At 40.3% G+C, this 57,671-nt stretch carries 44 protein-coding genes and 1 pseudogene (1 of these 45 cut by a window edge); 20 read left to right on the top strand and 25 right to left on the bottom strand.

Annotation, left to right across the window (positions count from 1 at the left end; all coding sequences use genetic code 11):
* The 8 genes from AACU32_RS33060 to AACU32_RS33025 all read right to left on the bottom strand — a co-directional run.
* Positions 1-366: the 5' portion of an AMP-binding protein gene (locus AACU32_RS33060; RefSeq protein ID WP_096606177.1), read on the bottom strand. It extends 234 nt beyond the left edge of the window; the window shows 366 of its 600 coding nt (coding positions 1-366); its start codon is at positions 364-366; its stop codon lies beyond the left edge, outside the window.
* A gap of 107 nt (positions 367-473) precedes the next feature.
* Entirely contained in the window at positions 474-941 is a 468-nt protein-coding gene (locus tag AACU32_RS33055) for a hypothetical protein (RefSeq protein ID WP_096606175.1), read from the bottom strand.
* Between the two features lie 266 nt (positions 942-1,207).
* Positions 1,208-1,528: a hypothetical protein gene (locus tag AACU32_RS33050; protein WP_096606172.1), complete on the bottom strand. Its 321-nt coding sequence runs from the start codon at positions 1,526-1,528 to the stop codon at positions 1,208-1,210.
* 114 nt (positions 1,529-1,642) lie between these two features.
* On the bottom strand, positions 1,643-1,969 hold the full coding sequence (locus tag AACU32_RS33045) for a hypothetical protein (RefSeq protein ID WP_096606170.1): 327 nt from the start codon (positions 1,967-1,969) through the stop codon (positions 1,643-1,645).
* 242 nt (positions 1,970-2,211) lie between these two features.
* On the bottom strand, positions 2,212-2,946 hold the full coding sequence (locus AACU32_RS33040) for a hypothetical protein (protein ID WP_096606168.1): 735 nt from the start codon (positions 2,944-2,946) through the stop codon (positions 2,212-2,214).
* A gap of 34 nt (positions 2,947-2,980) precedes the next feature.
* Entirely contained in the window at positions 2,981-5,128 is a 2,148-nt protein-coding gene (locus tag AACU32_RS33035; protein ID WP_096606166.1) for an AAA family ATPase, read from the bottom strand.
* Positions 5,129-5,165: 37 nt separating this feature from the next.
* Positions 5,166-7,109: a hypothetical protein gene (locus AACU32_RS33030; RefSeq protein ID WP_096606165.1), complete on the bottom strand. Its 1,944-nt coding sequence runs from the start codon at positions 7,107-7,109 to the stop codon at positions 5,166-5,168.
* Between the two features lie 70 nt (positions 7,110-7,179).
* Positions 7,180-7,935 (bottom strand): hypothetical protein, encoded by a 756-nt coding sequence (locus AACU32_RS33025; RefSeq protein ID WP_096606163.1) that lies wholly within the window; start codon positions 7,933-7,935, stop codon positions 7,180-7,182.
* 215 nt (positions 7,936-8,150) lie between these two features.
* On the opposite strand from AACU32_RS33025, the gene AACU32_RS33020 reads away from it, so the two are divergent.
* Positions 8,151-9,719, top strand: a complete 1,569-nt coding sequence (locus AACU32_RS33020) for a tetratricopeptide repeat protein (protein WP_096606161.1) — start codon at positions 8,151-8,153, stop codon at positions 9,717-9,719.
* 20 nt (positions 9,720-9,739) lie between these two features.
* Here AACU32_RS33020 and AACU32_RS33015 read toward each other — a convergent pair whose 3' ends face one another.
* The gene (locus tag AACU32_RS33015; RefSeq protein ID WP_096606159.1) at positions 9,740-10,033 is read right to left on the bottom strand and encodes a PIN domain-containing protein; all 294 of its coding nucleotides are present in this window, start codon (positions 10,031-10,033) and stop codon (positions 9,740-9,742) included.
* Positions 10,034-10,130: 97 nt separating this feature from the next.
* On the opposite strand from AACU32_RS33015, the gene AACU32_RS33010 reads away from it, so the two are divergent.
* The 8 genes from AACU32_RS33010 (at position 10,131) to AACU32_RS32975 (ending at position 21,048) form a co-directional block, all read left to right on the top strand.
* Positions 10,131-11,507 (top strand): GTP-binding protein, encoded by a 1,377-nt coding sequence (locus AACU32_RS33010; protein WP_096608284.1) that lies wholly within the window; start codon positions 10,131-10,133, stop codon positions 11,505-11,507.
* Between the two features lie 217 nt (positions 11,508-11,724).
* Positions 11,725-12,204 carry a hypothetical protein gene (locus AACU32_RS33005; protein ID WP_096606157.1) on the top strand — a complete coding sequence of 160 codons (480 nt, stop codon included), beginning with the start codon at positions 11,725-11,727 and terminating at the stop codon, positions 12,202-12,204.
* A gap of 363 nt (positions 12,205-12,567) precedes the next feature.
* Positions 12,568-13,611, top strand: a complete 1,044-nt coding sequence (fni, locus tag AACU32_RS33000; protein ID WP_096606155.1) for a type 2 isopentenyl-diphosphate Delta-isomerase — start codon at positions 12,568-12,570, stop codon at positions 13,609-13,611.
* Between the two features lie 577 nt (positions 13,612-14,188).
* Entirely contained in the window at positions 14,189-14,380 is a 192-nt protein-coding gene (locus tag AACU32_RS32995) for a hypothetical protein (protein WP_096606153.1), read from the top strand.
* Positions 14,381-15,136: 756 nt separating this feature from the next.
* Positions 15,137-17,149: an elongation factor G gene (fusA, locus tag AACU32_RS32990; RefSeq protein ID WP_096606151.1), complete on the top strand. Its 2,013-nt coding sequence runs from the start codon at positions 15,137-15,139 to the stop codon at positions 17,147-17,149.
* 97 nt (positions 17,150-17,246) lie between these two features.
* Positions 17,247-18,752, top strand: a complete 1,506-nt coding sequence (locus tag AACU32_RS32985) for an FAD-dependent oxidoreductase (protein WP_096606149.1) — start codon at positions 17,247-17,249, stop codon at positions 18,750-18,752.
* Between the two features lie 122 nt (positions 18,753-18,874).
* Positions 18,875-20,212: an aromatic ring-hydroxylating dioxygenase subunit alpha gene (locus AACU32_RS32980; RefSeq protein WP_096606147.1), complete on the top strand. Its 1,338-nt coding sequence runs from the start codon at positions 18,875-18,877 to the stop codon at positions 20,210-20,212.
* Between the two features lie 305 nt (positions 20,213-20,517).
* The gene (locus AACU32_RS32975) at positions 20,518-21,048 is read left to right on the top strand and encodes a pentapeptide repeat-containing protein (RefSeq protein WP_096606145.1); all 531 of its coding nucleotides are present in this window, start codon (positions 20,518-20,520) and stop codon (positions 21,046-21,048) included.
* 179 nt (positions 21,049-21,227) lie between these two features.
* On the opposite strand, the gene AACU32_RS32970 is transcribed toward AACU32_RS32975, so the two are convergent.
* From AACU32_RS32970 to AACU32_RS32950, 5 genes are all read right to left on the bottom strand, one after another.
* A complete protein-coding gene (locus AACU32_RS32970) occupies positions 21,228-21,752 on the bottom strand; it encodes a DUF937 domain-containing protein (RefSeq protein ID WP_096606143.1) in 525 nt (174 codons plus the stop codon).
* A 780-nt stretch (positions 21,753-22,532) separates the two neighbouring features.
* Positions 22,533-25,139: a CHAT domain-containing protein gene (locus AACU32_RS32965; protein WP_096608283.1), complete on the bottom strand. Its 2,607-nt coding sequence runs from the start codon at positions 25,137-25,139 to the stop codon at positions 22,533-22,535.
* Positions 25,140-25,386: 247 nt separating this feature from the next.
* The gene (locus AACU32_RS32960; RefSeq protein ID WP_096606141.1) at positions 25,387-26,712 is read right to left on the bottom strand and encodes a hybrid sensor histidine kinase/response regulator; all 1,326 of its coding nucleotides are present in this window, start codon (positions 26,710-26,712) and stop codon (positions 25,387-25,389) included.
* Between the two features lie 5 nt (positions 26,713-26,717).
* Positions 26,718-29,456 (bottom strand): CHASE2 domain-containing protein, encoded by a 2,739-nt coding sequence (locus tag AACU32_RS32955; RefSeq protein WP_339378484.1) that lies wholly within the window; start codon positions 29,454-29,456, stop codon positions 26,718-26,720.
* 59 nt (positions 29,457-29,515) lie between these two features.
* Positions 29,516-30,247: a DUF928 domain-containing protein gene (locus tag AACU32_RS32950; protein WP_096606137.1), complete on the bottom strand. Its 732-nt coding sequence runs from the start codon at positions 30,245-30,247 to the stop codon at positions 29,516-29,518.
* 901 nt (positions 30,248-31,148) lie between these two features.
* Between AACU32_RS32950 and modA the strand changes: the two genes are divergently transcribed.
* The 3 genes from modA to AACU32_RS32935 all read left to right on the top strand — a co-directional run bounded on the left by modA (position 31,149) and on the right by AACU32_RS32935 (position 38,415).
* Positions 31,149-31,964, top strand: a complete 816-nt coding sequence (gene modA, locus AACU32_RS32945; protein ID WP_096606135.1) for a molybdate ABC transporter substrate-binding protein — start codon at positions 31,149-31,151, stop codon at positions 31,962-31,964.
* 278 nt (positions 31,965-32,242) lie between these two features.
* Positions 32,243-34,069 carry a molybdate ABC transporter permease subunit gene (gene modB / locus AACU32_RS32940; RefSeq protein WP_096606133.1) on the top strand — a complete coding sequence of 609 codons (1,827 nt, stop codon included), beginning with the start codon at positions 32,243-32,245 and terminating at the stop codon, positions 34,067-34,069.
* 476 nt (positions 34,070-34,545) lie between these two features.
* Entirely contained in the window at positions 34,546-38,415 is a 3,870-nt protein-coding gene (locus AACU32_RS32935; protein WP_096606131.1) for a PAS domain S-box protein, read from the top strand.
* Positions 38,416-38,437: 22 nt separating this feature from the next.
* Here the strand turns inward: AACU32_RS32935 and AACU32_RS32930 are convergent, their stop codons facing one another.
* From AACU32_RS32930 to AACU32_RS32910, 4 genes and pseudogenes are all read right to left on the bottom strand, one after another.
* Positions 38,438-39,145, bottom strand: coding sequence for a serine/threonine protein kinase (locus tag AACU32_RS32930; protein WP_096606129.1), 708 nt, complete (start codon positions 39,143-39,145; stop codon positions 38,438-38,440).
* A 220-nt stretch (positions 39,146-39,365) separates the two neighbouring features.
* Positions 39,366-39,752 (bottom strand): annotated as a pseudogene (locus AACU32_RS40820) (type II toxin-antitoxin system VapC family toxin).
* A gap of 2 nt (positions 39,753-39,754) precedes the next feature.
* On the bottom strand, positions 39,755-40,003 hold the full coding sequence (locus tag AACU32_RS32915; protein ID WP_096606127.1) for a type II toxin-antitoxin system Phd/YefM family antitoxin: 249 nt from the start codon (positions 40,001-40,003) through the stop codon (positions 39,755-39,757).
* 92 nt (positions 40,004-40,095) lie between these two features.
* Complete coding sequence (locus AACU32_RS32910; RefSeq protein ID WP_339378481.1) at positions 40,096-40,302, bottom strand: hypothetical protein; 207 nt, start codon at positions 40,300-40,302, stop codon at positions 40,096-40,098.
* 555 nt (positions 40,303-40,857) lie between these two features.
* On the opposite strand from AACU32_RS32910, the gene AACU32_RS32905 reads away from it, so the two are divergent.
* From AACU32_RS32905 to AACU32_RS32895, 3 genes are read left to right on the top strand one after another with little or no spacing between them, the layout of a single operon-like run.
* On the top strand, positions 40,858-41,355 hold the full coding sequence (locus AACU32_RS32905; protein WP_096606125.1) for a hypothetical protein: 498 nt from the start codon (positions 40,858-40,860) through the stop codon (positions 41,353-41,355).
* Positions 41,352-42,110 (top strand): hypothetical protein, encoded by a 759-nt coding sequence (locus AACU32_RS32900; protein ID WP_096606123.1) that lies wholly within the window; start codon positions 41,352-41,354, stop codon positions 42,108-42,110. Before AACU32_RS32905 ends, AACU32_RS32900 begins: the two co-directional genes overlap by 4 nt.
* On the top strand, positions 42,107-44,023 hold the full coding sequence (locus tag AACU32_RS32895; RefSeq protein ID WP_096606121.1) for a tetratricopeptide repeat protein: 1,917 nt from the start codon (positions 42,107-42,109) through the stop codon (positions 44,021-44,023). Before AACU32_RS32900 ends, AACU32_RS32895 begins: the two co-directional genes overlap by 4 nt.
* A gap of 24 nt (positions 44,024-44,047) precedes the next feature.
* Here the strand turns inward: AACU32_RS32895 and AACU32_RS32890 are convergent, their stop codons facing one another.
* Together AACU32_RS32890 and AACU32_RS32885 are read right to left on the bottom strand one after the other, a co-directional pair.
* Entirely contained in the window at positions 44,048-44,932 is an 885-nt protein-coding gene (locus tag AACU32_RS32890; RefSeq protein WP_339378480.1) for a metal ABC transporter permease, read from the bottom strand.
* 64 nt (positions 44,933-44,996) lie between these two features.
* On the bottom strand, positions 44,997-45,737 hold the full coding sequence (locus AACU32_RS32885) for a metal ABC transporter ATP-binding protein (RefSeq protein ID WP_445223241.1): 741 nt from the start codon (positions 45,735-45,737) through the stop codon (positions 44,997-44,999).
* Positions 45,738-46,169: 432 nt separating this feature from the next.
* On the opposite strand from AACU32_RS32885, the gene AACU32_RS32880 reads away from it, so the two are divergent.
* Positions 46,170-47,084, top strand: coding sequence for a metal ABC transporter substrate-binding protein (locus AACU32_RS32880; RefSeq protein ID WP_445223240.1), 915 nt, complete (start codon positions 46,170-46,172; stop codon positions 47,082-47,084).
* A 77-nt stretch (positions 47,085-47,161) separates the two neighbouring features.
* Here AACU32_RS32880 and AACU32_RS32875 read toward each other — a convergent pair whose 3' ends face one another.
* Positions 47,162-48,112 carry an alpha/beta fold hydrolase gene (locus AACU32_RS32875; RefSeq protein ID WP_096606117.1) on the bottom strand — a complete coding sequence of 317 codons (951 nt, stop codon included), beginning with the start codon at positions 48,110-48,112 and terminating at the stop codon, positions 47,162-47,164.
* A gap of 1,057 nt (positions 48,113-49,169) precedes the next feature.
* On the opposite strand from AACU32_RS32875, the gene AACU32_RS32870 reads away from it, so the two are divergent.
* The 4 genes from AACU32_RS32870 to AACU32_RS32855 all read left to right on the top strand — a co-directional run bounded on the left by AACU32_RS32870 (position 49,170) and on the right by AACU32_RS32855 (position 52,413).
* Positions 49,170-49,724, top strand: coding sequence for a thioredoxin family protein (locus tag AACU32_RS32870; RefSeq protein WP_096606113.1), 555 nt, complete (start codon positions 49,170-49,172; stop codon positions 49,722-49,724).
* A gap of 70 nt (positions 49,725-49,794) precedes the next feature.
* On the top strand, positions 49,795-50,523 hold the full coding sequence (gene pyrH / locus AACU32_RS32865; protein WP_096592715.1) for a UMP kinase: 729 nt from the start codon (positions 49,795-49,797) through the stop codon (positions 50,521-50,523).
* A complete protein-coding gene (gene frr, locus AACU32_RS32860; RefSeq protein WP_096606111.1) occupies positions 50,510-51,058 on the top strand; it encodes a ribosome recycling factor in 549 nt (182 codons plus the stop codon). Before pyrH ends, frr begins: the two co-directional genes overlap by 14 nt.
* A gap of 233 nt (positions 51,059-51,291) precedes the next feature.
* On the top strand, positions 51,292-52,413 hold the full coding sequence (locus AACU32_RS32855) for a geranylgeranyl reductase family protein (RefSeq protein ID WP_096606109.1): 1,122 nt from the start codon (positions 51,292-51,294) through the stop codon (positions 52,411-52,413).
* 47 nt (positions 52,414-52,460) lie between these two features.
* Here the strand turns inward: AACU32_RS32855 and AACU32_RS32850 are convergent, their stop codons facing one another.
* From AACU32_RS32850 to AACU32_RS32835, 4 genes are all read right to left on the bottom strand, one after another.
* A complete protein-coding gene (locus AACU32_RS32850; RefSeq protein ID WP_096606107.1) occupies positions 52,461-53,138 on the bottom strand; it encodes a response regulator in 678 nt (225 codons plus the stop codon).
* A 102-nt stretch (positions 53,139-53,240) separates the two neighbouring features.
* Complete coding sequence (gene era, locus AACU32_RS32845) at positions 53,241-54,215, bottom strand: GTPase Era (RefSeq protein WP_096606105.1); 975 nt, start codon at positions 54,213-54,215, stop codon at positions 53,241-53,243.
* Positions 54,216-55,234: 1,019 nt separating this feature from the next.
* The gene (locus AACU32_RS32840; RefSeq protein ID WP_096606103.1) at positions 55,235-56,365 is read right to left on the bottom strand and encodes a succinylglutamate desuccinylase/aspartoacylase family protein; all 1,131 of its coding nucleotides are present in this window, start codon (positions 56,363-56,365) and stop codon (positions 55,235-55,237) included.
* Positions 56,366-56,530: 165 nt separating this feature from the next.
* Positions 56,531-57,424, bottom strand: coding sequence for an alpha/beta fold hydrolase (locus tag AACU32_RS32835; RefSeq protein WP_096606101.1), 894 nt, complete (start codon positions 57,422-57,424; stop codon positions 56,531-56,533).
* Positions 57,425-57,671: the final 247 nt, after the last annotated feature.

Here is a 57,671-nt window from a genome sequence, read left to right as displayed (position 1 = left end):
TATACTATTAATTTTGCCGGAAATCTGCTGAATTTCCGCAAATAAATCCGCTTGGCTGATACAGATTTTAGCTTGACAGTGATTGAGGATAAATTCGAGTTCCGGTGCTTTTAAACGAGTATTGAGAGGAACTGCGATCGCACCAATTTTAAAGCAAGCATAGTAACAAAAGACAATTTCCGGACAATTTGATAAATGTAGAGCAATGCGATCGCCTTTGCTAATCCCCATATTCATCAAAGAAGCAGCGATTTTGTCTGTAATTTCATTCAAGTCTTGATAGTTCCAAGCTTGATGCTCAAAAATAAGCGCTATCTTATCTGAGTATAAGTTACTAGCATTGATGACACAATCACCAAGACTCATAATATATGTCTCCTTCCTTCAAGTTATATACATTGGCTGATCCAGCTTGGATCTGTGCAAGCAAAAATTAATTGCCACCAAGCTGGAAAATATTGATCAAATCTTGTTTACGCCACACCCATAGCTGCACAAAACGCCTCTAAAGACTCAGGTTGCATAAACTTGGTATATAGTGGTGCAATTTTTGGGGTTAACAATTCCAATAACAGGCGGTTTTCAATCCATAATTCAATAACTTCAAAAAATCCACCGCGATTGCAACTTAATACACGCCAACCTTCACGGGCTGCAATTGCTAAAATCTGTTCTTCACTAGCAGTGACATCAATAGCTGCGTGTACTGCTTGAAAGTGACTAGGAGAATCATTTTCCCGAAATTCCACTTCTGCATCACCAGGAACTAATTCCGTACCCAGTGGGTAAACTTCGATCATTGTTCCTCTTTCATCCCAAGCCAAAGCCATATAACTACCAGCATGACTGGGAAATGGTAAAATACGTCCTCCCCAAAGTTCAGCCATGACTTCAGCAACATGACGGGGGTTAGCAGCAGAAATAGAAATGTGGCGAATCATTGTTTGACCTCTTGATGCTTGACAAACTACTGTGTTCAGAATCGATAGTTGTAGTGTGTCTTGCCTGATTGCTCAGATTCCAGGTCAAAAGATGTTCAATTTTTGTTTATTTTAAATTTAACTCTGCGATCTGTTCCATTTTCCGCAGATTTTAGTCATCTTTGGAGTATGGGGTGGCAATCCATGCGTCTAAAATTTTTTACTTACATTAAGTTGCGCTTACATTTATTTATCAGTGATTTTAAGAGTGATTGTCCTCATGGAATTTACCAATCTTCTAAATTATCTAAAAGTCTGATATACCACCTTCTTCCAGCAACATTGGCAATTTGAGCAGCAGTAGAGATAGCATTAGCAAAACTATTAGCATTAGTTGGTCTATAGCTAGTTTCATGACTTTCACAAGCATATCGCCAAGATCTTATGTGATCTCTATGATAACAACTAGAACATCTAATATAAGCATCATCTCCAATCTGAAGCCTACCACCACAGTCTGTGTGATACCATTGGGAAGCATAACCTCCTGATTTCCCTACAGCGATACAAGCAGGACAGTGAATTTTTAAATCGTAATAAGTAGTCATTTTATTTCAACATTTTTGACTTAGTAAGTTATTTTTGAAAGATTTAGGAGTGAATTTATCACTCCCAAGCATTATTAGCAAAACTTAAGAAACAAGTAAAAAGAATAGAGCCGATTACCAGTCATCTCCTATATTGTCCATTAAGGTTCTTAACCATCGAACTCCTGCAAGACTTGTAACCTGACCTGCTGTAGAAATAGCGTTCGCAAAACTTGCTCCTGTACATGGTCGATAATCTGCTTCATGTTCTTCGCAAGCATATCGCCAATTTTTCAGATGTTTTGTATGACTGCAAGAAACACACTTTAAATAAGCATTATCACCTATTTGAATTTTGCCACCACACCCATTAGCATGATTCCATTGAGCAGGAGATCCCCCTGATTTTCCTGCTGCTATACAAGCAGGACAGCGAATTTTTAAATCATAATATGTTGTCATTTGTACCTCTTGTTATTTGCCAGTTATTGACATTTTGATGTCTTGATTATGGTTGCATTAGGCTAATATTTTTAGTTGGTTAATAAATAGATAACAAAACAAGAACTTAAGTTTATAAATAATTAATACAATTATAATATTCTGGAAAACTTTGTCTTATTAATGTTATCTTTTAATAAAAAAATCAACTTAGTATTTTTTAGCCTAAAAAAGATGTGTTTAATCCTAGACAATCTGAAAACTTATCTTACTTGTTGTAGCCGATTCCACCATTCGTTTCCAAAGCGCTTAAACCAATCGACTTGACGAGAATCATTAGCAATATTTTGAAGTCTTTTCATTCCCTCTTGAAGAGTTCCTCGGTCGTGATTATGCTGAGTAGCTTTTTTCTGAGTATTACCAGAAAAATCATCTATTATCCGATCGGTTTCATGTAAACTAGCACCTAATTGCTCCACTGCACCCATCATTTCCAAATTTGATTGATTATTTTGCGAGAGCGGCTGTGATTGTTGTGAATATTTTGGTTCAGGTAAATTTAAAGATTTATAGGGAACACCCAAAATACAGTTGATTACTGGAATAGCATATTTATCAGTTAAATTTAACTGAAGTCCCATTTTTTCACGTCCCCCTAACCAGCAAAGAAAATCCTTAAGTAACCAATCTGAAATTTCATTACCTCTGACTGGAGAAAGTACCCGATAAAAAGCACTAACTTGCAAATTGACTTCTTCCTGTGCATGAATAGCAGAAACTCGAATATTATCTCGGTCATAATGACGATCTATTCGTGTCGCAGAACGTTGGGGTTTAGCTTCTTCAGTGACATATTCCAAGCGTTCTAAAGCACAGAGTACCCTTTCCCATGTATCATCAGCCATTTGTAAGTTAGCTTGAATAGTTTCTTGTATTCCTACTTGCTCTGGTTGATTCTGATGATATTGATTTTGTCTGGAATTAGGATTGTTTGTCATTGTTTAAGTCTCCATAATTAGATGAATTGAGTTTTTAATTTTCAGATTCAACACATTTACTTTCCTTAGTAAATTGGGCAATCTGTTTGAAACCTGTAGCCATAGTGTTTTGAAATTCGAGACTTGCTCGAATAGACATTCTTAGGCTTTCTTCACATATGTAAATCACCTCTCCTGTGTTTAAACCTTGCACTGATTTTGCTAATTCTTTGATTTCAGCATCATTACTAAAGTGCTTGCCTAATTTACTCTTAATAATTAATTCACATTCATCAAGAGAAGGAATTGGCATTTGTAAGACGTGACTGAATACAGAATGTTCTAGTAAAATCGGTGGCAAATATTGAGTAGTTCTCGCTGTAGCAACCACGAAAACATTATCGTACAAACGATTTCTTCTGATTTCATCAGCTAAATCTTCAGCTAGTACAAAACTTTCCATGTTGTATTGCATCTGTTCTGAAAAAACAGAGTCTATTTTGTCAATTAACAGAATTGATGGAGAAGATAGTCGTACTTTACGAAAAATTTCGGCTAAAGTTTGTTTTTCTCTATTTCTAGGATTTTGATTGATTAAATCTAAGGCTCTAACAACAATACATTGGAGGTTGAGTTTTTTAGCAAGGGCAAAAATTAAGGACTTTTTCCCCGAACGAGAACCACTAACTAAAAGAATACCCGGAGGGGTTGTCAATCCCATTAATTTTAATTGTCTGGGATCTTTTAAAGGAGTTTCAATTAAACTGGCTAATTGTTCTTTAATGCTTGTTGCACCAATAATTTCATTCCAAGAAAAAGTTTCTTCTTGTGGGGGTAAATCTCTTAAATTAGTTGGCTGTAATTCCTTAAAAGCTGCTAAAAAATCTTCATCAGTTACTACTGGTTCTCCTATTTTAATATAGTGGCCATCTGAAGCTAATTCAAAAATTCTTCTAAAACAACGCATTGCAGCTTCTTTAGTTAAACTAGATAAGTCTGCTCCAGTATAACCAGTAGTTTTTTTCGCCCAATCTTGAAGATTAATGTCTGGATCGAGGTTAACTTTTCTATTATGAACTTGAAGGATCTCAAACCGTTCTTCTTCTGTTGGTAAAGTTACTTCAATTTCTCTGTCAAATCTACCTGGTCTGCGTAAAGCAGGATCAATAGCATGGGGACGGTTAGTAGCAGCAATAACAACTACATTACCACGATTGTCTAAACCATCCATTAAAGAGAGTAATTGTGCCACTAATTTAATTTCAAATTCTGCGGAAAAACCATCTCTTTTACCCGCAATGGAATCTATTTCATCCATAAAAATAATTGCAGGAGCATTTAATCTGGCTTTTTCAAAGATGTCTCGCAGTTTTCTTTCCCCTTCTCCTACAAATTTAGAAGTAATTTCTGGTCCATTAATAACATAAAATTTAGCATTAACTTCTTGAGCGATTACTCTTGCTAACAAAGTTTTCCCGTTTCCAGGTGATCCGTATAGTAACACTCCCTTTGGTGGTTCAATTCCCATATCTAAAAATACTTGAGGATGTTCCATCGGTAATTGCACCATTTCTCGTAAAAGACTAATAGGTTTTTTTAAACCACCTATGTTAGAGAAACTAACAGATGAACTTTCAGTTTTAACAGATAAACCTCGGAACAGAATGCTTGTTTTTTCATTACATCTTACAGGAACATCTTCTGGTTCTATTTTTAGGACTCGACAGAGAAGTTTTTGACTTATGTCTGCTATTTTAATGGGGATAATAAAGCGGCTTTCTTGAGCTAAAATTATTTCACTACCCAAAATCCGATTTTTTAGATATTGTAAGTCTTTTTCGGTTTGAATCTTAGCAGAAGAATCTCCTAAAAATTCTAACTCTAAAGAAATAGCTTCTTGAATGTCTGATGGTTGAATTGGTTCGATTTTAACAATATCACCTAATTTCAGTAAACAAGTATTAATTAAAGATTGTTCTAAGCCAACATTATAAACTTCCTGAATTCCATTATTTTGAAACTGATTAGTTTCATCATACCAAGCTTGACCATAAGCTTTAACTTGGCTCTCTTGGGAAGAATTAATTTCCACAAATACAGGTTCTCTTTCATTAGTTTGATAAGTTTCATAAATTGATTTAGGAAGAATAACCATATTTTGCCCAATATGATTAGATTCATAAATCGCAACTCTTCCCCACATATAATTAATTTTCCTTTTTATTTAACGGCTGTAATGATTATTCAAGATTTTCTAAAAATCGATTCATCCATTTTTGACCAGCTATAGGTATCATTTGACCAGCAAAAGATAAAGCAGATGAAACATCTATTTTTGTTCCAAATGGTCTTTCTGAAAGATGATTATTGTCAGTTATATACCAGTCAAAAATTAATTTATTTTGAGAACAATATTCACAACGAATTTTGCCATTATCACCTATTTGTAGTGGGAATTCACAACTGTGATGTAGCCATTGAACTGATGTATATAAGTTGGAATTAGGAACAAAAGCAACAAGATTGTAATAATCAACGCTTGCGTCTTGTTGATTATCAAAATCAATATCAAGATTTTTGTCCAATTCTATTTCAAACTCTTCCGTATCATTAAATTCTGGTTCATAGAAATTATTAACTATTCTCAAAGAACGTTTGTGACCAATAACACTGAGAAGACGATTTAATTTATTAACATAGTCTCGATCTCGATCAGTTAAATTGGCTTCTACTTTATTCAGTAATACCTCAAGTTCGTTGGCAACTGATAATTTTCTAATTTTTAACCAAGTTTCTAGAGAATAAATTAATTGGTTGACTACCCAGTTATGATTAGTAAATTTTCCTAAATTTAAAGCTAAATCTATAAGAAATTCAGGAGCTAATGCCGAACGATTTTCTACAAAAAAGCTAGTAATATCTTGATAGTAATTAACTATTTTATTAATTAAAGCTTGAATTGCATCTCGCTCAGGAATTTGTGTAATTAAATTAGGCAGTAACTGGGGCAAAACTGGATTAAAATTATACTCTATTAAAAAGTATTCATCTGCGATTAACCCAGCAAAAATACAGTGGTAAATGGTGATAAAATTACTTAACTCTTCTACATCTTTTTTATTAACCATGTAGTGGTATTCGACTTCATTTTTATCCACGCCTGCTTTTCTTGCGCTTTCTTCCCGTTGTAAAATTGCCCAATTTTGTAGATTATCACCACCATAAAGTTTATCAACTTCTTCAGGATTTTCTCCAGTAGCAATTAGCTTTTTTCGAGTTATCTGCCATTGACGAGCGCGTTCTTTAGCAGATTCGTATAAAATATCTCGATAGGATAGGCGGGAGATGACTGAATCATAGCGAAAATTAGCAACATTATAGCTCCAATAAGCAATCCGAAAATTGAGGTAATCTCCATCAACTTCTGTTTCTAAAATTAAAGTTGGCTCTGTTTTTAAAACGCCTCTTAAAGCTTTAATACTTGCTTCACTATGATAACTAGCACTTACCCACGCACCGCCAACAAAATCTAAAGGGCGATTATAACTACAATAATTTTTGAAAAAATATCGTAATCCTTCAGCTAAAGTTAACTCAATATCAGGAAAACCCTTACTGGTATTAGCCGCATTTGTAAAACGTTCATATTGAATTTTGGCTGGAGATAAAAAAATGTGCATTGGTGTTATTTCTCCCACATTTGAGTTAAGAATATCACTGGCTATCAACCAAATTGGTGAATTTTCTAAACGTTTTTGTTCTTCAAGACTTTTTAAAGAAGTTTCTCGGTGAATTAAAGCTAATTCTCGCTGAAAATCTTGGTTAAGCTTTAAAATTAATAACTGAAGTTCTTTTTCCTTCTGAAAACGCCATCGTTGGAACTCAAAATTTTGTTGCAATCTTATATTTTCACAATATTGAATAAAGGTTTGTAATTCTTTATTGCGTTCATAGCTTAACTTATTTTGATTGGCTTGAAAATTTTGTCTTTCCTTATCTTGTAAATACTGAAGCTTTAGATATTCCAGTTGTATTTCTTCTCGTTTTTCTGCCAAAGCACTATTTGACTCAATAATTGCTCTTGTATTTTTTGTTTGTTGCTCGGCAATATACATTTGAGGAGCAAACCTAAACGCCGTATCTAACACCGCGTTCATAGTTATCATAAACCAATTCCAAGCCATGTTTATATACCTCTATTTATCTAAAATATTGTATTTTTTCAATGTTTAATAACAAGACAATTATCTAAATTTATGAAACACCACCGTGATAAACTAAAAGCATATAAGCAGCACCTCCTACAACTCCTTTAGTAGTGTGATAAACTTGGATACCAGCGGTATTATAAACATCACCACAACTATCTATCCAACCCACACAATGATTATTGTGGTCATAAATTTTGCCATCTGTCCCCCCATATCCTTGATAAGAACCACTAGGATTATAAATAGAGCGATCGCTTATATATCCAGCATAATAATTATCACTCGAATTATCTGATGTATGTTTGTAAACTTGACCACTATCGCTAATAGTTGTAAATGGGCAATTATGGCTAGATGAATTCATTACCATTAAATGATTTTCCAAGTGCAGTGATTGATTAATTGCAGAATATCGAGAGTAATCGGTCTGAAGAACATCACAATTAATTGGATAATCATTAATTTCCGACTGTTGTAAACTATCGATACTCTTGGGAAAATCATCTAAACTCTGTAACACATTTAAATCTTGAATATTTGATTGTTCCAAACTGGAATGAGTAGATTTAGGAGAGTGAAGAGAAGTGGGATTACGTTCCCACGCATTGAAATGTATTTCCGGTTGTAGTGAATTCTGACGTTCGTGCAGTATTGAACCGAGATCGGGGATTTGCGGCATCTCAGGTGATACACTATCCAAGTCTGTGGAGTTGTGGGAGAAGTCAATTTTATCTAATCCCAAACTTTTAGACAGTGAATTTTGCCAACTTTCATCCCCGGAAGATAGCGGTTGGGACATTTTTGGTAGTGGTAAATGCTATACAACTAAGATATGCAACACGTTTAGAGATTTCCTAGGGTAAAATCACCTAGAGTAATTTCCCTGAACATTTGCAAAATATTTATAACTAATTCACATATTCCCCAGCAAATCTCTCTTAAAATGGCTATAATCTTGTATACACAAGGGTTTGAGAGATTTATACTCTTGCAAGCTGGGGATCTACAACAAATATGGCAAGAACTTCTTATAAAACAGTTCAAGTTGATGCTGAACTGTTAGTTTCTAGCCTTCTAGCCTACGTGACTAATACCATCAATGAACCAAAAGGTCAAAAAATTTTGATTCAATGCGAACCGGATACGGATATTCGAGTCAAAGCCGAACCTGCTCATCTTGCAAGATTAATAGATATATTTCTCGCATCCCTGTCATCTCTGTCATCCGATCAACAAAACTTTCACGAATTAACGATTACAGAGAAATCAAAGAAACTGAAAAATACCATTCAGTGTTTGATAGAGTTGGGAATTGCTAAAGATAAGCGCGAAGAAAGGGATAACACAACTAAACGTCATTTTGTCATTACATTTCCCCATAATCCCCTTAATTACCAGAACGTAAGTGCAAATCTAGCTTGGTTGGGGGATAGGTGCAAAAATCCAAGTCACGAATTGAAAAAGCAGGCTGAACTAAAAAACCTAGATAAAACTTACTGTCATGCAATGGTAGCAGCAGCCAAGCTTTTCCCCACAAGCTTGAACGACTATACCCAAGAACGACTAAAATCCCTCGAACCTTTAATTCCTTTTATTCAAAAAGCCACCAATATCGACGGCTATACCCCTGAAGATTTTGCAATTCTCATACAAAGAATAGTGCGCTTCTGTATCGCACAAGGAAAATTTTCAGATGCACATGCTTTACTCAATCAGTGTCAAAAAAGATTGAACGGTACTAACTCAGCTAGTCCAGCGATCGCCGAGAATTATCATTATCTTGGGGTAGTTCATTTTGAAAGGGGAGAATACAAACAGGCTGAAGAGTTTCTCATCCAAGCGATCGCTCTCAGAAAGCAAATATTTGGTAATTGTCATCTTGATGTAATCGCTAGTACTCTAACCCTTACAGATATATACATAGATTCCGAGCAATTCAGAAAGGCTAAAAAACTTGTATTGGAATCCATACAGACACTTCAATCAGAATATGGAGAACGCCATTCTGAAGTCGCAAATACCAAAATAAAATTAGCAATTTTACATGATAAAAGAGGAAATTACATAAAAGCCGAATCCCTGTGCAATCAAGCAATTGATATTATTAGTGAAGCTTACGGTCAACAACACGCTTATATGGTTAATGCTCACATAGAATTAGCTCATTTGTATGCAAAACAAAAAAAATATACTGAAGCTCACTCTTGTTACGAGCGCGCAATTACATTCACAAAAAAAATTCATGGAGAAAATCATTTAACCCTGGCGATCGCTCAAGCAAGTCTAGCTGGTGTATGCTACTATCAGGGCGACTCCCAAACAGCCAAATCTCTTTACAGTAGAGCTATCCAACTTGTGGTGAAACTTTACGGCAATACTCATCCCCTGGTAGCCGATTATAGCTGTGATTTGGCAATGATTCTCATCCAAGAACCTAAACAACGCCAATTTGCCAAAAAACTTTTGCTCAAGACCATTCAAATTTTGCAAGGAATGAAACCTTATAGGTTAACTCTTGAAAAAGCAAGGCATGGACTAGAAATTTTACAAAGAACTGATGAATTGCATCAAGAAAATACCTAGATTTTAGATAAAAAATTCCACTATGTCACACGCTTGAAAGCATCATCATTGATCCAAACAGGCTCACAACCAGCCTTTAAAGCCGCCGCTACTTGCAACGCATCGGGTAACTGAAGGTTATAAAGTACCGTAATTCTCCCAGTTTCTCGCGCAATAGCAGCATTAATCTCCACAAAAACTACTTCATCCTGCTGCAACACATCGACAAAAGCCTGCTCTAAATTCGCTAACCCCCTCAGGATAGCACCCACTAAACACTCTGATAACGTTATCCCAGATGCTGCTGTAATTGATAGGCGTATTAGCTTCGGCACAAAATAGTGTTAATTTTTATCACAATGCCCCATGAGAATTTAGCGCAAAATAGAGATGTAATTTGTTCTCAATCTCACCTTGACTGAAGCCAACCCAGTGCGCAATCTGCAAGAAACTCATTTAAACCGTGCTCGTGCTAGTCTCCGACAAACCTTGTCTTGGTATGGATATCTTCGCAAGTCAGGGCAACTATCATCTAACCCAGAATTGGCGGGTTTGGTAAAGCCGGAATTGGAGACTTTGAACACCACACTCAATAAGTTAGACTCGAATGTAATTAAAATCGCTGCCTTTGGTTTGGTAAGTCGGGGCAAATCGGCGGTGTTGAATGCCTTATTGGGGGATAAAATTCTCCAAACAGGCCCTTTAAATGGTGTGACTCAATGGCCGCGTTCTGTGCGCTGGCAACCGGGAGGTAAAGTCCAAGTAGAACTAATTGATACTCCTGGGTTAGATGAAATTGAGGGGGAATCACGGGCACAAATGGCGCGTGAAGTAGTGCGGCAAGCCGATTTAATTTTATTTGTAGTATCTGGTGATATCACGCGGACAGAGTATCAAGCACTACTGGAATTGCGAAAATCACAAAAACCGCTAATTTTAGTATTTAACAAAATTGACCTTTATCCAGATACAGATCGGGCAGCTATTTACGAAAATTTACAACAATTGGGAGCCGGACACCCCCAAGCCCAGCCTTTATTACCTGATGAAATTGTCATGGTAGCGGCGGAACCAGCACCGATGGAAGTGCGCTTAGAGTGGCCTGATGGTCGTGTAAGTTATGAATGGGAGACTCCACCCACCCAAGTAGACGAACTCAAACAGACAATTTTGAATATTCTTAATCGAGAAGGGCGATCGCTTTTAGCTTTAAATGCACTTATCCAAGCCAGGGAAGCCGAAGCCGCGATCGCCCAAAAAACTGTTGACTTACGCGAACAAGAAGCGGAAAATATCATTTGGCAATATACCAAATATAAAGCTTTAGTGGTGGGGCTAAATCCTATTGCTGTGTTAGATATTTTGGGCGGGACTGTTGCCGATTTATTATTAATTCGAGCGTTGGCGCGGTTGTATGGTTTACCCATCACCAGCTATGAAGCCGGGAAAATTTTAAAAACGATTTTGTTGAGTTCCGGTGGCTTATTGCTCACTGAATTAGGTAGTAGTTTTTTATTAGGATTAGGTAAAAGTACAGCCGCCCTTACTAGCGGCGATAATCCCACTAATATTACCGCTTCTTTTGGCAGTGCGATCGCCCAAGGTGGAATTGCTGGTTATGGGGCCTATGCAGTAGGTAAAGCCGCACAAGTCTATCTCGAACAAGGCTGCACCTGGGGACAATTAGGTGCTAACACCGTCATTCAAGAAATCCTCTCTCAAGTCGAACCAAACACAATTGTCTATCGTTTACGCCAAGAGTTAGGGGGAATGAGGGGGACAGGCTTCTCTGCGAGACGCTCCGCGTAGCTTGCTTCCCGTAGGGTACGACTTCGCTCAGCCTTCGGGGGACAACTGACATATTTACTACATAGCTTTGACATATATTTGATTTATTATTCTCAACTATAAGTCTAGTGATTATAAGTTTGTAGCCAGGACGAAAGTCCTGGTTTTTTCAGCAATTTCTGGCTTACTACTAACTAATAATCATTGATTTGATAGACCGCTATAGGATTTTACGAATATGAATCCACTTATTTCTCAAAGCGTCTTAGGGCTAGCAGGCTTAACATTTTTAGTTTGTTCTTCCCAATCAACAATGGCACTTGTACCCAATAATGTAGGAGTTATCCTCAACAGTGGTTCCACCAACACTATTGGTTATCGTATTTATGTCTCGCCATCAGGAGAAGTTAATTATGTAGATGGAAAAGGGACTGGTCAAGGTAAACTACCAGAAAAATTAACAAAAAGATTTTTTCATGATCTGAAAGTTGCTGAACCATTATCAAGTTTGCCAGTCAAACCAGATTGCGTCAAATCTACTTCTTTTGGTACAACTACTACTGTAAGTATTGGTGGACAGCAATCATCAGATATTAGTTGTCCTGGCAATCCTAAAGCTAGGCGTTTAGAAGATGATGCGATCGCTATTACCAAAGCTTTAAAGGTAGTCAATGTTCCTAATAGCCAAGGCAAACCATTACCACCTCAAAATTTTTAGATTAATTATGATGGACTGCGAAATACCCGACTTATTTAAGAAGTCGGGTATTTGACCCCTCGCCACTCCTCATAACTTATGTGATATGACACTAAGAAGTGTGTTATTTATACCTACCCAGACTTAAATTTACTCAAGTTACCGGGGTAGTTAATTAAATTAAAATACGTAATTTTTTCAAAAATACAATAAGAATTTGTAAGCATTTAGGGGGTGTAAAAAAGACGAAAAACAACCCCTAATCCTCATTACCCCAGATATCCACATGTTTCCCAAGTTAATTAGTCCCCAAAAAATAAAGTTTCCTAGACTCCCTGAGCCTGTAACAATAGTGATAGCAACAGCTTTGATTTCTATAAACCAGTGAACCTCCCTACCAGCATCTCAGCACAAACCCAATCTCGCAAGGCGGAACACATTCGCATCTGCCTAGAGGAAGATGTTCAATGTCACCAAATTACTAATGGACTAGAACGTTATCGTTTTACCCATTGTTGTTTACCAGAAATCGACCGTAATGATATAGATATCAGTACCAATTTCTTGGGTAAACGTCTGGGTGCGCCGCTGTTAATTTCTTCCATGACTGGAGGAACTGAACAAGCAGCTATGATTAACCAGCGTTTGGCAGAAGTTGCCCAAAACTATAAAATTGCAATGGGTGTTGGTTCCCAACGTGTAGCAGTGGAAAAACCTCAGGTAGCTGATACTTTTGCTGTGCGTAAGTATGCGCCCGATGTGCTTTTATTTGCCAATTTAGGCGCTGTGCAACTTAACTATAAGTATGGTTTAGCAGAATGTCTGCGAATAGTCGAGATTCTTGAAGCTGATGCTTTGATTTTACACTTCAATCCTCTACAAGAATGCATTCAATCTAAAGGTGATACTAACTTTAAAGGATTGCTTGACAAAATAGCAAATATATGTTATGAGTTGCCAGTGCCAGTGATAGCCAAGGAAGTAGGGAATGGTATTTCCGCAGCAATGGCAGAAAAATTGCTGGAGGCTGGGGTAGCGGCGATTGATGTAGCAGGTGCAGGGGGTACTTCTTGGGCGAAGGTGGAAAGCGAACGGGCGGATAATGCTTTACAACGCCGCTTGGGAAGGACGTTTGCGGATTGGGGTTTACCAACAGCAGATTGTATTACAAATATTCGCGCGATCGCTCCTGATGTGCCGTTAATTGCTTCTGGCGGGTTACGTCATGGGCTGGATGTAGCAAAAGCGATCGCTCTTGGTGCAGATATCGCTGGTTTAGCCATGCCATTTTTGCAAGCCGCAGTCATATCAGAAGCCGCACTGGTGGATTTAGTTGAGGTGTTAATTGCCGAAATCACTACAGTTTTATTCTGTACTGGGAATGCAACTTTAGCTCAATTGAAGCAGTCTGGTAGTTTATTGGAATAATTTTTACATTTCTTACAGAAAGTCGGCGCGAAAGCCCACTCCTTGGTGGGGTGGGATTAACCGCAGCACGCAGGCATGGGGCATGGGAAAAGCCACCAATGCCCAATGCCTGCGAAATCCCACTCCCTTTTAGGGGTGGGATGAGCTTAAGTTTTTTAATGTTGACTTACTTAACAACATATAAAGTAGGGACTTCTGACTATTTACATGATTCTCTAGCTAGTTACAAATAACTGATATTTCGTAATTATTATTGATTAACTGTTTTAAATCTTTTCACTATCTGCTTAACTACCTTAACTGTGCTTTTAACTGTCTTATCTGTCTACTTAAATGTCCAATTAATAGTCTTAAAAGTCTTAAATGTCCGCTGAACTATCTTAACTGTCTAATTAACAGTCTTAACTGTCTGCTTAACTATCTTAACTGTCCAATTAATTGCTCTTGCATTTTATTGATAAAAGTGAGAATAGTTCTGAACTGGAGTTATCAGCAGTTTGTTAAGTAGCTCAACATAATTAAACGTCAAATGGCATATAATTTTTAAAGTTACTTTCCAAAAATCAAAGAAAAACTCATGGAATCAGAAACACCAAGCAACTCGAAACCAAAAACATTTGACCAATCAAATCTAAAACATGTGGAGACAGAAGAGAAAAATCCTCTACCTACTGAGGCGACTATAATCGAGGAATTGAAGCCTGAGATTTTGCCAGATCCTGATGTACTAACCCCTGAGGAAGAGGCAGAGCTTCTAGCCAAGGATTGATTAGAGTCGATGTGTCGGAGTCCGCTCACTAGACAATCGAACAAGAAAAGAAGCCGCTCGGATACTAACCGGGCGGCTTGTTTATATTGTGTGTATCAAGCCCCTAACCTACTCACCAGCCACTACCAACCCACTCACGCCCTGCTCTCTCAGTAGCTTCAGCAGTGTAGTAGAGTTTTTGCTCTCCTTATATCTTGCACCTCACGGGATAAACCACTAATACACAAATAGAAGCGTAAAAAAGTGACTCCAGAAGTGAGATGGTACTTAAGTAAATAAGTAATTTATATAACTACAATAAAGGCTTATATTAAGTAAATTTAACAGTAGCAGGCGATGGCTGCGCCAACGTCTTTGACGAACGCCAATTTGAAAGAACACCTGGATTTGCACACAAGCGCAGAAATATGAGAAAAAGGGCGTGAAAAGCATATAGAAAAGCAAGAAATATGGTTTCAATTCTTAGGCGCGGGACAAGGGCTAGTTTACACTTTTAGGTGTTTACCGTTGGTTGATACTGTCCCTCATCTCCTATATCTTGACGCATTGGGCTTACTTATCTACAACAGTCGCATCGACTTTGTTCCCTCAAAGGCTGATAATGTCAAGGGTTATATTTGGCGATCGCATCAATTTAGGGATCGCTGACAGCATGGTTATTGGACAATAAATCATTTTGTATTACAATTGTAATATAAGATATTGTTACTGCCGTTGCGGTAACAGTTTGTTGCATCAATAATCAAGGAAGTCATTATGATTCCCCGAGAACGTATCCGAAATATTGGTATTTCTGCTCACATCGACTCTGGTAAAACTACACTGTCAGAGCGAATTCTCTTCTATACAGGCAGAATCCACGCTATTGAAGAAGTACGGGGAGGTGGCAAGGGTGCAACGATGGACTTTATGCCAGAAGAAAAATTACATGGCATTACGATTACCTCTGCCGCTACCACCTGTCAGTGGCATGATACCCAAATCAACTTAATTGATACACCAGGACATGTGGATTTTACCATAGAAGTTGAGCGTGCCCTGCGGGTATTGGATGGGGCGGTAATGGTACTGTGTGCCGTAGCGGGTGTACAGTCGCAATCGATCACAGTAGATCGCCAGATGAAGCGCTATCGCGTACCCCGGATAGCATTTATCAACAAAATGGATCGCATCGGTGCAAATCCATTTCGGGTTGTCCAAGCTATGCGCGATCGCTTGCAGTTGAATGCCATGTTACTCCAGTATCCCATTGGTAGCGAAGACAAATTTCAAGGGGTAATTGACCTCATAGAAATGGAGGCTTCCTACTTTGAGGGTGAAAACGGCGAACATTGGGTGAAACAGCCAATTCCTGACGCACTTGTAGCGGAAGCACAACAAGCCAGGGAAAAATTGCTGGATGCTTTGTCCCTATTCTCCGAACCCATGACGGAGATGCTATTGGATGCGAAAGAAGTTCCAAAAGAACTAATTTGGCAAACCATCCGCCAAGCCACCTTAACCCTGCAACTTACACCAGTATTGCTGGGTTCGGCATTCAAAAACAAAGGGGTGCAGAACTTGTTGGATGCGATCGCTCTTTATCTCCCATCGCCGGTAGATCGGGAAGTCGTGAAAACGGTAGAGTCTGTCAGCCTTTACCCCAACCCTGACGAGCCTTTAGTGGCGTTGGCGTTTAAACTCACTGTAGAGTCCTTTGGGCAGTTGACCTACACCCGGATTTACTCCGGGACATTGAAACAAGGCGATACTGTTTACAACTCTCGCACCAAACAACGGGTGCAAATTGGGCGCTTGGTGAGAATGCACGCCAACAAGCGCGAAGAGGTGAAAGTTGCCGAAGCTGGAGATATTATCGCTCTGTTGGGTGTAGATTGTGCCTCTGGGGATACCTTCTGTTCTGGGGAACCACTGATATCTTTAGAAAAAATGTTTGTCCCAGACCCAGTAATTACACTGGCAGTCACACCCAAAAAACAAGAAGATAGCGATCGCCTTTCTAAAGCTCTCAACCGCTTTCAAAAAGAAGATCCAACCTTCAAATTGAGCATTGACCCGGAATCAGGAGCAACTTTGATTTCTGGTATGGGTGAACTCCACCTAGAAATCTACTTAGAGCGCATTCAACGGGAATATAACACGGAGGTATACGTTGGTAAACCAGCCGTTGCCTATCGGGAATCTATTAGTCAAAAAACTTACTTCGATTACCGACTGAGAAAGCAAACAGGCGGATCTGGTCAATACGCCCATGTAAGTGGCTGGATTGAACCAACAGACGAGCCATTTGTCTTTGAAACTAAGGTAGTTGGGGGTGCAATTCCCAAAGAGTATATACCCGCTTGCGAGAAAGGTTTCCGTGAAGCCATGCAATCAGGGCCTTTGGACGGTTATCCTGTCACCGGGGTAAAAGTCGTGCTAGAGGGGGGTTCTTTCCACCCCATTGACTCCTCAGAATTGGCTTTTCGGTCAGCCTCCCATCAAGCCCTTGATGAAGCGATCGCCAAAGCTAAAGCCTATATCCTCGAACCAATTATGTTGGTAGAAGTGGAAACACCGAACGAGTATTTAGGTAGAGTCCAGGGTGATATATCCTCCCGTCGCGGTTTGCTCTTGGGTTCCCAAACCATGCAAACATACTCAGTAATTCGGGCGGAAGTCCCCCTAGTGCGGATGTTTGGCTATTCTACAGACTTGCGATCGCAAACTGCGGGGATGGCAACTTTCACAATGGAATTTGCCTGTTACAGACAAGCTAGTAGCCAATAATTGATATAACAAGAAGGTAGACAATATTGTTTACCTTTTTGTTAATTTCCGGAATTTTTACAGCAGTAGTAAAAATTCCAACTTACCTTGCTTGCGTATGAATATTCCCCAAAGTCAATCAATAGCACATGGGTTCACAGATACACCCATCAACAAAATCTACGATGTTGTCATAGTTGGTGCTGGGCCTATTGGTTTAGCCACTGCTGTTGGTTTACGCAAACGTGGTATTGACAATATTCTCGTCATAGACCAAACTCGTGCTTTTCGTCAGGTAGGTCAGGTTGTGGATCTTCTGCCTAACGGATTAAAAGCTCTAAAATATGTAGATACTCACGCATATCAAGCAGTCAAAACAGCGAGTCTGACTTTCACTAAATACCAGCAATCTGACGACGAGAAAACCACCGAAGTCATTGAACCAAAACTTCCCAAGCCTTCACTAGAATGGGTTTATAAAAACTTTCAGGGACAAAGAGTTAGGTCAATTTCTTTGAGTTTTGATGTTTGGTTTAGTAATTATGGCGAAGGTCGAGTTTCAATTACTTGGTATAATTTACAGACTGCCTTAAGGCAACTACTTCCAGAAGACCAAGTTAAACCAAATCACCGTTGTATCAATGTTGTAGATGAGCCAGAATTGGGATGCGTCCGCCTGGATTGCGTTAGTAGTGCTAGTATCGAGGCTAATCCCTATGCATATTGGTCAGATGGAGAAAATAATCATGATACACAGTCTCAAAATTCAGACAGTGCGCCTCAACCATCACTGACAAAATCATTCCGAGCTAAACTAATTGTTGCCGCAGACGGAATTAACTCTACAGTTCGTAAGATACTTTATGCTGATAGCTCTCAGCAAGCTTTTGCCATACCCGAATATTCTGGATTTGCGGCAATATCTTGTCGAGAAATACCCGATATACCCAAGGAACTGCGATCGCATATTGAAGAGAAATTTTTGGCAGGCTCGCCAATTATCACAGTAGCAAACTATGATCTGAGGGAGGTTGCTTTTAGTGAAACTCCGAGAATGTTGTTAATAAACAGACAAGGAATGGGCTATTTAGTGCATTTACCTGTACCTTTGCATTTAGTTTCAGAAAAGTCTGGTAGTGATTTGCTTGATTTGGTTTTGCAAGAGTTAGAAAAAGCTGGATTTCCTCATGCAATACAAGAATTAGTGCGATTATCTCCACCGGAAAATATATTGCAACGTCCCTATTACATTCATCGTGCTGCTATAGCTAAAAATATCTTACCAGCTTGGAGTTCAGGACGAGTTGTATTAGTTGGTGATGCCGCACATGGTATGCCTCCTTTTATGGCTCAAGGAGCTAATCAAGGATTAGAAGATGCAATGGTAATTACAACATTAATTACTAATATTGCTCAAGAAAATAATTGGGATAACCAGCAAGCCATAGCCTCAGCATTCGATAAATATGAACGTCTTCGTCGCCCTTTCATGGAATATATTCAACAGGCAACATTAACAGAATTTCCCAACTCTTCAGACCAAGCATGGCAAGAATATAGTGATAAAGTCTACACCCGCAACTTTGAGCAAATAATTGCCGGATTATTAGTTGAATCTGAGTAATTGCCGCCACTCAAATTACTAAAGTATTTTACAGACAACAATAGGCAGACGCTGTTTTAAAATAACTGTAGGTTCATTGAAAATCATTCAGTACTATAACTGGGGAAACAAGGAGTAATTTGATGATCGTAGATAGCAATATTGAACAACCTATACTCCAATCGCAGGCAGAACAAGAATTTAACTGGAGACAATGCTGGTATCCGGTTTGTTTTGTGCAAGACTTGCCCAAAAATCGCCCTTATACTTTTTCTTTGTACGACGAACCATTTGTTTTATTTCCCAATAAAGAAGGGCAGCTAATTTGTTTAACAGACCAATGTTCTCACAGGGCAGCGAAACTCTCTGATGGGCAAATTATTGATGGCAAAATAGAATGCTTGTATCACGGTTGGCAGTTTGGTGATCAGGGGAAATGTATGCACATTCCTCAGTTAGCAAAAGATGCCAAAATACCCAATAATGCCTGCGTGCGATCGTTTAAAATTGTAGAACGTCAAGGCATTATTTGGATGTGGGCAGGGGAAGCTGAAATTGCTGATGACAGTATCCCAATCATTCCTGAGTTTGAGCAAGCAGGGTTTGTGAAGTTAGACACTATGCGCGATCTGCCTTACGACCAAAGCTATTTTATCGAAAACGTTATCGATCCAGCCCATGCAAACATTAGCCATGATGGTACTAGAAACGGGGGTAAGCGGGAAAATGCCCAACCTCTAGAAATGGAAGTAGTTGAAACTTCATCTCAAGGTATTCGCGGTAGATTTAGAGGCACAAATCAACCTAATGCAAATTGGACAAGCCTTGATTTTATGGCTCCCAACTTGATAATTTACAAATTTACTATTAAACAGAAGGGTTGGATTGGAGGTCTGGCTTTTTATTCCATACCTCTAGGTAAGGGTAAATGTCGCGTTCTCGCGAGAAATTATCGCAACTTTTTGACTGGGATAGACAAGCTGCTACCTCGGTGGTTTGAACATTGGAATCGCAATCAATTATTGGAAGAAGATTTTGATTTAATTGCCGGACAACAAGCAATTGTCGAAAGATTGGGAAAAAATTTAGAAAAACTTTATTTGCCCTTAAAGACATCAGATGTGTTAGTTGTTGAATACCGCAAATGGCTAGATAAATTTGGGGCTGGTTTACCATATTATCAGGGATATTCCACTGCAAAAAATATCAGTAGCGCCGAAGTTAATCAACAATCAATCACCCTAGACAGATTATCGCAACACACACTAATCTGTAGTTCTTGTAATCAGGCTTATCAGGTAACCAAGGGACTGAAAACAACTTTTTTGGGAGTGGCAATTGGTACGGCAGCTTTAGCAATACTTGCAGATAATTTTTGGCTGAAAATATCAGCAGTTTCAGTTTCTTTTGGAGCGATCGCTTTGGCAATTTTATCCCAGAAAGTCAAAACTAAATTTGAAAATGCCCATACGCGCCACTAAGATAAAGCAACGGAAATAAATATAACTATGTTAAGAAGGGTAAAGGGAAATGAGAAAAACCTTTACCCTTTAACTTTCACCCTTAGCCCGACAAAACTTTACATAGTGGGATTTTATCCTTTTATTGTTTGTTTCAGCAATGTCTACTATCTTAGGTATGAAATAAACTAACAACCTGAGCTAGTGATAGAAAAAATTTAAGATGGCTACCATATTTTAAATATATTTTGAAATCCTCTGTTGCCAATGCTGGGTAATAGATTGCCGTGACTCAAAAAGTAATCAAAACTAGCGGAGCATAATCTATGAAGCCAGATGAACTGCTGAAAAACTATGCCGCAGGTACAAGAGACTTTACTGGTGTTAACCTCAGCGAAGCAAATTTGAGGGAAGCTAATCTCAGTGGAGCCATTTTAGATAGAGCAATTTTAGATGGTGCTAATTTAAGTCACGCTAATTTAAGTCAAACTAGCTTGATTGAGGCAGATTTAAACGGAGCAGATTTGACTGATGCTAACCTCACTGCTAGTAATCTAACTGGAGCTATTTTAGATGGGGCAATATTAGATGGTGCTGTTTTAGATAGCGCAAATTTGAGTCAAGCTGATTTAACTGTTGCCAAATTGATTGAAGCCAACCTCAGCGAAGCAGAGTTGCATGAAGCAACTTTAATCGCGGCAAATTTAGATAAAGCCGATTTAAGTGGTGCAGACTTAACTGTAGCGGATTTAAGTCAGGCGAATCTGGCTCAAGCAGACTTGAACCAAGCCAATTTGAGCGGCGCAAATTTAGAAAAAACTAATTTGTCAGGGACAATTTTGGACGAAAATGGTTAAATTAGTCATTTGTCATTTGTCATTTCCCCGCTTCCCCGCGTCTCCATGTCCCCTTTGATGACGGCGTGAAATTATCAGATGCAAGGCCTGACGGTAAGCCGATACAGCGTCTACGCACTCCCACCGCAGCCGTAGAAAGCCTACAGTTACGCAAAGCGTAACTGTAGGTAGTTCACTAATTATTGCCCAAAATGACGACTAGCCAACTGCATCGCATCAGCAATATCAACATCGCCATCATTATCTGCATCCAAGAAGGAATTAAGCAGTGGATTTCCGCCTGATTGGGGATTTTGAGCGTTCGCGCCAGACTGCAAGAAATTCAGCACAACAGGCACTACTTGAGGTAATATTTGTTGAATCATACCTGCATCTAAGCCAGTGCGCTGGGCAACAATCTCTGCTACTTGTTGTTGCATACCAGGAGCAAATACCGAATCAACAGCTTGGGGATCAGGAGAAGTTCCTGCAAATTGATTGACGAGAGATTGCACCGCTTCATTACCTTCTGTAGCTTGTTTTTGTTGTAAAGCCGATCGCACTTGACCACCCACAACTGACAACACCGATTGGATGGTAGAAGGGTCTGCACCAGTACTGTTACTTAACTGCTCGACCGTGCTAATAATACTTCCCAATTGCCCCAAACTACCTTGTTGATTGGCATTAGCAACAGCACCGAGAATTTGATCGAAAAGTCCCATAAGTTTTTTCTCCTGTTACCAGATTCCTATATAGGAATATATTTTTCTTGGCTAAATGTAAATAAGTTGTGAATATTAATATTTTTATATATAACAGATTTTTGTCGTCGAGATTACAACTAAACTTTATTTAAAATATTAATTTATCTATCTTTAGCTTGAAGTGTATCAATTTTAATTATATTAAATTTAGGAAAGCATAATTAATAAATGCTTTAGTGGGAATACTCACTTAACACTTAATATTAGCTCCTTCAGAGGGTGCAACCATCTGCACCCTTTTTTTACTAAGAATATTTATAAATTTGTAAGTTTAAACAAACGCTGTTTATGCTCAGTAGCATAGCTAAAAAACAGCCCTCAGTGCTGACCAAGGGTAAACAGAGTAATTGATCATCACAAAGTGCGATCGCAACCCACAAGATAAAATTAATCATACATTTCTGGCGATAGAAGTTAACTCAAGGCGCTCAATATGAAGTATAAAATTACCCCACCTATGCCACTTCTTGGAAGTCAAAAGTATCAAGTCAAAAGTCACTTCTTAAAGAATTTCAATGCATGACTTTTGACTTTTAACTTGCCAAAAAGCGCGACTTGTACCATTGTACGGGCGGGTTTACAGTAGGGGCGGGTTCACCGATATCCACGTTGATCAACAAAGATCCAAATAAACCCGCCCCTACATATCAACGATGATCTAAATAAACCCGCCCCTACCATCCTTTATCCTTCATCCCAGCCTGCGGCAAGCCGATACAGCGTCTACATCCTTTCTATTTACAACCAATTGCCGATTAACACAAACGCTGACCAGTAAAAAGGATGTTGATAATCAGGATCTTGTAAAAAAGTAAGTTGAGTTTGTCGCAAAGCTTCGGCTTTAGTAATTCCTGGTTTTTTCAAATTTTTATAGAACTCAACCATAAATTTAGCAGTGGATTCATCTTTGACAGCCCATAAAGTAGCTAAGGTACTGCGTGCGCCAGAACGTACAGCTACACCTGCTAAACCTAATACCGCCCGATTGTCTCCTTTTGCAGTTTGACAGGCACTCAGAACCATTAATTCTATCGGTGTAGAATCAGATTCGTTTCTATTTTTGAGAAATTCACTCAGTTCTTTAACATTAATCTTGGTGTCCCAGGAAAGGATAAAGGTGTCATCGGACTTACTACTAAATTGACCATGAGTAGCAAGATGCAAGATTGAAAAAGGATTTGATTGAATTGCAGTTTGCAGGTTAATATCAGTAAATTGTTGATTCAAAAGTAATTGCACAGGTAATTCCGAAGAAATTTCTCTGACTTCTGCCTGGACTGCTGGTAAAGCTTTAAAACCTTGACGTGCTTCACTCAATGCGGCTGTAATTACTTTAAGATTTTGGGGTTTTAGCGATCGCGTTGGCAATAACTGCATTCCTGGTGAGAGTGCCAAGCTATATTTTTCTAGTAAATATTGTTTACCATCATATAAACTCGCCATTGGCAGATTGCGTAATGACCCATCTAACACAAAGGCTAAAGTCTTGACTCCACTGTTGGCTAATTGCGATTCTGCAGGACGAATCAGCCAATCATATATTTGTTGAGAAATTTTTAACCTATCCTCGTCACCGAAAGCTGGGTTGAGAGATTGTCTCATATGCTTGATAGTGTTCTCAATTTCCATTTGAGACAAAGCAGTTTTGTAGTTAGAAAGCGGTTTACCGGGAATCGAGAGAATTACTTCGATGCGATCGCTTAAAATAATCGGGTAGATGACAGCGGCTTGTTTGTCGATTTTGTCGATTTGTTCCGGTTTAGCATTTAAACAAGCTTCATGAAAGAAATTGTCTAATTCTGCTAGTTGTAGCGCTTCAATGGTGTCTCGTGCTTGTTTTAAGTTCTTTTGGCTGGGGTGTGATTGTAGTAATAAATCGACAAACTCCCGATAAACCGGTTCCACACTTTCTTGAAAAGAAAATTGGATATCACGATTAATCGCCACTAAATCATTACGTAAATACTTAAGGGTTTTCACAGAAAAATCATAAGCGGCGATCGCACCAGTAGTATCACCTTGGTTTTTCAGAATCCTACCAGCTTGCCAAGAAGCTTGATAAGCAATATCAGCTGCATTAATCTCTTGGGCAATTTGTAATGCTTGTTGGGTTAGTTTTAAAGCATCAGACCATTGTTGTTTCTCAAAATACAATTTCCCTAACTCGTTTAAAGCATAAGCTTTAGCACGTAAATCGCTCAACATTGTAGCTTGTTGTACCGCCTGTGCTAAAGTTACGGCTGCTTGTGGGTATAAACCAGATTCTTTACCCTCTAGTTTTGCCAACTTAGAAAGACTGCTAGCAAAGTTTACGGCTGCATAAATAGACATCCGACTGGCAGGGAGGTTTGCTAATTGGGTTTTAATCTGCGGTAATAAAGTATTAGCTGGCTGTAGTTGCGATCGTTCCAGATAAAGGCTAAGTTGGTTTAACTGTGCTTCTATGCGCACTTGGGGGTTAGTAGCCCTGACTACCACCTGTTGATAATAATCTAAAGCCTCTGTGGGCTGTTGTAATTCCCGCGCCCCATTTCCCAAGCTTAACAGAATATCACCAATGTTTTCTGAAGAATTGAGGCGATCGCTCAGGAGCAAACTTTGCTTTAATATTTCTTGGGATTGTGGTAAATTTCCTACCAGTTGAAAACCTATTCCTAAACTTTGCAAGGCTTTCGCTTTGATGGCAGAATCTGGCTGATTTTGCAATTTTTGATTGACTTTCACTAAAAGTTGCTGCGATCGGCGATACAATCCTAAAACTTGCAGTGCTTGAGCTTGATTAATTTGGCTACCAATTTTTCCCGCTTCATCACCAATTACTGCATAATTCCGTTCTGCATCTTGCCAAGCCTGCAAAGCATTTTCCGCTTGTCCCCTCAACAGTTTCAGATTGCCTAGCGTATTCAGGGCTACTGCGAAGATGGCAGTATGTTGCTTTTTTTCTTTGTGCGGCTGTTTCAGAAGATTTAAACTCTTGCTAATTGCCAGTTCTGCCTTTTGCCAATCTCCTAAATTCTGCGCAGCTAATGATAGATAACTCAGTGTCCAAGCTTGATTAATAATATCACCTTGACTTTCAAAACTCACAGACGCTGCTTCCCAAACTTTAACTGCTTGGGCAAAGTTTCCGGCTGCAAATAAACTTCTACCTTGATTAAGTAGAGATTGGGGGTTTGAAGCTGAACTGTCAGCAACATTTTGAGGCTGCGGTAACAAATGTGAACTTTTCTGTTGTGAACTGGTAGATGCTGCTGCGGTAAAACCAGTAGTTACTATAAATAATGTTAATGAAGCTAAGTAAAATTTATAATTGTAAGATTTTACTTTTTTTGTAAAAACTAGCATAATTTTATCCTTTTCTACAGTCATTTTTATATTGTTAAGTGACCTTCTGCAACTTTGGGAACCACCACAAAGAAGTGTCCGCCTCTTGGCACAGTAGTTGCTATCTGGGGGGATGCAGGCGATGGCACGCATTATTATTAATGTGCCCAAACTCTGACTGTATCTTTCAGTAGAGGTCACCAATTTGTCATTATTTTTATCTTGGCAATTTTACTGTAGAATTTTTCCAGCACTGATACCTGATGAATTATGCCACCGGAAGTTCAATAATAAATTCCGTGCCTTTTCCTAATACAGAATTAAAATAAATTTTTCCCTGATGCTTATCTTCGATAATCTGCCTACTAATAGATAAGCCTAAACCCGTTCCCTTGCCTATGGGCTTGGTAGTAAAATATTGTTTAAATATTTTCTGGCTATCTTCAGGAGAAATTCCCGTTCCATTATCTTTAACAGTGGTTATAATTAATTTTTCTCCAGGCTCAAAAACAGTGGTAATAATGATTTCTGGCGTGGTATTGCCTAGATCTAGCTTAGATTGATTATCTGCATCAAAAGCCTCAATAGCATTAGCTATAATATTCATAAATACTTGATTAATTTGTCCAGGGTAACAGTCTAGGAATGGCAAACTTCCATAGTTCTTAATAACTACAATTTCTGGATGTTGGTTATTAGCTTTGAGACGATGCTTGAGAATCAGCAAAGTACTATCTATCCCATCATGGATATCAAAGCTGACTTTATGAGATGTATCTGCACGAGCAAAAGTCCGCAGGCTATCACTAATTTCACTAATCCGTTCTAGCCCCATATTTACAGAGGAAAACATTTTTGGCACATCTTGAAATATCTGTTCTAATTCTATAAGTCTGGCATTTTTGACAATTTTATCATCAGGATTAGGATAAATTTCCTGATAAAGCTGTAAATGTGTGATTAAGCTCTGTATATAATTACTAATAAACTCTAAGTTGCCTGTAATAAAGCCTAGAGGATTATTAATTTCATGAGCGACACCAGCAACTAATTGACCAAGAGTTGACAATTTTTCTTGCTGCACTAATTGTATTTGAGATTGTTTTAGCTCTTCTAGAGTTTGAGATAATTCTTGTGTACGTTCTTCTACCCGCTTTTCTAATTGCTGGTTTTGTTCTGCAAGTTGTTTTGTTAAAAATCGGATTTTTAAATGCACCTGAATTCTCGCTAATACCTCTTCTATTTGAAAAGGTTTAGTAATGTAATCTATGCCGCCTATTAATAGTCCTTGAACTTTATCAAACTTATCTGAAAGAGCAGTTAAGAAAATTACTGGTATATCTCGAGTTAACTGATTTTTTTTGAGAAGCTGACAAGTTTTAAATCCATCTATCCCAGGCATCATCACATCTAATAAAATTAAATCTGGTTGGGCATATTCAGCTTGCTCGATAGCACTTTCGCCATCAGTAGCAACTAAAATTTCCCAACCTGACTCAGAAATTGCATTAGATAACATTTTTAAATTGGTCTGATTATCATCAACAATCAAAATAGTTGAATTATAAATATTTATACTTTGATTATTTGTCATACATCCTACTTTAAAGATTTAAGTAATTCCCGAATTTTTTTAACTTGAAAATTATCAGCAAGCTGGCGAATTTCTATAACAAAAGGTAAGAATTTATCATCTAATTTAGCAATTTCATTTAGTAATATTTGCATATTTGTAATATTGCCTCTCATTGCCATATCCAATAGTTTATCTAACTCTGCCCTTGGCGGATAAATTATCGATTGAGGATTTTGCGTAGGTAATTTTACATTTATATTATCTTCTGCTTGAGTGCTAGCTTCTTGGTAAATCCATTCTAATTGTAAGTATTTTTGTAATATATGCAATAAATCATTAATTTGTAAGGGTTTAGGCAAAAACTCATTTGCACCATCTGCTAAACTTTGGGCTTGATAATTTTCAAATACACTTGCAGATGAAACTATAATAGGTAAATTTTTAAACTCCTCCAGCTTCCGGAAACTTTTGATCATCTCAAAGCCATCCATAATGGGCATTTTTAAGTCAGTTATAATTAAGTCAGGTTGAATTTCTATTGCTTGCGATAACCCTTCTTGACCATTAGTCGCCTCGAAGCATTTAAATCCTATCGATACTAGTAAATTGTTCACAACATAACGGTTTTCATAATTATCGTCTACAATTAATATTTTCGGAGATTTATTTTTAATAGCAACAATGTTTTGGTCGGAAAATACAGACTCAGTGTTGACAAATTTCCTGATGGTTACTAACTCCAAATCTAGCCAAAATTGACTGCCAACTCCTAAAGTGCTGTCTACTTTAATTTCACTATTCATTAATTCAGCAATTTTGCAGCTAATAGCTAGCCCTAAACCAGTACCTTCTATTTGTTTATTTTTGTCACCTACTTGTTCAAAAGGCAAAAAAATCTTTTCTAATTCTTCAGAAGTCATTCCAATACCAGTATCCTCGATTTGAAATCTGATTTTGGTAAATTCAGTATCATCAAGGTTTTGAGTTTCCAAGACATCTACTTTGAAAGTGACTGCGCCATTATCGGTAAATTTAATCGCGTTACCAAGTAAGTTAATTAATATTTGTCTTAAACGTTTTTCATCAGCATGAATTCCTTGAGGTAGCTGAGGATGAGGTTTGTAAATAAATGCAATACCTTTTTGGATAGCGCGAATTCGGCAGATCTCCACAACTCCGGTTAAGAACCAATTTAAATCAAAATCGGTCGTATGCAATTCCAATTTCCGCGCTTCAATTTTAGATAAATCTAAAATATCGTTGATTAGAGTCAGCAGATGAGAACCACATTGATGAATTATTTTGATTCCATCAAGTTCTGCTGGAGCCAAACTGTGAGATCGCTCTAAAATTTGCGCATATCCTAAAATACCGTTTAAAGGTGTGCGTAATTCATGACTCATATTAGCCAAAAATTCACTTTTGGCTTGATTTGCAACATCAGCAGCAATTTTGGCAACCTCTAACTCTTGGGTGCGATCGCTAACTTTTTGCTCTAAAGTGTGAGAATATTCCTGGAGTTGCTCATTGGCTTGTTTGAGTTGCAATTGTTTATATAAATTTGTCGTCACAATCGCAGAGACAATCAGTCCTAGTATGGGTGAAACTGAAGGAATCCACCAACCTAACAAAAAGGCGAAATAGCTGATACTGAGAATACTAATAGTTGCAAATGCGATCCCTAATATGGGTAATCCCCCTAGTCTTCGCTGACCAATAAACTTAAATTGTAGCAATTCCCAAGTCGCACCACTACTCAAAAAAGACCAGCACAGAACCCATAGCCACTCTGCCCAAGAAGACCACACTCGGATTAGGGTTCGCCCATCGAGTGCAGCGCTTAAAATCTGACTAATTAAATTGGCATGAATTATTACCCCTGCCATCCGTTCACCATCTTCTTGCAAATTGCTACTATAACCAACGTTAAAAAAGTCATTGATGCTTTTGGCTGTTGTACCTATGAGAACGATGCGATCGCGTACCAGCTTTGGCGATACAGAATTATTGAGAACATCTCGTAATCGGACTGTATCAAATTGCGCTTCAAAGCCTCGATAGTTCAATAAAATTTGGTATCCGCCAACATCTGCACCCCGATAACTAAACTCTTTACCTCTCAGAGGTGTAAATACAGCTTTCCCTAACTGCAAAGTATTCCCGTCTTTGTCCAAAGCTGTTAACGAAATACCTTTGGGTTCCAAATACATTAAGCTCAAGCGCGTTGCTAAACCCAAATAAATTTCACCGTTTTCATCACCAACAGACAACAAGCCCCGCCTGACTTTCCCATCAGTATCCAAAACTAAATCAGCGAGAGCGACTTGATTAAGTTTAGCTAAAGTGGGGGGTGGAGCCACCCTATCCCCTACCAATTTTTTCACCCCAATCAAGTTGGGTGTAGACTGCATTACTCTAACTAGTTCTTTATGTCCTGGTTCTACCGCTAAATCTCGATAAATATCCATACCAATAGCCGCTGGTTGCTGCGCTTTGAGCTTTGCGATCGCTTGCGCTAATACAGCATCAGGAATAGGCCATTTTTTCACCCGGGTAATGTCTTCTTCATCAATATTGACAACCAGAACGCGCTTTTCTGGTGCTTCGGTGGGACGCAAAGCAAAAAATTTCTCTAGTGTCGCCAATTCTAGTAGTTGAAAAAATCCTGCCATCTCCGCAGCAATGATACAGATGGCGACGATGGGAGAACAGATCAATACACAGCGCCATTGCGCTTTCAGCAAGGAATGTAGAATTCTCAACTTATGTTTTCTCTGAATAGATGCACCCCAAAACATGGCTTTTAAATTAGATCGCTCAATTAATTGATCAATGGCTCGTTAGCGATCGCACTCAGATTCACTGATTTCAACAGCGCTTCCCAAGCCTCAGTCAGTGCTTGATTATTCGGTTGCGATCGCCTTAATTGCGCCAGATTGGAAAGTGAATCATACCAAATCCCAGTCTCGGCTAATTGGGAAATCAAATCTAGTGAAACAGGCTTGTTTAACTGACTTGTCAAACTACTGTTAGGTTCAACACGCCTAATCCAGCCACTTACCCAAGGACTATCCGGCTCTAACTCTTCAGTACAAATTATTACCAAAGACCATTTATAATTTTTGCCCGTCTTCAGTGCGGGGACTGAAGTCGGAATTTTCACTTCCATCACACCTGGTTTCTCTGGCAAAGATAAAGTTGTTTGGTAACTGTATTTGCTATCTTCAGTTTGTAATGTAAAAAATCCTGTTTTGGCAGTAGTTGTAGGAATATAGACCAATATAGTCGGATGTTCTGCCACTGTAAAACCAATATTAGTTGCTGGTATCAATGGTGTCACTGTTGGACTAGTGGTTGTTTGTGTCGCAAAGCCACAAATATTACCATCTCTAGAGGCTCCTCCAGAAGAACGTTTAGGTGCTTGCGCTCCCGGTGGTTTAAAAGTTACACCTGCTACAGTTGGTGTCATCCAGATAGGTAGAAAAGAAAATGAAATTAAAGGAGCTATTCCTAACATGACGTATCTGAATAGCAATTGAGTTTTTTTGGGCATAAACTAATTTATCTTTTTAGAGTTTCTCAAAACTGTAACTTATTGAAATACTCATGACATAGGTATCAATAAATTATTAATACTCTATTGTTTTTATTTATTAATAGCCAACAGTGCAATTACGGAAATATATTATTAATCATAAATTTCGGCTCTTTAAATTAAATTTAAATTAGCATTCAATCAATAGCTTGAATTAATTAATATATTATGATAAACATTTAATAGAGCTTGCTTAAGGCTTTTTTAAGGCAAAAATAAGCAAAAAAGTGATTTTATTTGAGTAGTTTAAATTAGATTTATAAAAGGTTGTTTAAAATTTTATTTTTGGACTTTTTGTCTCATAAAAAATCACTAATTTTTAGATAAATATGAAGAGTATTCGTGAAGAGAAATAATGAATTTAAAGTTTTAATTATTTATTGATGCTTTTTGTAAAGAAGTAACACCAAGTTTCCCCAATCAGTCAATTATTTATGTTTGTCTGTGGGATTTTCCCATGTAATAGCAGTCATTGAAAATATAGGCATGGGCATTGTCCTGGGACTAAGGATGAGGGCAAGTAATACCAATTTACACAAAGAATGGGACAGATGCATTTGTCGGGGCGGGGTTGACTTGGGATTTTTGTCAGAAATCTGTTGTTTGCATCTGGGCAAAAAGTAGGGGCGGGTTTATTTGGATTATCGTACAAGAGCGAGAATATTGGTGAACCCGCCCCTACCCCTCTCCCGGTCAAAGAATAGCGGTTTGATTTGGTCGGGAAAGTTTTTGCCCCGCAATTGCGGAAGTAGGTGAGGATTTCTTGATTATTCAGTATTTCTGGATTTTTACCAACCTTTATACTCTTTAAGTTGGTAAAGTATGAATTAGTGAATCAAAAAACCTTGAGATACTGTACATGCATACTAAACGTATCTTGGCTTTTGTGGGTTGGATGCTGGCTTCGTTGGTACTATTCATTGCTTGTAATCAGACGAGTCCGCCTAACCCTGACTCAATTTCCAACCCAACAGCAAAAGCGGTGAGTTTGACTGTATCAGCAGCCGCTAGCTTAAAAGATGCAATGGCAGAAATCACACCTCTTTACAGTCAAGAGCAGCCACAGGTTAAAATTACCTATAATTTTGGCTCCTCAGGTGCTTTGCAACAACAAATTGAACAAGGTGCAGGTGTAGATATTTTCATATCAGCAGCAAATAAGCAGATGGATGCTTTAAACCAAAAAGGTTTGTTAGTTGATCGCAGCCGCAAAGATTTGTTGAAAAATCAATTAGTGTTAATTGTGCCTAAAAATTCTCAAAATATTACAAATTTCCAAGATTTGACCTCCCCACGCCTGAAAAAAATTGCTTTAGGTGAACCTAAAAGTGTACCTGCGGGACAATATGCTCAACAAGTTCTGACATCTTTAAAAATTGCTGACCAAATCAAAAGCAAAATTGTTTATGCTAAAGACGTTCGTCAAGCTCTGAATTATGTAGAGTCGGGCAATGCAGATGCTGGCATAGTTTACCTTTCAGATGCCAAAAGCACTCAAAAAGTCAAAGTTGTAGCAACTGCGTCTGAAAATAGCCATTCCCCGATTGTTTATCCCATAGCTGTACTTAAAAGTAGTAAACATCTTGATGCTGCTCAGAATTTTGTGCAATTTTTATCGGGAAATGCAGCCAAAAATGTATTTGAGAAACAGGGTTTTAGTCTAGCTAGGGGCTAGGGGCTAGGGCGTGTTTTCAAACTACTCGTTTAGCCTTCTAAATTTCTCGATCCCCCTAAATCCCCCTTAAAAATGGGGACTTTGAGAGTCTTTTTGCCCCCCTTTTTAAGGGGGGTAGGAGGGATCTAAGACTTTGAAAACACGCCCTAGGGGTTAGGGGCTAGGGATGAAGGGAGCAGGGGGGCAGGGGAGACAAATAATAAATGCCCAATGCCTCTTGTCCCGCCACAAGCCCAATGCTCAATGAAAACTGACACAACTTCGCGCAATAAATAACTATGCCCCAGGATTTATCTCCTCTTTGGATATCACTTAAAACATCGTTATTAGCAACATTTATTACCTTTTTTGTCGGGATTGCTGCTGCTTATTGGATGTTGGAATATCGCGGTAAGGCTAAATCTTTAATTGAGGGTGTATTGATTGCACCTTTGATTTTACCTCCTACAGTTGTGGGCTTTTTATTACTCCTGTTTTTTGGGAAAAATGGCCCTGTGGGGAAGTTGATGCAGAACTTTGATTTTACTATTGTCTTTACTTGGTATGGTGCGGCGATCGCGGCTACTGTGGTTTCTTTCCCGTTAATGTATAAAACTGCACTGGGAGCTTTTGAACAGATTGATAAAAATCTGCTGCGAGTAGCGAAAACTCTGGGTGCTGGGGAAAGTAAGATATTTTGGCGGATCAGTTTACCTTTAGCATTACCGGGAATTATCGCGGCGACAACTCTGGCTTTTGCCCGTGCTTTGGGGGAATTTGGTGCAACTTTGATGTTGGCTGGTAACATTCCCGGACAAACCCAGACGATTCCGATGGCGATTTATTTTGCTGTAGAAGGCGGTGCAATGGATGAAGCCTGGTTTTGGGCGATCGCAATTATGGTAATTTCTCTATCGGGAATTATTACAGCAAATGTGTGGCAGGACAGAAAGAGACAAGGGGGACAAGGGGGACAAGGGGGACAGGGGAGACAAGGGGGTGAAGCGTCTTTGTTGTCTGCACCATCCTCGCCAGTGGGGTTATTTGTAGATATTGAAAAACAATTACCGAGTTTTCATCTCAAAGTGACCTTTAATAGCGATGCCCAACCCTTGGGATTGTTGGGGGGATCTGGGGCTGGTAAAAGTATGATTCTGCGTTGTATTGCGGGGATAGAAACGCCGACCAGAGGACGCATTATTTTAAATGGTAGAGTATTGTTTGATTCTGAGCAAGGAATTAATCTGCCTCCCCGCGATCGCCGTATCGGTTTTTTATTGCAGAATTATGCCCTGTTTCCCCACATGACTGTGGCAGAAAATATAGCTTTTGGTTTACCCAAGGGACTATCTAAAGGCAGTATTCGGGTACAGTTAGAAGAGCAATTACTGGCGATGCAGTTACAGGGATTAGGCGATGGCTTCGCCAACTCCTTTGGCGATCGCTATCCGCATCAACTGTCTGGGGGACAGCAACAACGGGTAGCTTTAGCACGGGCTTTGGCTAGTAAACCAGAAGCATTACTTTTAGATGAGCCTTTTTCCGCCCTGGATACTTACCTGCGGAGTCAATTAGAACAGCAAATGATGGAAACTCTAGCTGATTACCCAGGTGTGACTTTGTTTGTTACCCATAATATGGAAGAAGCTTACCGAATTTGTCCGAATTTGTTGGTTTTGGAACATGGTAGAGCTGTGCAACATGATTCTAAACATCGGATTTTCGAGCATCCTGTATCTGCAAGTGTGGCACAAATTACCGGGTGTAAAAACATTTCCCGGGCGCGGCTATTGCAAGCTTCACAAGTAGAAGCAAGTGATTGGGGTTGTACCTTGCAAGTTTTAGAAACAAATACCCGTAATTTATCTTACGCTGGGATTCGTGCGCATCAAATAGTTTTTACTAAAGATTCCCACCAAGAAAATACATTTCCCTGCTGGTTGGTGAGAACCAGTGAAACACCCCATCGCATGACTTTGTTTTTAAAGTTGCATTCTCCCGCTACTAGTCCCCATGACTATCATCTCCAAGCAGAGGTCTTTAAAGAAAAATGGGTAACCATGAAAGATCAGCCTTTTCCTTGGTATGTGCATTTAGATCCCCAGCGCTTGATGTTGATGAATTGACACTTCCTGACCTAAAGGTACAGGGATTCTTGGTTCAACGAGTAGGGGCGGGTTCACAGATATCCTCAATTATTCACGATAATTCAGGTGAACCCGCCCCTACTGCTTGTGAGAAATGCGGGTATTGTATGTGTAATTCCCATTCTTGATAAACATGCATATAATTAGCCTGCGTAAGCAGGGTTTGTTTGTTGATCTCCACCCGAATAGGATGAGGGCTTTAATATACAGACTCACAGAGAATTGGTATAAAATGCTATCGATGGCTTAATCATCTACCACTATAGATTCAACTCTAGCAGTGGATTTTTGCAAAAAAGTAGAAGGCTGAACATTTCCTCAACACTTTTCCAACCAGAGATAGCAGTGGGAAAGAATATTACAAGCTGGCTCCTGATGGGAACATTCCAAAATCAGGGGAAAAATTTTTTCTCGCCCCTAGCTCCTAGTTTCTAGCCTCTATTTTTAAGTTACTCATGATTCAATCCTCCTGTATCACCATCCTCCTAATTGATCATTGCACCGAAGACTGGGTGACTTTTCGTCAGTGTTTGCAGCAGGATAGTCTGTATACCTATCGAATTTTGCAGTTTGAGACGGCTACACAAGCAATAGCATGGTGTCAGCAGGGGAGAGCAGATGTCATTTTGCTGAATTTTCTTTTACCTGATAGCAATGGGCTGGAGTTGTTGGGGGAATTAAGGAAAATTGTCAGCAATACACAAGCCGCAATCATCCTGTTGACAGAACATGAGGATGCAGGGATTGCTGTCCAGGCGATGAAAAACGGGGCGCAAGATTATTTAGTCAAAGACCAGTTGACACCGGAAACTCTATATGCGGCAATTGATGATGCAGTAAAACAGAGACATCGAATCTGGCAATTAGAACAAAGTCGGGGACAAAAACAACTAATTGCAGCGATCGCTTTACGAATTCGTCGGTCACTCAAGCTCAAAGATATTTTAGCTGTCACAGCCAAAGAAGTACGGCAGTTTTTACAGACAGACCGGGTAGTAGTCTATCAATTTCACTCAGATATGAGTGGGATTGTGGTATCGGAGTCAGTTCTACCAGGCTGGACGGTAAGTTTGGCGCAACAGATTCAAGACACCTGCTTTCAACAGGGCGCTGGAGGTGAATATCGTCAAGGCAAAACACGGGCAATCAATAATATTTATGAAGCTGGCTTAACAGACTGTCATGTGCAGCTACTGGAACAATTTGAAGTCAAAGCGAATTTGGTGGTGCCAATTTTGGTGCGAAAGCGGTTATGGGGATTATTAATTGCCCACCAATGTACTGCTCCACGCCATTGGGACCTATGGGAATTGGAATTGTTGGATCAACTGGCGGTACAAATAGCGATCGCTATTCAACAAGCAAGTGCTTACGAGATAGCGCAAACACAACTGAAAGAACGCAAACGCACTGAGAAAACTCTTAAAGAAAGTGAAGCCAGATTTCGCAGTACTTTTGAGCAAGCAGCAGTGGGAATTAGCCATGTGTCATTGAGTGGGCAATTTTTGCGTGTTAACCAACGATTTGCTGAGATTATTGGCTACTCTCAGGCGGAAATTATGAACTTGAGCTTTCAGGAGATTACCCATCCAGATGATTTACCAGCAGATTTAAAGCAATTACAAATGCTGCTAGCAGGTGCAATTAAGACCTACTCAATGGAAAAACGCTATATCCGCAAGAATAAGACAATTGTCTGGATTAAACTGACAGTTTCTTTAGTGCATAATGCTTTTGATCATCCGCAATACTTTATCAGTGTAATTGAGGACATTAGCGAGCGAATTTTAGCACAACAAGCATTGCAGCAACTCAATCAAGAACTCGAAGCCAGAGTCAAACAGCGCACCGCAGCTTTAACAGAGAGTGAAGAACGCTGGCAATTAGCAGTCAGCGGCAGTAAAGATGCTATCTGGGACTGGAATGTGAAAACTAATCAGGTATTCTTCTCGACACGCTGGAAACAAATGCGGGGCTTTAGTGAAGATGAAATTGGCTCTAGCTTAGAAGAATGGTCAAGTGGCATTCATCCGGAAGATGGCGATCGCATTATGGCGGCGGTGGCTGACCATTTTGCCCAGAAGACACCATTCTTCCAAGAAGAATATCGAGTAAAGTGCAAAGATGGTTCATATTTGTGGATTTTAGACCGGGGTCAAGCACTGTGGGATCAAGCAGGTAATGTCATCCGCATGAGTGGTTCCGAAACAGATATCAGTACTCGCAAACAGGCTCAAGCCGAGTTATTTGCACTGATGAATCTGCAACAAGCTATCCTCGAATCTACCGATTATGCGATTATTTCTACCAATCATGAAGGCATAATTCAAATTTTTAACTCAGCTGCTCAGAAGATGTTGGGTTATACAGCCGAGGAAGTTGTGGGTCGGGTAAAACCTCTAATCTTCCATGACGTGGAGGAACTTCAACAACAGGCACAAGAACTCTCGCTAGAATTGGGCAGAGAAATTGTCCCTGGTGGAGAATTGCTCAACAAAACCCAGCTAGCTAATAACCCAGAGGAATGGACTTTCATTCGTAAAGATGGCTCCCGTTTTCCTGTCTCCCTCTCAGTTAAACCCTTATGCAATGCCGAAGGAGAGATCATTGGCGGTGTGGGTATTGCCAAAGATATTACAAAGCAAAAACAAATTGAGGCTCAACTTTACAAAAATGCAGCGAACCTTGCGGCTGCTCAAAGGATTGCTCATTTAGGTAGCTGGGAACTTAACTTGCAAACCCAAGAGGTAATATGGTCAGAGGAAGTCTTTCGCATTTTTGGTCGCAATCCTGAATCTGGTACGCCGAGTTATGAGGAAATGTTAGGGTGCATACATCCTGATGATCGCGAACATCGCGATTTTGTGATCGAGCAAGCGATCGCTGACGGGCTATCTTATGAAATAGAGTATCGTTTTTATCGTCCGGATCAAAGTTTACGTTATTTACTGTCACGCGGCGAAGTAATATTTGATGCGGATGGTCAGCCAAGACATTTGCTGGGAACTATTCTCGACATCACAGGGCGCAAACAAGCTGAGAAACAACTGCAACAGATCAATGAGCAATTAGCCAATGCTAACGCCGAACTAGCCCGTGCTACTCGCCTCAAAGATGAATTTGTGGCTAATATGAGCCATGAATTGCGAACACCGCTGAATGCTATTTTGGGTATGTCTGAGGCGTTTGAGGAAGGCGTGTTTGGTGCGATGAATCAAAAGCAAGCAAAAGCGATCGCCACCATCGAGCGCAGTGGTAAACACCTCCTAGATTTGATCAATGATATCCTCGACTTAGCAAAAATTGAATCAGGTAAACTGGAACTGCAACTGAGTGAGAGTACCATCACTAACTTGTGTCATAACAGTCTGGTGTTTATCAAACAGATGGCGTTGAACAAAAATATTCGCCTCATTACTGATATTCCCAATTATCTCGGCAGTATTCAAGCTGATGAGCGCCGTCTGCGTCAGGTACTCATTAACTTACTCAGCAATGCTGTCAAGTTTACCCCTGAAGAAGGTGTGGTAAAGCTCAAGGTTTGGCTGGAAGAACCAGGGGAAGTAAATTCTTCCTTGTCTTCTTCTGTGCCCAATCCCCAGACAGCTTACATTAATTTCAGTGTTAGTGATACTGGTATCGGTATCGCTCCTGAAAATATTGATAAATTATTTCAGCCTTTCATTCAGCTAGATAGCAGCCTCAACCGCCAGTACAACGGCACTGGTCTAGGTTTAGCATTGGTACAAAAAATTACTTCCTTACATGGCGGAACAGTTTCACTGACTAGTCAGCTGGGAGTGGGCAGTTGTTTTACAGTCCGCATTCCCTATGTTAGCAGCGATCGCGTTTCCACAACGCAGAGAATAGCTCAATCGCCGACAAATTTAGAACAACTACAATCTCCTGTCTCTCAGGCATCGGCTGCTATGAATGTCATACCAAAAACCACTTTGGTATCTGCTTTGATTTTACTGGTAGAAGACAATCGAGCCAATATAACTACAATGGCTAACTATTTGCAACATCGAGGATATCGTTTAGCCATAGCCAACAATGGACGACAAGCCATTGAGCAGATTTATGCTCAACATCCCGACATCATTGTGATGGATATTCAAATGCCAGAAATGGACGGATTGGAAGCTATCCAACGAATTCGCGATGATGCCCAATTTAGTGATGTTCCCATCATTGCATTAACCGCACTTGCCATGCCAGGCGATCGCGAAACTTGTCTAGCAGCTGGAGCTAATGAGTATTTAAGTAAACCGGTAAGACTGCAACAGCTTGTAGCAACCATTCAACAACTTTTAACGAAATAGTTGACATTTAGAGAGCAAAGACTCAAGAATGTGTCTTATTATTGTGTTTTCTAGAGAGTTTCTGAAAGATGCGATCGCCAGCTTTTTTTAACTTAGAGAAGAAGCGATAAGTCTTGCGCACAATATCTAGCAAAAAGTAGGGAATCTTCAGCCGTAATGGGGATAAGATGGGGCGATATAACAAATAGTATGCTTTTTTGAGGTTGTCCCATTTGGAACATTTATCTTCATGGAGAAAGTCGGAAATATCGACGACTAATCCCCTACCTTCATACATCATCACATTCCGCCCATGCACATCATGGGGATATAGTCCCTGCTTACGTGCATAGTCTAGGGCTTGGTCAATATCTATTATAACTTGCTTGGGGATACGCAGACCAAGTTGCATACAGTCATACAGGGTAACTCCATGTAACCGCTTCAAGATGAGAAAGCTGTCTGTAGCATATAGACATTCGGAGAAAGCCGGGTGAGAACCCAGACGACGGTATACTTCTACTTCTTCCTCAAAACCTGGCCGTCCCGGTGCGTAAATCTTTACTACCCAGCTTGGATAATCTGGATGGTAAACAACTGCGGCGTAATTTCCTGCTCCCACTTTTTGCCAAGGCTGGGGAAGATAGCTGATTTTTACTGGATCGTGGGGAGCTATGCTTTCAATCTGTAATTTGGGAATTAACTCTTGGTGAACAGTCTCTATCAGCTGATCTACGAGCGATCTATTCATACCCAGTCCCGTGATAGTAGTTCAACTGTCCGGGATTATACATTATATTCGCATTTTCATGTAGGGTTAAGAGCGATCGCAGTTGGTGAATGCATAATTATGATGTTTATCAATAGCCTCTGAGTCAGACTTAATATCGTCGCCTTAAGGACAAAAGTTTGTTGGTGAGTGCAATAATTGCGCCAGAGGACAAGCGATCGCATTTTGTCAGAGATAGAGCCTACCATATAGTTTGAACAGCATACTGTGTTATTTGCTGATCAATGGTCACAATGGGCAAATTCTCAACTTGACTTTGAGCAATTAAAATCCGATCAAATGGATCTCGGTGGATATTTGGTAAACTAGCAACTTGCAAAACATGACTCATTTCAATGGGTAAGTTTTCAAAGCGATTAATTGCCAAACGATTTGGAATATACTGTTCTACAGGTTCGGGTCAAGTCAGTTTCCCTAGCTTATTTTTGATAATAATCTCCCAGCTACTTACCACGCTCAAAAATAGGCTGTTACCTGAATCAGCAATCACATTACGAGCAGTGACAGATAACTGAGAGTCATCTGTCACCCACCAAATAAATGCATGGGTATCCAGTAAAGCTCTCATTACTAAACGAAGTTAGAATTTTCAAAATCACTCAAAATTTCTTCTGGTAAAGGCTCATTGAAATCTGGTGCTATAAACACTTTACCTTTATCTAAGCCAGGAATGCGAGGAGAACTAGTATTTGTGATTGCAACTAAACGTGCAACAGGTACACCCTGTTCAGCAATCACAACTTCTTCACCTAGCAATACCTGACTGAGAAGTTCTGCAAATTTGGTAGTTGCTTCAGCAGCATTGACAGTGATAGTCATTTGTTTTGGTAATTGTTAATTCCAAATATTTCTTACGATAACACTGTCTGCGTAGGCGATCGCATTTTGTCAAAGTTGGGGCGCTCGCATTTTTATGTAAAATTAAGAGCGATCGCTTTCACCTCAAGGCTTAATATTGTCTGAGTCATAAGCGATCGCGTCTGAGTGATAAGCGATCGCATCTGAGTCATAAGCGATCGCATCTGAGTCATAAGCGATCGCCTCTGAGTCATAAGCGATCGCATCTGAGTCATAAGCGATCGCCTCTGAGTCATAAGCGATCGCCTCTGAGTTGTCATCAATGGCCTCTGAGTCAGACTTAATATCGTCGCCTTAAGGACAAAAGTTTGTTGGTGAGTGCAATAATTGCGGCAGAGGACAAGGGAACTCCAAAAAATAATTTATCCCAAATTGTAGGGCTACGGTAACCCATTGGTGTCAACTTAAGTCAAAACGCTTATTCCACAGGCATTTTACCCCACCCCTCAATCCCCTCCCCGTAAACGGGGAGGGGACGTTTTGCGTCAGCAAAACTGGGGTGGGGTAGCGCGGATCTTGGTGGTACGTGATTTTGTATCAAATCACATCTTGGCAAGGGTTTCGCGTTAAGTTGACACGTATGGGGGTGACCCCGCCCCTACGAGTTACTGGCTTGGTAAACTGATGATTGGGATGTTTTTTTATATGGAAGTCCCCAAGCGATCGCATTTTCTCTGAGATAAAGCGATCGCGTACTGATTCTACCAAGCAATTTTATACTATTGTGGATTTTGCATGCTATGTAGGTTTACAGAGTGTATAGTAAATTCAGCGTAATTAGGCGGAAACCAAGGTATTAATTAGTTGATTTTGCTATGCCAAATGAGCTTTTACAAATTCTAGTGCCTGCATTTATTGGTGGCGCTTCTGGATATCTAATTAATCAATTGCCGCCACTGAGAACGTTTCGGGGTAGTAAGTTACTGGTAATTGCTATTGTAATTGAACTGGCGATTTTAGGAGCAATTTGGGCGTGGTTATTTGGTGATGTGGCTAAAACCTCTAATGTTAGAGGACTGGTGGAAAAGCTTGGTTTTGCTTTATTGGGAGCTTTTGTAGTTAATTTTCTGCAACTTATATTTGGGATTAGTTGGGGTAGACAATCTGCACAACCAACTTCTCCGCAGCCTGGTACAAATGCGGGAACTGTGGTGAAAGGGACAAGGATGAAAGGGAAAGGCAATAAAGCCAAAGTTAGCAAAGGAGATGTTTGGGTAGAAAATACTGAGATAGATGGTGAAAACCAGGAATTTTCTGTCACAGATGATGCTAATCCGCCTTCTTCGCCACCAAATAATCCTCCAAATCCATGATTATCGCCAATCGCACGCAGGAAGTTTTACGTTTTCACGAGATGGTGCAGGGAAGCTTTGCCAAACGGGTGCTACTAGTTGAAGCTAAATCTGGTTTTGGTAAAACTTGGTTACTGGCAAGGTTTAAGCATAGTCTGCCTACAAATACTTTATGTGTGCAAGTAGATCTCAAATCAGCGCAGCTAGGAATTCCCTACATTTTTTCTTCTGTACGTAAGCGTTTGGGAGAGGCAAGTTTTCCTCGCTTAAATGCTGCTGTTCAGCAATACTTGAGTTCGGGGGTGCAAGTCTCTGACACTACAATGATTGGCAAGGATAACCAATTGAGCGTAGTTTTGAGCAATGTTGATGAGAGTACACGTAATTTTCGCTTGACTGAATTACGAGAGGCATTTTTTGAAGACTTGCGGAAAATTTCCCAAACACTAGTTTTTTTGTTTGATTCTTACGAAAAAGCCCCCACCGAACTGGCAGACTGGTTAGGGGGTGAATTTTTAGCAGAAGTTGCTGATACACCTAAATTGATTGTAGTCATCGCTGGACAGCAGATTCCTCAACCGACAATTGAGTGGATGGATTTACATCATTGTTGTTGTTTAGAACCCATTTTGGAGTTGAATGCGTGGTATGACTACACCCAAAAAACTGGATTGCCCTTCAATGAAGATGAGGTAAGAATGGCGATGCAGATATTTAAAGGGCAACCTGCGGAAATTGTCAAAACTTTAGAAACGCTAGCGAGAGAACGGCAATGAATAATCCGTTATTGGAGAAGCTAGCCAAGGCACAAACAGATGAGGAACGTTCTTGGATTGTCACCGAGAGTTTACTTGCAACGCTTTCGCCTGAATTAGCTGCGGTAGCATGGGCGGCGGCAATTCCCCACTGGTTTAATGCAGAGATTTTAGCAGCACTGCGCCCAGAATTGCAAGCACAAGCATCTCAGCTTTATACAGAATTGCAAACTTTACCTTTTGTAGAAAAGTTTCCCGGACGAAGACATAATATTCACGATTTAACGCGACGGCTGATATTAAATCATCTATGGGATAAGCAGCGTCAGGAATTTATTACTCTATCAGAACGGGCAGTAGAGTATTTTAGTAGCAGCAACGAGCAACCAGAAACTCAAATTGAATGGCTTTATCACTTGGTTGTAGTTGACTCAGAGTGGAAAGGCAGTGAACTTTGGGATTTAGCCAGAAACTGGGTGAATAACTATCGTGTTGCTGAAATAGAATCGCTGATTACGGCATTGCTAGAACAGATTACAGCAGGGCGAGTGGCAAAACCTGCTCAAGCAGAAGTTTACTATTGGGCAGGTAGAGCAAAATTTAAATTTTATAAAGCAGCAGAAGCTTTAGAACGCTACGAAGCCGCCTTGGCATTCTACCGCGATATTGGCGCTCGCTTAGGGGAAGCTAATACATTAAGAGCCATCGGCGATGTTTTGCAGTTCCTTGACCGACGCACCGAAGCTTTAGAACGCTACGAAGCCGCCTTGGCATTCTACCGCGATATTGGCGCTCGCTTAGGGGAAGCTAATACATTAAAAGCCATCGGCAATGTTTTGCAGTTCCTCAAACGTAGCACCGAAGCTTTAGAACGCTACGAAGCCGCCTTGGCATTCTACCGCGATATTGGCGCTCGCTTAGGGGAAGCTAATACATTAAAAGCCATCGGCGATGTTTTACAGTTCCTTGACCGACGCACCGAAGCTTTAGAACGCTACGAAGCCGCCTTGGCATTCTACCGCGATATTGGCGCTCGCTTAGGGGAAGCTAATACATTAAAAGCCATCGGCGATGTTTTGCAGTTCCTTGACCGACGCACCGAAGCTTTAGAACGCTACGAAGCCGCCTTGGCATTCTACCGCGATATTGGCGCTCGCTTAGGGGAAGCTAATACATTAAAAGCCATCGGCGATGTTTTGCAGTTCCTTGACCGACGCACCGAAGCTTTAGAACGCTACGAAGCCGCCTTGGCATTCTACCGCGATATTGGCGATCGCTTAGGGGAAGCTAATACTTTACAAGCCATCGGCGATGTTTTGCGGTTCCTTGACCGACGCACCGAAGCTTTAGAACGCTACGAAGCCGCCTTGGCATTCTACCGCGATATTGGCGATCGCTTAGGGGAAGCTAATACATTAAAAGCCATCGGCGATGTTTTGCAGTTCCTCAAACGTAGTACCGAAGCTTTAGAACGCTACGAAGCCGCCTTGGCATTCTACCGCGATATTGGCGATCGCTTAGGGGAAGCTAATACTTTAAAAGCCATCGGCGATGTTTTGCAGTTCCTTGACCGACGCACCGAAGCTTTAGAACGCTACGAAGCCGCCTTGGCATTCTACCGCGATATTGGCGCTCGCTTAGGGGAAGCTAATACTTTACAAGCCATCGGCATTTTGCAAGAAAATTTAACTTTGGGTTTAGAGTATTGTCGGCAAGCGTTAGAACTTTATACTCAAATTAGTGACAAGTATAGCCAAAGTAGGAATTTGATTTACTTCACATCTAAAATTCTCTTACAACTAGGACAGGAAAAAGAAGCCGTAGATGCGCTGAATCGTGCTATTGAACTTGCTAGAGAGATTCCCTATCAAAGCTTTATAGATGATGCTTTAGCTAAACTCAGAGAAATTCAAGCTCAAGAACTGACACAATAGGGCAAAAGCCACAAATTCAGCAATTTACTTTTCCACCATTTGTTTCTTCTGCTGCTGCGGTACAAATATCCCGTGTCGCGGACTAAATAATAATGCTAAAACAAATAACCCCGATACGACTAAAACGATCGCGGGGCCTGATGGTAAATTATAAAAGTAACTGAGGTACATACCGCTAATACTGGAAATTACGCCGATAACTGCACCCAAAATCATGACTTGGTTGAGGCGTTTGACTAATAAATAAGCTGTCGCACCGGGGGTAATTAATAGTGAGAGTACGAGAATCACACCTACAGCTTTCATGCTGGCGACTATTGTTAAGGCAATCAGCAGCATTAAGCCAAAGTTGAGGCGATTAACTGGTAAACCTGCGGCTTGTGCCCCTAAGGGGTCAAAGGTGTAAAATAACAGTTCTTTGTAGAGTAAAACTACTACTATCAACACAACCGCCGCAATAATGGCGGTGTCTCGCACTTCGTCGATAGTAACGCCGAGAATATTGCCGAACAGAAAGTGATTTAGGTCGATTTTGTTATCTTTTTGAATAACTGTAATTAAAGTTATCCCCAAGGCGAAGAAGGCAGAGAAAACTATCCCCATTGCGGCATCTTCTTTAATTGGCGATCGCGTTCTAATGACTGCGATCGCCATTGTACTCAGAACGCCGGCAATAAATGCGCCAACAAATATATTACCTCCCACCATAAAGGCGATCGCTAGTCCAGGCAAAACTGAGTGACTGATGGCATCCCCCAGCAGTGCCAATCGTTGTACCATCAAGTAGCTACCAACGACGGCACACAACAACCCGACTAAAATCGCAATCACAAGCGATCGCTGCATAAAGCCATATTGCAATGGCTCAATTAATGATTGAATTGTCATTTGTCCTTTGTCCTTTGTCATTTGTCATTTGTCATTTGTTCTTTGTCTGATAACTAATGACTAATGACTAATGACTAATCACAATTTAAGCTGCATCAGAAAAGTACATAACTTTCCCACCATAAGCACGGTTTAAGTTTTCTTCGGTGAGTACTTCTTGCCGTGAACCTGTGGCAATTAATTCTCGGTTTAATAATATTAAATCATCAAAATGAGTAATAGATTCGCCTAAGTCGTGGTTGACTACTAAGACGATTTTGCCTGCGGTTGCGAGTTCTTGGAAGACTTCAAAAACTATTGTCTGAGTCTTCTGATCGATACCTACTAATGGTTCATCAAAACAGAATATCTCTGCTTGCTGAGTTAAAGCACGGGCTAAAAATACCCGCTGCTGTTGTCCTCCCGAAAGTTCTCCGATAGGGCGATCGCAATAATCCTTCATCCCCACTCTTTCTAAGGCATTATTTGCTACCTGGCGGCTCACCGCAGAAAAGCTCCGCAACCACCCTGTCTTTTTTACCCTTCCCATCATGACTACATCCCAAACTGTAGCGGGGTAAGTCCAATCAATTTGGCTACGTTGGGGTACATAGGCAACTTTCTCTAGTTGCTGCATTAATGGCTTGCCTTGGTATAAGGCATTACCGCTACTTTTAGGAACTAAGCCCAACATGGCTTTCATTAAAGTACTTTTACCTGCACCATTAGGGCCAAAAATACCCGTGAGTTTACCTGGTTCAATCAAGCAGTTAACGTCTCGCAATGCTTCTTGCGTGCGGTAGTGTACCCCTAGATGGGCGATGCTAATTCCTGCTGTAGATTTCATGCCATGAGTTTGGATAACTTGTGCAGATTTTTCCGCGATATTTCTGTGAAATTTATTAATCTTAGTGTAAAAAGAGACATTTATCATAGTTGTGCTTTTATATTTCATTTCTTGAGCTTACTATAAAAATGAGAGAAATATGAAAAAATCTATAGACAGAAGTAATGTTGTAGATAAATGAAACTAATACTTAGGATAGATATGGGCATGGGGCAAGAGGTAAAAGTCAAAAGTCAAAAGTCAAAAGTCAAAAGTCAAGAGTTAAAAGTCAATATTTCTTCCTTGTCCCCCTTGTCCCTCCGAAGTTCTGATCGGAGGAAGCCTCGCAAGAGACTTCTCTCCTTGTCCCCCTCGTCCCCCTTGTCCCTTGTCCCCTTTTCCCCTTTTCCCCAATTCAAGAATATTGTTTCGCAGATATGCCTGGGAATACTTCTGCCTGTGGCTTTATTCGGTTGTAGTCAGGCGAATGAAGGTAATAATTCCCAAAGTGATGGTAAACCGCAAGTTGTGGCAACTAGCACAATTATTGCTGATTTAACCCAAGAGATTGGCGGCGATGAAATTCAGGTAACCGGAATTCTCAAACCCGGTGCTGATCCTCATGTTTATGAACCAGTACCAGCAGATAGCCGGGTGATGGAAAAAGCTAAATTGATTTTGTATAACGGCTACAACCTAGAACCGGGATTGATTAAGTTAATGAATGCTGCGGGTGGACAGGTGAAGCGGTTAGCGGTGGGAGAAGTTGTCAAACCGTTGCAGTTAGATAAAGGTAAAGGCGAAATAGTACCCGATCCTCACGTTTGGGGTAGCGCAGAAAATGCGATCGCAATGGTAAATGCAATTCGCGATGGTTTAATTGAGCTATCACCAGAAGATAAAACGAAATTTACGGAGAATGCAACCCAGCTTACCAAGGAATTAAAGCAGTTGCATAGCTGGATTAATCAGCAAATCCAAACGATTCCCGCTCCTGGGCGCAAACTCGTCACTACCCATGATGCCTTTCAATATTATGGACAAGCTTATAAAATAGCGATCGCTGGTACATTAATTGGTATCAGTACCGAAGAACAACCCAGCGCCCAAACAGTCCAGCGATTGGTAGAATCGATTAAAAAAATCCGTGTAGATGCAATTTTTGCGGAAACAACAATCAACCCCGCTTTAATCAAGACTGTAGCCCAAGAAGCTGGAGTGAAACTAGCCCCAAATCAACTGTACTCTGACTCCATTGGCGCTAAGGGGAGTGAAGGCGATACCTATATCAAAATGATGGAAGCGAATACCCGCACCATAGTTGAAGCACTGGGCGGTAAATATACACCCTTTGCATTGAAGAAGTGAATTAAGAATTGTGGAAGCAGTTAGCGCAAATGCGAATCGCATTTGTAATCTTCGCAAATGCTTGCTTTGCTATCAACCTACCCGTTGATGGCATCACTATCACGCATCATCTGTTTGTCCACAGCTGAGTAGCGTAAACCCGTTCGCTCCCAGATCCAGTCCTGTAAAATTGGATTGACTAATTCCGGTGCTTCATCTTGAGGGCAATGTCCTACGCCTTCCAAAGGAATAAATTTTTGTATTTGGGGGTAATCAGCTAACTCTCTACCTAAATCCACTGGTTCCCAGGGATCGTCTGTTCCCCAAATCATAATTGCTGGACAAGGTAGGACAGGGATCAGGTCTTCTGGTAAGGGGCCTGTAGAATAACTGGTAAAAGCAAGAAACACAGCTACCGCACCCGGATCTTTAGCTGGCGCAGTTAAAATATCTACTAACTCGTCTGTGACTGCTTCAGATTTAGCGTAAGCTTGTAGCAGAATCTTCCTGACTGTTTTTGGTTTGGCAACTTGATTGAAAAAGAACTTGCCAATTGGTTTGATAGATAATAGACTCTGAAGCAAGGGTGCGCCAACACGACGAGACCAAGGTAAAGTTGCTCGTTTGCGATCGTGTAATAGCCTTAAAGAACAGTTAAGCAGTGCCACTCCTAAAGCAATCTCTGGATTGCTAACTGCCGCTTGCATCGCCACAATGCAGCCAATAGAATTTCCTACCAAAAATGCTGGTTCACCTACCACTTCACGGCAGAAATCTGCTACTTGCTGCCCCCACATCTCCAGTGTATAGGTAATTTTTTGACCAGGTTCAGGTTTGGCTGAACCACCAAAGCCAATCAAATCCAGAGCATAAACACGACAATTTTCTGCTAACACAGGGATATTTTGCCGCCAGTGCCACCATGATGCCCCAAAGCCATGTACTAGAACCACTGCTGGCCCAGCACTTCCTTGGGTTTGGTAGCAGATAGAGAAACCTTGCCAGATCCAAGTTTTTGTAGCGGTAAATGTGGTTTTAGAAATCGTCATGGTAGTTGATGAGATGGTAATTTATTCGACAAAACACCGATATTACGTCATATTTCTCAATCTTACTGATTCTTATCTAGACCAATACTAAACTGTGTCGCATTTAAATTGTATATTGACTCATTAGAATCGTCCTGTTTCATTGGAAATCGGCAGGAAACTCCGTATCTTTGAGGGTGGAGGGGCAGGGAAGGGGCACAAGGAGAGAAGTCTCTTGCGAGGCTTCCTCCGTAGACGCGGAGCGGCTTGCCGCAGGCATCAGAACTTCTCCCAAGGGGAGACGCTGCGCGAACGGAGAGATGAGGGAGTTTTCTTCCCCATCTCTCCTCTACCTCCATCTCTTCCCCATGCCCCATGCCCCATGCCCCATGCCCAATACCTGATTTTCTATCCTGGGTAAAACAAGGAACAATTGACAAATGACCAATGACCATCTTCATGAAAAAATGTCTAATTTAGAAGCGGATTAGTAGATCCATTGATAGTAGAGACAATTATGCTGTTTTGCACCACTGAAAATTAACGTTTTCAAGTTGACAAAAGTTAACCAAGGCAACTTGGTATTGCTTAATGGTTACCGACTCGTTTAGGTTGGTAATCGTGCTGATGCAATACAGCAAATTATCTGTATGGCATTAGCTACAGTACAAATTAAAATTTGTATTTTTAAGCAATCCACTAAATTATTTAGTAAATCTCATAAATTAACTCATAATTAAGTTTTAGTGAAGAAATTATTAATATTCATGACTAGGGATAATGTCTTGCTACCATGATTTACAGAGATTATACTTACAGCTTGGATTTTTAACCATCGCTCCTAGTCTCCGCTCACTACCTTGTTGTATTAACTGCGTAAAAATTTCAATATTATCAGGTACAACTTCATGGAATTAATATCAGTAGCAAATTCAGTAGTTTCACAATTTACGCTACTTAAATTAATCCCTAAAATTATTAACTATTAAGCATCTGCCAAGGAGTAGTTTGCAACTAGGAAAGTGACGCTGAATTTGTCGAATTTTTTTTGTTGCTAGTTTCTCCTTTCCCCAAACACATGACTACATTAGAATCTATAGATACTCCTGTAGGGTGCTATGCACCAGACTTTGAACTGCCTGGAATAGATAACCAAGTACACCATCTCAGCCGTTATCTGAAAAAGTTCCGTGCAGTTGCTGTGATTTCAATGTCCAACCACTGTCCTTATGTAACCTTATATTTAGACAGACTCAAAAAAATTCAAGCAGAATTTGCCAAAATGGGTTTTACACTGATTGGCATGAATTGCTGTGGAGCTATTGGACATCCAAGAGAAAGCTTTGAAGACATGAAAATTTTTGCTGAGTCTCATCAGTTGAACTTTCCTTATTTATGGGACCCAACCCAAGATGTGACTCGCAGCTTTGGCGCTTGTAAAACACCAATGGCTTTCTTAATCGATAATACTGGTATTGTAAGCTACAAAGGGCAGATAGATGACCATCCCCAAAACCCCTTTGCTGTAGGAGAAGATTATTTAAAAAATGCGATCGCGGCGCTGCTAAAAGGCCATAAAATATATACACCAGAAACTGAAGCAATAGGCAGTTCATTAATCTGGCATAACTAGACACAAAGAGCCATTGTACTGTTATCTTAAATTGGAGGCAATTGCAACTTTTTCGATAAAGCGTAACTTCATGGGAACGAATTACCGACGGGTTTTACTTAAACTGAGCGGTGAAGCTTTGATGGGCAACATGGGCTATGGTATTGATCCAGAAGTGGTCAAAGAAATAGCACAAGAAGTGGGAGAAGTGGTAGCCACTGGCGTTCAAATCGCGATCGTCGTTGGCGGCGGCAATATTTTTCGTGGTGTCAAAGCGGCATCGGCGGGTATGGACCGCGCAACCGCTGACTACATCGGGATGATTGCCACGGTAATGAACGCCATGACGCTGCAAGATTCACTAGAACGAATAGGGGTACAGACGCGAGTGCAAACCGCGATCGCTATGCAAGAATTAGCGGAACCTTATATTCGTCGTCGTGCCATCCGTCATCTTGAGAAGGGGCGGGTGGTAATTTTTGGCGCTGGTTCAGGTAATCCTTTTTTTACCACTGATACCACTGCGGCATTAAGAGCAGCAGAAATCGATGCCGAAGTGATTTTTAAAGCCACCAAGGTAGACGGAGTCTACGATGCCGATCCCCATGTCTATCCTGATGCCAAGCGTTACACCAGCCTCACGTATGCCCATGTTTTGGCTAAAGATTTACGGGTAATGGATACTACGGCGATTGCTTTGTGTAAAGAAAATAACATCCCAATTCTTGTCTTTGACTTAACGGTGCGAGGTAATATCCACCGAGCAGTCATGGGAGAATCCATCGGCACCCTTGTGGGAGGTTCTTGTGAAATTAGCTGAAGCTGAGAGTAAAATGCAACATACTGTTGAGGCAACTCAACGAGCATTTAACACGATTCGTACTGGTCGAGCCAATGCGAGTCTACTAGATAAAGTATTGGTGGAATATTACGGTACGCCTACGTCTTTAAAATCACTGGCAAATATTAGCACACCTGATGCCTCAACCATTCTGATTCAACCTTACGATCGCAGTAGCTTGAACATTGTGGAAAAGGCAATTTCCTTGTCAGATGTGGGTTTAACCCCTAGCAATGATGGTTCTGTAATTCGGTTGAATATCCCGCCTTTAACAAGCGATCGCCGTAAAGAACTTGTCAAAATTGCTGCTAAATATGCCGAAGAAGGCCGTGTGGGAATTCGTAACATCCGCCGCGATGCAGTAGACTCCATTCGCAAACAGGAAAAAAACACGGAAATTTCCGAAGATGAATCCCGCGATCTACAAGACAAATTGCAAAAATTAACTAATAAATACACTGCCAGAATTGATGAATTATTGGCAGAAAAAGAAAAAGACATTACCACTGTCTAAGTTAAGGGACTAGAGTCTAGGGGCTAGGGGCTAGGGGCTAGAAAAAATAACTGATGACCATTGACTCTTGACCATTGACTCTTGACTCTAGTCAAATTTTTAAACCTGAAACCACAGATATTCATCGCTAGCCATCGGTGTTTGTCTGTGGTTTCACGTAATAAGCTAGAATTTTGTATGCGCCCTGAACAAAGACTTTGTGTGGGCTAAGTGAGGAGCAAAAATTCAACCATATGTACGACTGTATTATCGTTGGAGCTGGGCCATCTGGTGGAACCGCTGCATATCATTTGGCCAAGCAGGGTCGCTCAGTATTAGTTTTAGAAAAAGAATCTCTACCTAGATATAAACCCTGTGGTGGTGGAGTGTCACCTGCGATCGCCCAATGGTTTGACTTTGATTTTAGCCCAGCAATTTCTGTAAAGGTAGACTCTCTGCGCTTTACCTGGAACTTAGAAGAAGCAATAGAGGCGAAAATCGGTGTTAAAGAACCGATTTGGATGGTGCGGCGCGATGTTTTTGACCATTTCCTAGTCCAACAAGCAAAGAAACAAGGAGCGACACTACAAGATAATACAGAAGTAACGGGGATTGAGTTTAAAGGAGATTCTTGGCAGGTGAATACAGCCAATCGCCCTGTTACAGGTCGCTACTTAATCGCAGCTGATGGCGCTAAAGGGCCGATGGCTAAATGGCTAGGCTTTAAAGACCGTAAACGCCACTTAGCAGGCGCTTTAGAAGCAGAAGTTCCCGCCAATGTAGAAAACAAATCTTTGGCTCATTTTGAATTTGGCTTAGTCAAAAATGGCTACATTTGGAATTTCCCTAAAGCTGAAGGGTATTCCATTGGTGTCGGGACGTTTATTGGTGGCACACCCCAAGACTTCAAGAAAATTTTAGATGAATACGCCCAATCCTTTAATGTAGATGTCAAAATTTGCCAGCAATATGGTCATCCCATTTCCTTGTGGAATGGAAATCAAAAGCTACACACCCAAAATGCTGTTTTGGCTGGAGAAGCGGCTTGTGTAGTTGATCCCATGACAGCAGAAGGTATTCGCCCTTCGATTTTTAGCGGGTTGCTAGCAGCAAATGCTATTAACCAGGCGCTTGCAGGCGATATCAACGCTGTAGAAGAATATACCAATGCCATTAACGAACAATGGGGAACGGATATGGCTTGGGCGCAAAAATTAGCTAATGCATTTTATCGCTTTCCGAAAATGGGCTACAACGTTGGTGCCAAGGTTCCTTCTGGTGCCCAATTTATGGGTAAAATTTTCTGTGGCGAACTGCGCTATGGTGATGTGGTTAATCGTGCCCTCAAGCGATTAATTCCTGGTTTTGGGAGGTGAATTAATTATGGTTGATGTTGACGCTTGACGGTTGACTGTTGTGGCGATCAAACCAATCCTGAACGCAGGGCGACAACTGCTGCCTGCACGCGATCGTCTACTGCTAATTTATTCATAATCCCCCGGACGTGAGTTTTCACAGTATTGGGGCTGAGATAAAGTTTTTCGGCAATCTCTGGGTTACTTAAACCGTCTACCATTAGTTTCAATACTTCCAACTCACGAGCCGAAAGATTAGCGGTGTTTCCCTTGGCGGTGGGGGGGCGGAGATTTTCAATTACTCGTCGCGCAATTTGGGGATCAAGATAAGTTGCGCCATCAACTGCGGCGGCGATCGCACTTAAAAGCCTCTCGACACTAGCACCTTTGATACAATAGGCATCTGCACCGCTAGATAAGGCGGCAATGATTTCTGTCTCCGTTTGGTGAGATGTCAGCATCACTACATGAGTGTCTGGTAATGCGGCTTTAATTTGCTGTGTCGCCGCAATTCCATCGAGTCGTGGTAACCCGATATCCATCACTACCAAGTCCGGTTTTAGTTGCAGTGCTGCTTGCACACCTAAATAGCCATCTTCTGCTTGTCCGACAATTTCCAACTGGGAATGAACCATTAAGGATTGTTCAAGTCCCAGTTGCATCATCGGATCGTCTTCAACAATTAAAACCCGCAATGGCGGTGCATCTGTTGGCAGATTTAAGAAGGAGCTAGTATCTGGAGACATTCTCATCGATAGTAGTTAACAATTAAGAGTCATTAGTCAGTTGTCCTTTGTCCTTTGTTTTTTGACTAATGACCAATGACCAATGACCAATGACTAACTTTACTATTCTTCCACGCGATATCCTAACTCTGCTAAACTAACGCGAGACTGACGCCATTTTGGTTGAACTTTGACGAATAATTCGAGGTAGACTTTGCCGGAAATCAACTTTTGAATTTGTTCGCGAGCTTCACTACCAATGGCTTTGAGCATTGAGCCACCTTTGCCAATGAGAATTCCTTTTTGGGAATCTCGCTCAACGTTGATGGTGGCGAGTACGCGGGTAATACTTGGGGTTTCTTCTACTAGATCAATGGCGATCGCTACTGAATGGGGAACTTCTTCGCGCGTTAACAGCAAAATCTGTTCGCGAATCAATTCGCCCATAATAAACCGTTCTGGCTGGTCGGTTACCAAGTCCGGCGGATAGTAAAAGGGGCCGTTCTCTAAATGTTCAATTAATACGTCTTGCAATTCTGGCAATCCCACACCAGTCTTGGCAGAAAATTTCACCGTTTGCCATTGGTAAGACTCAGCTAAGTGTGTGTAACTATCATCTATCGACTGGGCATCTGTGGGTTGTTGATCGATTTTGTTCACTCCCAAAATTACTGGTGTCTGACTGCGACTGAGCAACTCAGCAATAAAGCGATCGCCTGCTCCACAAGCTACTGTTCCATCTACCACAAATAACACTACATCCACTGACTCTATGGCAATTTTGGCATTTTGCACCAGTACTTCTCCCAATTGATGATGGGGTTTATGAATTCCTGGTGTATCTACAAAAATTAGCTGCGCTTGTGGTGTAGTTAAAATCCCTCTTAACCGATTACGTGTAGTCTGTGCTACTGGAGATGTAATAGCAACTTTTTGTCCTACTAATTGATTCATTAAAGTAGATTTACCGACATTAGGGCGACCAATAATGCCGATGAAACCAGACTTAAATTCAGGAGGAGCCTGGGGAATCGATACTTCTCCTGAAAAAGAGAAGATGTGATTATCAATACTTGTCACCTTTAGCTCCACCGTCATATTTTATAGTTGGGATAAGTTGTTTGTTTTGCTAGACGAGTAATAATCATAAGATCACCCTGGCATTTTCTGGGGATTGCCTCTGCTTAAGTTTAATCTACTACTAAATATATTGTGTTCCAATCTTAAAAAAGACATAAGAGCATTCCCAAGACGGGAATTTTTCTCTCTTATTGGGTATTGATCTAATGATAACACTGTGCAGCAATTGTCTGGCATTGTGCTACTCATAGCTATAAATGGCAAGCCCTTGTAATTTGTCAAGGCAATATCGATACATTGCTATGATCGCAAACAAAAATATTATCGGCAGCTAATCTATGTTAAGAAAAATTAATCATATAACCATCCGAGTTGATGCGGATAAATTACTTGGGGAGGGAAGAAGGTTGAATAAAAAAGGCTTTTTGAGGTTTATCTAGCTGTGGAAAAATTAAATAAGAGTTGTATAGAAATCCTCTTAGATTTTAAATTATATTTTTCAATACTTATTTGTAGTCAGGACTTTAGTCCGGTATTTTTAAAGCGAAGTGCTGACTAAGAACAGATCAAAACTATGTGGCGATGAAGCACTATCCTGACTATACTAGCAACATTGGGTGAGAGCATACGAAATGCGATCGCATAATATTTTCCCAGAAGAATTAATTCTTTATAAAGTTTTGATAATTGTTGATTTAACTATAGTTAGATAATTTTGTCGGACGACCTCTCTATCTAATTCGGAAGTTGAGATTTAGTAAAAGCTACTAAATCATCAACTTCTTTTTATGAGTAACTAAATATACAGTTTTCTTCTTGGACTTTTGGTGCTGCAAGTGTCTGTCATTATGCCAGAAATACCAAGAACAGAAAATTCCGCAGCAAAGTAGGTGGGCGCGAAAATTTATAACTACGTCATTGCGTTGGCGGAACGCCTTCCCGCAGGGTACGCAGGGAACCGGAGTGAAGCAATCGCAAGGGTTTTGAGTAATTTACATTTTGTTACATAGTTAGGTTTATTCATGCCTACCTACTAACTACTGAATAATTCTGAGTACAAATTCGCCTTGATTTACGGCTTGATTAGTTGAAATCTCATAAACTATTCCATCATGTTCAGCAAAGATATCAATCACCTGAGGCAATTGACTTTCTTTGTTGAAACTGAGAATTTGATAGAGTCTGTCTTTAACTTTGACTTTACTACCTAATTGAACTCGCGATTGAATCATCCCACCTGCGATCGCATAATATTTGATCACTTTACTTGTAGCTGAAAAAGTCATTTGCTGATCTGTGGTTTGTGCGATAGGAAACTCAGGAATTCGCAACACACCTTTTTGTGCTAAATAATTTTTTATCCCTAAAATACCTTTGGTAACTGAATCAGGGTTCATCTGCATTCCTGTACCAAGTTCGAGTGTCCAAGCTTCGATATCAAACTTAATATTTCTCCCAAGCTGTTGAAAACAAGCTTCTAGTGCTAACCAAGGTTTGATAAATGCTTCATCAAACGCATCACCATCATATGGATATAGTAAAATTCCATAATCAAGCAGGAAGTATTTAGCACTGTCTTCGCGATTTTGGAAGTAATAAAGATAGTTTATTGCTTGATTGGTCGAACTGTGTAAGTCGATCAAATAATCTGCATCTAAACTCAAAGATTGTAGTTGGTAAGCAAACTGCTCAGTATAAGGTAGTCCAGCAGAGGAATTAATTTTTTCGATGATTTTGGTAAACTTTTGTTTAATTCTCGCTAGATAATTTTCTCGGACAACCTCTGCATCAAGATGAAGTTGAGATTGAGTAAAATTTACTAAATCATCAGCCTCTTTCTCGTAGTCCCAAAAGATCCGATTCCAGTCTTTGGCTTCGTAAACACAGTATCTTCCAGGAGAAAAATGGTGAGAACGCTCATTTACTCCCATTGGATTACAAACAGGAACTAGCCAAATTTCTCCAACTAAATTTGTATCCTTTAGTAATAGCAAAAACTCGATAATTTGGTGAATAACTGCATTACCAGCAATTTCTGCACCGTGGAGATTAGATTGAATGTAAACTTTTTTGCCGGGATGAGCGCCGATAAATTTGTAAACTTGTAGAGATAGGCGATCGCCTGAAGCCATTTGACGTAAAAAAATTGTTTCAATAACTGGCTGCATGGTAAAAATCCGCGCTCGTTGGAGTACTATACATGGTAGGGACACAGCATCATTAAGATTGTCTGCTTGCCCTTAAAGATTTCGGCTGTTCCCTACAATAATTTTCCTGATAGCAACTCTATGTGAGGTTGCACATTAACCCCCACAGCCAGGGGAAGATCATCATTAATTCAGCATAGGTAAAAAGCGGCGAATTAATCCAATCGTCACCGCCGGTAATTCTAACTGTGGCGTTAATCCCACATCTTCAAGTTGTTGAAAAACTCTAATCGCTTGGGGATTGAGATCGGCGAGACGGCGGCCAATTTCCGGGGCGGTAAATTGTGACTTTTGTCCCCAAATAATCGCGGTGGGAGTAGTCAATTGCTGAATATATAAAGATAAATCAAAGCACAAATCACCGCGAACAAAAGACAGCGCCGTGTATTCAGCATTAGGCTGTTGTGCAGATTCTAGATAGGCATCGACAATTTCTTGGTCAACTCGGCTAGGCTGGGCAAATTGTCGTTGCTCTAGGAAAGTGCGAATTCCGTTACTGGTTGCAACTCCCGTACTGTACAACAACCGATCCACAATGGGAACGCTGGCTAACTGCGCAAAAAAACTGCGTGAGTAATCTTCACCAAAATCAGACAGTCCAGCGGGTGTAGTGAGAATTAAAGATTGGAATAAATTAGGATGAGCGATCGCCACTCTAATTATCATCGCTGCGGTGAGGGAAGAAGCGATCACTGTGACTGGGGCTATACAAGTCTGCTGCAAAAACTCCTGAATCGTTTTGAAGTAATCTTCAAGGACATAATTGCGTCCTAAATGCTCAGATCTACCCCAACCTAGTAAGTCTGGTGCAAGAATGCGATAGTCGCTGGCGAAAGCTGGATAAACTTTAGACCATTCATAAGCAGAAGATCCACCACCAAATCCGTGGAGAAACACTAAAGTTTTCCGTTCGTCTTTAGCAGTATCGTCTTGCCAAAGTGAAAGAGTGTTCGTATAGTACACTATTCTCCCCAGGGAGGTGATTATCGAGCGTTGCTCAAATCCTAGTGGTTGAAACATAAGTATTGTTATTCACTTTTGTGGTTGCTTGGGTTAGGTGATACTTAAGTCAATCTTAAGTATTTATACTAAATTACTTTCCGGAATAGCATCTAGTCATCAAGAATTAACAGACAGAACAACGAGTATGGGGAGAATCTCTTGGTCATCCCCTTCTTATCCTGTGTGAGTGACTATCTGGGAGAATTGCTTGGTATTACCTGTTGACGTTAAGCTCTCTACTATTATCGGTGAATCTATCATGCTG

This window comes from Calothrix sp. NIES-2100, assembly GCF_963875285.1.
Classification (GTDB): domain Bacteria; phylum Cyanobacteriota; class Cyanobacteriia; order Cyanobacteriales; family Nostocaceae; genus Aulosira.
Note: the sequence above shows the minus strand (reverse complement) of the source record. Positions and strands in the feature narration are given on the sequence as shown.

Excerpts from the sequence above, each read along its gene's own strand:
- AACU32_RS33055 (WP_096606175.1), bottom strand. The coding sequence starts at position 941 with ATGATTCGCCACATTTCTATTTCTGCTGCTAACCCCCGTCATGTTGCT.
- AACU32_RS33050 (WP_096606172.1), bottom strand. The coding sequence starts at position 1,528 with ATGACTACTTATTACGATTTAAAAATTCACTGTCCTGCTTGTATCGCT.
- AACU32_RS33045 (WP_096606170.1), bottom strand. The coding sequence starts at position 1,969 with ATGACAACATATTATGATTTAAAAATTCGCTGTCCTGCTTGTATAGCA.
- AACU32_RS33040 (WP_096606168.1), bottom strand. The coding sequence starts at position 2,946 with ATGACAAACAATCCTAATTCCAGACAAAATCAATATCATCAGAATCAA.
- AACU32_RS33035 (WP_096606166.1), bottom strand. The coding sequence starts at position 5,128 with ATGTGGGGAAGAGTTGCGATTTATGAATCTAATCATATTGGGCAAAAT.
- AACU32_RS33030 (WP_096606165.1), bottom strand. The coding sequence starts at position 7,109 with ATGGCTTGGAATTGGTTTATGATAACTATGAACGCGGTGTTAGATACG.
- AACU32_RS33025 (WP_096606163.1), bottom strand. The coding sequence starts at position 7,935 with ATGTCCCAACCGCTATCTTCCGGGGATGAAAGTTGGCAAAATTCACTG.
- AACU32_RS33020 (WP_096606161.1), top strand. The coding sequence starts at position 8,151 with ATGGCAAGAACTTCTTATAAAACAGTTCAAGTTGATGCTGAACTGTTA.
- AACU32_RS33005 (WP_096606157.1), top strand. The coding sequence starts at position 11,725 with ATGAATCCACTTATTTCTCAAAGCGTCTTAGGGCTAGCAGGCTTAACA.
- AACU32_RS32995 (WP_096606153.1), top strand. The coding sequence starts at position 14,189 with ATGGAATCAGAAACACCAAGCAACTCGAAACCAAAAACATTTGACCAA.
- fusA (WP_096606151.1), top strand. The coding sequence starts at position 15,137 with ATGATTCCCCGAGAACGTATCCGAAATATTGGTATTTCTGCTCACATC.
- AACU32_RS32985 (WP_096606149.1), top strand. The coding sequence starts at position 17,247 with ATGAATATTCCCCAAAGTCAATCAATAGCACATGGGTTCACAGATACA.
- AACU32_RS32980 (WP_096606147.1), top strand. The coding sequence starts at position 18,875 with ATGATCGTAGATAGCAATATTGAACAACCTATACTCCAATCGCAGGCA.
- AACU32_RS32975 (WP_096606145.1), top strand. The coding sequence starts at position 20,518 with ATGAAGCCAGATGAACTGCTGAAAAACTATGCCGCAGGTACAAGAGAC.
- AACU32_RS32970 (WP_096606143.1), bottom strand. The coding sequence starts at position 21,752 with ATGGGACTTTTCGATCAAATTCTCGGTGCTGTTGCTAATGCCAATCAA.
- AACU32_RS32965 (WP_096608283.1), bottom strand. The coding sequence starts at position 25,139 with ATGCTAGTTTTTACAAAAAAAGTAAAATCTTACAATTATAAATTTTAC.
- AACU32_RS32960 (WP_096606141.1), bottom strand. The coding sequence starts at position 26,712 with ATGACAAATAATCAAAGTATAAATATTTATAATTCAACTATTTTGATT.
- AACU32_RS32950 (WP_096606137.1), bottom strand. The coding sequence starts at position 30,247 with ATGCCCAAAAAAACTCAATTGCTATTCAGATACGTCATGTTAGGAATA.
- modA (WP_096606135.1), top strand. The coding sequence starts at position 31,149 with ATGCATACTAAACGTATCTTGGCTTTTGTGGGTTGGATGCTGGCTTCG.
- modB (WP_096606133.1), top strand. The coding sequence starts at position 32,243 with ATGCCCCAGGATTTATCTCCTCTTTGGATATCACTTAAAACATCGTTA.
- AACU32_RS32935 (WP_096606131.1), top strand. The coding sequence starts at position 34,546 with ATGATTCAATCCTCCTGTATCACCATCCTCCTAATTGATCATTGCACC.
- AACU32_RS32930 (WP_096606129.1), bottom strand. The coding sequence starts at position 39,145 with ATGAATAGATCGCTCGTAGATCAGCTGATAGAGACTGTTCACCAAGAG.
- AACU32_RS32915 (WP_096606127.1), bottom strand. The coding sequence starts at position 40,003 with ATGACTATCACTGTCAATGCTGCTGAAGCAACTACCAAATTTGCAGAA.
- AACU32_RS32910 (WP_339378481.1), bottom strand. The coding sequence starts at position 40,302 with ATGACAACTCAGAGGCGATCGCTTATGACTCAGAGGCGATCGCTTATG.
- AACU32_RS32905 (WP_096606125.1), top strand. The coding sequence starts at position 40,858 with ATGCCAAATGAGCTTTTACAAATTCTAGTGCCTGCATTTATTGGTGGC.
- AACU32_RS32900 (WP_096606123.1), top strand. The coding sequence starts at position 41,352 with ATGATTATCGCCAATCGCACGCAGGAAGTTTTACGTTTTCACGAGATG.
- AACU32_RS32895 (WP_096606121.1), top strand. The coding sequence starts at position 42,107 with ATGAATAATCCGTTATTGGAGAAGCTAGCCAAGGCACAAACAGATGAG.
- AACU32_RS32890 (WP_339378480.1), bottom strand. The coding sequence starts at position 44,932 with ATGACAAAGGACAAAGGACAAATGACAATTCAATCATTAATTGAGCCA.
- AACU32_RS32885 (WP_445223241.1), bottom strand. The coding sequence starts at position 45,737 with ATGAAATCTACAGCAGGAATTAGCATCGCCCATCTAGGGGTACACTAC.
- AACU32_RS32875 (WP_096606117.1), bottom strand. The coding sequence starts at position 48,112 with ATGACGATTTCTAAAACCACATTTACCGCTACAAAAACTTGGATCTGG.
- AACU32_RS32870 (WP_096606113.1), top strand. The coding sequence starts at position 49,170 with ATGACTACATTAGAATCTATAGATACTCCTGTAGGGTGCTATGCACCA.
- pyrH (WP_096592715.1), top strand. The coding sequence starts at position 49,795 with ATGGGAACGAATTACCGACGGGTTTTACTTAAACTGAGCGGTGAAGCT.
- AACU32_RS32855 (WP_096606109.1), top strand. The coding sequence starts at position 51,292 with ATGTACGACTGTATTATCGTTGGAGCTGGGCCATCTGGTGGAACCGCT.
- AACU32_RS32850 (WP_096606107.1), bottom strand. The coding sequence starts at position 53,138 with ATGTCTCCAGATACTAGCTCCTTCTTAAATCTGCCAACAGATGCACCG.
- era (WP_096606105.1), bottom strand. The coding sequence starts at position 54,215 with ATGACGGTGGAGCTAAAGGTGACAAGTATTGATAATCACATCTTCTCT.
- AACU32_RS32840 (WP_096606103.1), bottom strand. The coding sequence starts at position 56,365 with ATGCAGCCAGTTATTGAAACAATTTTTTTACGTCAAATGGCTTCAGGC.
- AACU32_RS32835 (WP_096606101.1), bottom strand. The coding sequence starts at position 57,424 with ATGTTTCAACCACTAGGATTTGAGCAACGCTCGATAATCACCTCCCTG.